The sequence below is a fragment of the Amycolatopsis sp. cmx-11-32 genome, from assembly GCF_047608695.1.
GTDB lineage: Bacteria > Actinomycetota > Actinomycetes > Mycobacteriales > Pseudonocardiaceae > Amycolatopsis.
Genome location: NZ_JADNQN010000016.1, coordinates 113,865 through 170,270 on the forward strand (window position 1 = coordinate 113,865; position 56,406 = coordinate 170,270).

Annotated in this window: 53 protein-coding genes (2 of these 53 running past the window's edge); 29 read left to right on the forward strand and 24 right to left on the reverse strand. The window is 68.8% G+C overall.

Annotated features, from left to right (window positions below; translation table 11 throughout):
- The 5 genes from ACM6LR_RS34600 to ACM6LR_RS34620 all read left to right on the forward strand — a co-directional run.
- On the forward strand, positions 1–133 hold the 3' portion of the coding sequence (locus tag ACM6LR_RS34600) for a LysR family transcriptional regulator (protein ID WP_414940215.1). Its footprint begins 65 nt before the window's first position; the window shows 133 of its 198 coding nt (coding positions 66–198); the start codon falls outside the window, past its left edge; the stop codon is at positions 131–133.
- A 23-nt stretch (positions 134–156) separates the two neighbouring features.
- The gene (locus ACM6LR_RS34605) at positions 157–519 is read left to right on the forward strand and encodes a LysR substrate-binding domain-containing protein (protein WP_414945282.1); all 363 of its coding nucleotides are present in this window, start codon (positions 157–159) and stop codon (positions 517–519) included.
- Positions 516–1,298 carry an alpha/beta fold hydrolase gene (locus ACM6LR_RS34610; protein WP_414940213.1) on the forward strand — a complete coding sequence of 261 codons (783 nt, stop codon included), beginning with the start codon at positions 516–518 and terminating at the stop codon, positions 1,296–1,298. The genes ACM6LR_RS34605 and ACM6LR_RS34610 overlap by 4 nt, the downstream gene beginning before the upstream one ends.
- A gap of 589 nt (positions 1,299–1,887) precedes the next feature.
- On the forward strand, positions 1,888–2,067 hold the full coding sequence (locus tag ACM6LR_RS34615; RefSeq protein ID WP_414940462.1) for a hypothetical protein: 180 nt from the start codon (positions 1,888–1,890) through the stop codon (positions 2,065–2,067).
- Complete coding sequence (locus ACM6LR_RS34620; RefSeq protein WP_414945305.1) at positions 2,064–3,116, forward strand: DUF222 domain-containing protein; 1,053 nt, start codon at positions 2,064–2,066, stop codon at positions 3,114–3,116. Before ACM6LR_RS34615 ends, ACM6LR_RS34620 begins: the two co-directional genes overlap by 4 nt.
- Before the next feature lie 208 nt (positions 3,117–3,324).
- Here the strand turns inward: ACM6LR_RS34620 and ACM6LR_RS34625 are convergent, their stop codons facing one another.
- Together ACM6LR_RS34625 and ACM6LR_RS34630 are read right to left on the reverse strand one after the other, a co-directional pair.
- Positions 3,325–3,573 carry a hypothetical protein gene (locus ACM6LR_RS34625; protein ID WP_414940212.1) on the reverse strand — a complete coding sequence of 83 codons (249 nt, stop codon included), beginning with the start codon at positions 3,571–3,573 and terminating at the stop codon, positions 3,325–3,327.
- Positions 3,574–3,673: 100 nt separating this feature from the next.
- Complete coding sequence (locus tag ACM6LR_RS34630; RefSeq protein ID WP_414945283.1) at positions 3,674–4,792, reverse strand: FAD-dependent oxidoreductase; 1,119 nt, start codon at positions 4,790–4,792, stop codon at positions 3,674–3,676.
- An 81-nt stretch (positions 4,793–4,873) separates the two neighbouring features.
- Here ACM6LR_RS34630 and ACM6LR_RS34635 point away from each other — a divergent pair, with 81 nt between their 5' ends.
- Positions 4,874–5,437, forward strand: a complete 564-nt coding sequence (locus ACM6LR_RS34635) for a TetR/AcrR family transcriptional regulator (RefSeq protein ID WP_414945284.1) — start codon at positions 4,874–4,876, stop codon at positions 5,435–5,437.
- Here the strand turns inward: ACM6LR_RS34635 and ACM6LR_RS34640 are convergent.
- From ACM6LR_RS34640 to ACM6LR_RS34660, 5 genes are read right to left on the reverse strand one after another with little or no spacing between them, the layout of a single operon-like run.
- The gene (locus ACM6LR_RS34640) at positions 5,434–6,429 is read right to left on the reverse strand and encodes a TerC/Alx family metal homeostasis membrane protein (protein WP_414945285.1); all 996 of its coding nucleotides are present in this window, start codon (positions 6,427–6,429) and stop codon (positions 5,434–5,436) included. The two genes, ACM6LR_RS34635 and ACM6LR_RS34640, sit on opposite strands and share 4 nt — an antisense overlap.
- A gap of 39 nt (positions 6,430–6,468) precedes the next feature.
- Positions 6,469–7,383, reverse strand: coding sequence for a LysR family transcriptional regulator (locus tag ACM6LR_RS34645; protein WP_414945286.1), 915 nt, complete (start codon positions 7,381–7,383; stop codon positions 6,469–6,471).
- Entirely contained in the window at positions 7,380–8,561 is a 1,182-nt protein-coding gene (locus ACM6LR_RS34650; RefSeq protein WP_414945306.1) for a glycine C-acetyltransferase, read from the reverse strand. The genes ACM6LR_RS34645 and ACM6LR_RS34650 overlap by 4 nt, the downstream gene beginning before the upstream one ends.
- Complete coding sequence (gene tdh / locus ACM6LR_RS34655) at positions 8,561–9,592, reverse strand: L-threonine 3-dehydrogenase (protein WP_414945287.1); 1,032 nt, start codon at positions 9,590–9,592, stop codon at positions 8,561–8,563. Before tdh ends, ACM6LR_RS34650 begins: the two co-directional genes overlap by 1 nt.
- Before the next feature lie 59 nt (positions 9,593–9,651).
- Positions 9,652–10,413 (reverse strand): TetR/AcrR family transcriptional regulator, encoded by a 762-nt coding sequence (locus ACM6LR_RS34660; RefSeq protein ID WP_414945288.1) that lies wholly within the window; start codon positions 10,411–10,413, stop codon positions 9,652–9,654.
- 60 nt (positions 10,414–10,473) lie between these two features.
- Here ACM6LR_RS34660 and ACM6LR_RS34665 point away from each other — a divergent pair, with 60 nt between their 5' ends.
- Genes ACM6LR_RS34665 through ACM6LR_RS34675 form a run of 3 tightly spaced genes read left to right on the forward strand, consistent with a single transcriptional unit; the run spans position 10,474 to position 12,845 of the window.
- A complete protein-coding gene (locus tag ACM6LR_RS34665) occupies positions 10,474–11,256 on the forward strand; it encodes an ABC transporter ATP-binding protein (protein WP_414945289.1) in 783 nt (260 codons plus the stop codon).
- Complete coding sequence (locus tag ACM6LR_RS34670) at positions 11,253–12,029, forward strand: ABC transporter permease (protein WP_414942158.1); 777 nt, start codon at positions 11,253–11,255, stop codon at positions 12,027–12,029. The genes ACM6LR_RS34665 and ACM6LR_RS34670 overlap by 4 nt, the downstream gene beginning before the upstream one ends.
- 57 nt (positions 12,030–12,086) lie before the next feature.
- On the forward strand, positions 12,087–12,845 hold the full coding sequence (locus tag ACM6LR_RS34675) for a zf-HC2 domain-containing protein (protein ID WP_414942159.1): 759 nt from the start codon (positions 12,087–12,089) through the stop codon (positions 12,843–12,845).
- Positions 12,846–12,850: 5 nt separating this feature from the next.
- Here ACM6LR_RS34675 and ACM6LR_RS34680 read toward each other — a convergent pair whose 3' ends face one another.
- Positions 12,851–14,590 carry an ABC transporter ATP-binding protein gene (locus ACM6LR_RS34680; RefSeq protein WP_414942160.1) on the reverse strand — a complete coding sequence of 580 codons (1,740 nt, stop codon included), beginning with the start codon at positions 14,588–14,590 and terminating at the stop codon, positions 12,851–12,853.
- Between the two features lie 75 nt (positions 14,591–14,665).
- On the opposite strand from ACM6LR_RS34680, the gene ACM6LR_RS34685 reads away from it, so the two are divergent.
- A complete protein-coding gene (locus ACM6LR_RS34685; RefSeq protein WP_414942161.1) occupies positions 14,666–15,235 on the forward strand; it encodes a TetR/AcrR family transcriptional regulator in 570 nt (189 codons plus the stop codon).
- A 250-nt stretch (positions 15,236–15,485) separates the two neighbouring features.
- Positions 15,486–16,373: a lysostaphin resistance A-like protein gene (locus tag ACM6LR_RS34690; RefSeq protein ID WP_414942162.1), complete on the forward strand. Its 888-nt coding sequence runs from the start codon at positions 15,486–15,488 to the stop codon at positions 16,371–16,373.
- A 516-nt stretch (positions 16,374–16,889) separates the two neighbouring features.
- Here the strand turns inward: ACM6LR_RS34690 and ACM6LR_RS34695 are convergent.
- Positions 16,890–17,939 carry an NAD(P)-dependent alcohol dehydrogenase gene (locus ACM6LR_RS34695; RefSeq protein WP_414942163.1) on the reverse strand — a complete coding sequence of 350 codons (1,050 nt, stop codon included), beginning with the start codon at positions 17,937–17,939 and terminating at the stop codon, positions 16,890–16,892.
- An 86-nt stretch (positions 17,940–18,025) separates the two neighbouring features.
- Between ACM6LR_RS34695 and ACM6LR_RS34700 the strand changes: the two genes are divergently transcribed.
- Entirely contained in the window at positions 18,026–18,628 is a 603-nt protein-coding gene (locus ACM6LR_RS34700) for a TetR/AcrR family transcriptional regulator (RefSeq protein ID WP_414942164.1), read from the forward strand.
- Between the two features lie 115 nt (positions 18,629–18,743).
- The gene (locus ACM6LR_RS34705; RefSeq protein ID WP_414942165.1) at positions 18,744–19,118 is read left to right on the forward strand and encodes a hypothetical protein; all 375 of its coding nucleotides are present in this window, start codon (positions 18,744–18,746) and stop codon (positions 19,116–19,118) included.
- On the opposite strand, the gene ACM6LR_RS34710 is transcribed toward ACM6LR_RS34705, so the two are convergent.
- Both ACM6LR_RS34710 and ACM6LR_RS34715 read right to left on the reverse strand, forming a co-directional pair.
- Entirely contained in the window at positions 19,099–19,710 is a 612-nt protein-coding gene (locus tag ACM6LR_RS34710) for a hypothetical protein (RefSeq protein WP_414942166.1), read from the reverse strand. The two genes, ACM6LR_RS34705 and ACM6LR_RS34710, sit on opposite strands and share 20 nt — an antisense overlap.
- Positions 19,711–19,796: 86 nt before the next feature.
- Positions 19,797–20,264 (reverse strand): ATP-binding protein, encoded by a 468-nt coding sequence (locus ACM6LR_RS34715; RefSeq protein WP_414942167.1) that lies wholly within the window; start codon positions 20,262–20,264, stop codon positions 19,797–19,799.
- Positions 20,265–20,568: 304 nt separating this feature from the next.
- On the opposite strand from ACM6LR_RS34715, the gene ACM6LR_RS34720 reads away from it, so the two are divergent.
- Positions 20,569–21,009, forward strand: coding sequence for a hypothetical protein (locus ACM6LR_RS34720; protein ID WP_414942168.1), 441 nt, complete (start codon positions 20,569–20,571; stop codon positions 21,007–21,009).
- On the opposite strand, the gene ACM6LR_RS34725 is transcribed toward ACM6LR_RS34720, so the two are convergent.
- From ACM6LR_RS34725 to ACM6LR_RS34740, 4 genes are all read right to left on the reverse strand, one after another.
- Positions 20,981–23,869, reverse strand: coding sequence for an AfsR/SARP family transcriptional regulator (locus tag ACM6LR_RS34725; protein ID WP_414945290.1), 2,889 nt, complete (start codon positions 23,867–23,869; stop codon positions 20,981–20,983). The genes ACM6LR_RS34720 and ACM6LR_RS34725 overlap by 29 nt on opposite strands.
- Before the next feature lie 38 nt (positions 23,870–23,907).
- On the reverse strand, positions 23,908–24,573 hold the full coding sequence (locus ACM6LR_RS34730; protein ID WP_414942170.1) for a response regulator: 666 nt from the start codon (positions 24,571–24,573) through the stop codon (positions 23,908–23,910).
- Positions 24,570–25,736, reverse strand: coding sequence for a sensor histidine kinase (locus ACM6LR_RS34735; RefSeq protein WP_414942171.1), 1,167 nt, complete (start codon positions 25,734–25,736; stop codon positions 24,570–24,572). The genes ACM6LR_RS34730 and ACM6LR_RS34735 overlap by 4 nt, the downstream gene beginning before the upstream one ends.
- Before the next feature lie 121 nt (positions 25,737–25,857).
- Entirely contained in the window at positions 25,858–26,229 is a 372-nt protein-coding gene (locus tag ACM6LR_RS34740; RefSeq protein WP_414942172.1) for an MmcQ/YjbR family DNA-binding protein, read from the reverse strand.
- A 112-nt stretch (positions 26,230–26,341) separates the two neighbouring features.
- Between ACM6LR_RS34740 and ACM6LR_RS34745 the strand changes: the two genes are divergently transcribed.
- From ACM6LR_RS34745 to ACM6LR_RS34755, 3 genes are read left to right on the forward strand one after another with little or no spacing between them, the layout of a single operon-like run.
- The gene (locus tag ACM6LR_RS34745; protein ID WP_414942173.1) at positions 26,342–27,565 is read left to right on the forward strand and encodes an SGNH/GDSL hydrolase family protein; all 1,224 of its coding nucleotides are present in this window, start codon (positions 26,342–26,344) and stop codon (positions 27,563–27,565) included.
- A 58-nt stretch (positions 27,566–27,623) separates the two neighbouring features.
- Positions 27,624–29,009: an FAD-binding oxidoreductase gene (locus ACM6LR_RS34750; RefSeq protein ID WP_414942174.1), complete on the forward strand. Its 1,386-nt coding sequence runs from the start codon at positions 27,624–27,626 to the stop codon at positions 29,007–29,009.
- A gap of 27 nt (positions 29,010–29,036) precedes the next feature.
- Entirely contained in the window at positions 29,037–30,299 is a 1,263-nt protein-coding gene (locus tag ACM6LR_RS34755; protein WP_414945291.1) for a class I SAM-dependent methyltransferase, read from the forward strand.
- A gap of 18 nt (positions 30,300–30,317) precedes the next feature.
- On the opposite strand, the gene ACM6LR_RS34760 is transcribed toward ACM6LR_RS34755, so the two are convergent.
- Both ACM6LR_RS34760 and ACM6LR_RS34765 read right to left on the reverse strand, forming a co-directional pair.
- A complete protein-coding gene (locus ACM6LR_RS34760; RefSeq protein WP_414945292.1) occupies positions 30,318–31,934 on the reverse strand; it encodes a thiamine pyrophosphate-binding protein in 1,617 nt (538 codons plus the stop codon).
- The gene (locus ACM6LR_RS34765; RefSeq protein WP_414942177.1) at positions 31,931–32,707 is read right to left on the reverse strand and encodes a cyclase family protein; all 777 of its coding nucleotides are present in this window, start codon (positions 32,705–32,707) and stop codon (positions 31,931–31,933) included. Before ACM6LR_RS34765 ends, ACM6LR_RS34760 begins: the two co-directional genes overlap by 4 nt.
- Before the next feature lie 280 nt (positions 32,708–32,987).
- On the opposite strand from ACM6LR_RS34765, the gene ACM6LR_RS34770 reads away from it, so the two are divergent.
- The gene (locus tag ACM6LR_RS34770; RefSeq protein WP_414942178.1) at positions 32,988–34,241 is read left to right on the forward strand and encodes a DUF222 domain-containing protein; all 1,254 of its coding nucleotides are present in this window, start codon (positions 32,988–32,990) and stop codon (positions 34,239–34,241) included.
- 982 nt (positions 34,242–35,223) lie between these two features.
- Here ACM6LR_RS34770 and ACM6LR_RS34775 read toward each other — a convergent pair.
- Both ACM6LR_RS34775 and ACM6LR_RS34780 read right to left on the reverse strand, forming a co-directional pair.
- Entirely contained in the window at positions 35,224–36,099 is an 876-nt protein-coding gene (locus ACM6LR_RS34775) for a sigma-70 family RNA polymerase sigma factor (protein ID WP_414942180.1), read from the reverse strand.
- 35 nt (positions 36,100–36,134) lie between these two features.
- On the reverse strand, positions 36,135–37,049 hold the full coding sequence (locus ACM6LR_RS34780; RefSeq protein ID WP_414945293.1) for a glycoside hydrolase family 16 protein: 915 nt from the start codon (positions 37,047–37,049) through the stop codon (positions 36,135–36,137).
- A gap of 121 nt (positions 37,050–37,170) precedes the next feature.
- Between ACM6LR_RS34780 and ACM6LR_RS34785 the strand changes: the two genes are divergently transcribed.
- From ACM6LR_RS34785 to ACM6LR_RS34795, 3 genes are read left to right on the forward strand one after another with little or no spacing between them, the layout of a single operon-like run.
- The gene (locus ACM6LR_RS34785; RefSeq protein ID WP_414945294.1) at positions 37,171–37,881 is read left to right on the forward strand and encodes a GntR family transcriptional regulator; all 711 of its coding nucleotides are present in this window, start codon (positions 37,171–37,173) and stop codon (positions 37,879–37,881) included.
- A gap of 52 nt (positions 37,882–37,933) precedes the next feature.
- Positions 37,934–41,332 (forward strand): TM0106 family RecB-like putative nuclease, encoded by a 3,399-nt coding sequence (locus tag ACM6LR_RS34790; protein ID WP_414945307.1) that lies wholly within the window; start codon positions 37,934–37,936, stop codon positions 41,330–41,332.
- Positions 41,325–41,618 carry a hypothetical protein gene (locus ACM6LR_RS34795; RefSeq protein WP_414942183.1) on the forward strand — a complete coding sequence of 98 codons (294 nt, stop codon included), beginning with the start codon at positions 41,325–41,327 and terminating at the stop codon, positions 41,616–41,618. The genes ACM6LR_RS34790 and ACM6LR_RS34795 overlap by 8 nt, the downstream gene beginning before the upstream one ends.
- 65 nt (positions 41,619–41,683) lie before the next feature.
- On the opposite strand, the gene ACM6LR_RS34800 is transcribed toward ACM6LR_RS34795, so the two are convergent.
- A complete protein-coding gene (locus tag ACM6LR_RS34800) occupies positions 41,684–44,773 on the reverse strand; it encodes a BTAD domain-containing putative transcriptional regulator (protein ID WP_414942241.1) in 3,090 nt (1,029 codons plus the stop codon).
- Between the two features lie 119 nt (positions 44,774–44,892).
- Between ACM6LR_RS34800 and ACM6LR_RS34805 the strand changes: the two genes are divergently transcribed.
- From ACM6LR_RS34805 to ACM6LR_RS34825, 5 genes are all read left to right on the forward strand, one after another.
- Complete coding sequence (locus ACM6LR_RS34805) at positions 44,893–45,762, forward strand: alpha/beta fold hydrolase (protein WP_414942184.1); 870 nt, start codon at positions 44,893–44,895, stop codon at positions 45,760–45,762.
- A gap of 194 nt (positions 45,763–45,956) precedes the next feature.
- Complete coding sequence (locus ACM6LR_RS34810) at positions 45,957–46,454, forward strand: hypothetical protein (RefSeq protein WP_414942185.1); 498 nt, start codon at positions 45,957–45,959, stop codon at positions 46,452–46,454.
- A 143-nt stretch (positions 46,455–46,597) separates the two neighbouring features.
- Positions 46,598–47,287 carry a sigma-70 family RNA polymerase sigma factor gene (locus ACM6LR_RS34815; RefSeq protein WP_414942186.1) on the forward strand — a complete coding sequence of 230 codons (690 nt, stop codon included), beginning with the start codon at positions 46,598–46,600 and terminating at the stop codon, positions 47,285–47,287.
- Positions 47,288–47,381: 94 nt separating this feature from the next.
- Positions 47,382–48,152 (forward strand): hypothetical protein, encoded by a 771-nt coding sequence (locus ACM6LR_RS34820; protein ID WP_414942187.1) that lies wholly within the window; start codon positions 47,382–47,384, stop codon positions 48,150–48,152.
- Between the two features lie 145 nt (positions 48,153–48,297).
- On the forward strand, positions 48,298–49,476 hold the full coding sequence (locus ACM6LR_RS34825) for a PucR family transcriptional regulator (protein WP_414942188.1): 1,179 nt from the start codon (positions 48,298–48,300) through the stop codon (positions 49,474–49,476).
- A 31-nt stretch (positions 49,477–49,507) separates the two neighbouring features.
- Here the strand turns inward: ACM6LR_RS34825 and ACM6LR_RS34830 are convergent, their stop codons facing one another.
- A complete protein-coding gene (locus ACM6LR_RS34830) occupies positions 49,508–49,879 on the reverse strand; it encodes a hypothetical protein (protein ID WP_414945295.1) in 372 nt (123 codons plus the stop codon).
- Between the two features lie 229 nt (positions 49,880–50,108).
- On the opposite strand from ACM6LR_RS34830, the gene ACM6LR_RS34835 reads away from it, so the two are divergent.
- The gene (locus ACM6LR_RS34835) at positions 50,109–51,143 is read left to right on the forward strand and encodes a DUF3068 domain-containing protein (RefSeq protein WP_414945296.1); all 1,035 of its coding nucleotides are present in this window, start codon (positions 50,109–50,111) and stop codon (positions 51,141–51,143) included.
- A gap of 9 nt (positions 51,144–51,152) precedes the next feature.
- Here ACM6LR_RS34835 and ACM6LR_RS34840 read toward each other — a convergent pair whose 3' ends face one another.
- The gene (locus ACM6LR_RS34840) at positions 51,153–51,848 is read right to left on the reverse strand and encodes a methyltransferase domain-containing protein (protein ID WP_414942242.1); all 696 of its coding nucleotides are present in this window, start codon (positions 51,846–51,848) and stop codon (positions 51,153–51,155) included.
- A 148-nt stretch (positions 51,849–51,996) separates the two neighbouring features.
- Between ACM6LR_RS34840 and ACM6LR_RS34845 the strand changes: the two genes are divergently transcribed.
- Positions 51,997–53,244: a glycosyltransferase family 4 protein gene (locus ACM6LR_RS34845; RefSeq protein WP_414942191.1), complete on the forward strand. Its 1,248-nt coding sequence runs from the start codon at positions 51,997–51,999 to the stop codon at positions 53,242–53,244.
- Positions 53,245–54,169: 925 nt separating this feature from the next.
- On the opposite strand, the gene ACM6LR_RS34850 is transcribed toward ACM6LR_RS34845, so the two are convergent.
- A complete protein-coding gene (locus tag ACM6LR_RS34850) occupies positions 54,170–54,349 on the reverse strand; it encodes a hypothetical protein (RefSeq protein WP_414942192.1) in 180 nt (59 codons plus the stop codon).
- Between the two features lie 3 nt (positions 54,350–54,352).
- Entirely contained in the window at positions 54,353–56,044 is a 1,692-nt protein-coding gene (locus ACM6LR_RS34855) for a hypothetical protein (RefSeq protein WP_414945297.1), read from the reverse strand.
- A 67-nt stretch (positions 56,045–56,111) separates the two neighbouring features.
- Here ACM6LR_RS34855 and ACM6LR_RS34860 point away from each other — a divergent pair, with 67 nt between their 5' ends.
- Positions 56,112–56,406 carry the start of a lipopolysaccharide biosynthesis protein gene (locus ACM6LR_RS34860; RefSeq protein WP_414942194.1) on the forward strand. It continues 905 nt past the right edge of the window, so 295 of the gene's 1,200 nt are visible here — the first part of the coding sequence; it begins with the start codon at positions 56,112–56,114; its stop codon lies beyond the right edge, outside the window.

Genomic DNA, 56,406 nt, shown 5'->3' on the forward strand with positions numbered 1-56,406 from the left:
CGAGCTGGTGCACCTGGTCCAGCCCGCGGCCGGGATCGTCACGGTCGGCCTGCTGGAGAGCATCACCGAACGGCTCGCCGCGTCACTCGGGTCAACTTCAGCGGTGGAATCGACGAAGGCGACGTCGACTTGAACCTGCTGTACAACCTGACCAGTATGCCCTCACTCAACGTCCGCCCGCTGGTCCGCGAACGACTCCGGGCCGTCGCTCCCCCATCAGACGGTGCCGCCCGAGAGACACGCGCTGCCCGCGAAGCCGGAGCCCATGTGGAGGGCACCGTGCAGACCAACTCCATGGCGCTGCGGAAACGGCTCGTACTGGGCGGGCACGGCTGGACGATCCTGCCGGGCATCGGCATCGCGGCGGACGCCGACGGCGTCTTGAGCGCGACTCCGTTGGGTGAACCGGAGATCTGGCGCACCGTCGACGCCGTCGGGCGGGCACTGGGCCAGCAGACGGTGAACGAGGGCGAGTGGCCCTCGGCTCGGCTCCGGGAAGACCGAACAGGAGAAGGATGACCACGCTCCCCCGAACCGGCCACGCCGTCGCCGCCGACGGCACCCGGCTGGCCTACCAGTGGCACGGCACGGGCAGGCCGCTCGTGTTGCTGGCCGGGCAGGCGAACGACCACACGTGGTGGAACCGCACGCGCGGGGACTTCCCGAGCACGATCACCATGGACTACCGCGGCACCGGCGCCAGCGACGCACCCGATACCGCTTATTCCACACCAGGTTTCGCGGACGACGTGATCGCGGTCCTCGACGGACTCGACGTCGCCGAGGCCGACGTCTACGGCACGTCCATGGGCGGCCGCGTCGCGCAATGGGTCGCCGCGCGCTATCCGGGCCGGGTGCGGCGGCTCGTCCTCGGCTGCACCTCACCCGGTGGCACGCACGGCGTCGAGCGGTCGAACGACGTGCGGCTCGCCCTCGCCCGGCGGTCCTCGGTCGAGGCACGGGAAACGTTGGAGAACCTGATGTACACGCCCGAGTGGCGGGCCGCGAACCCCGGCCCGTACCGGGTGCTGGGTGCCCACGGGATGCTTCCGCACGCGGTCCGCGGGCATCTCGTCGCGAGCAACAATCATGACGCCTGGGACGTGCTTCCGGAGATCACCGCCCCCACCTTGGTGCTCCACGGCGATGACGACTTGCTCGCACCGCCGTCGAACGCGCCCCTATTGACCGAACGGATTCCCGACGCGCGAATGCACCTCTTCGCGCGGGCACGGCACGCCTACTTCGACGAGTGCCGCCCGGAATCGAGCGAGCTGGTGAGCGACTTCCTGGGGTAGCTCATGCCGGCCAGGTAGGTGCCCATCGCGGATTCCTATCTCTCAACTGGTTCGTCTACGCCTGGTTTAGCAACTATTTCGCGGCCAGCTTCTTCCCTGAGGGGAAGCTGACGGCCCAGCTTGTTTCCCCGGCCGTTGCTCGCGGTCGGCTTCATGCGCCCGCTCGGTGGCTGGCTACTGGGCACGCGAGTGTTCTTCTGGTGGGCGACCGAGTGTACGCGTGGACGTTCTTGGCCACGGTGGTGGTTCAGGAGCCTTCGCGGGGTTCCTCGCTTCAGGGTTCGGGCTTGACTGCTCGGGATTTCGTTGCCAGGTATGGTTTTACCGTTATTCGGCAACGTGGGCAGCTGCGGAACCACTGTTACTCGAGGGCCACGGTGGCGATTCACGAACCTTCGCACGGCTCCTCACCTGAGGCTTCGGGCTTGACCGTCCGGAACTCCATCACCAGATAAGGCCTTGCCGATATCCGGCAACACCGGTCGGCCGCGGAACCACCGAACGGCAAGCTCGGCCGCGACCGAGCAAGATTTCCTTTGCCAGCAAACAGGTTTCAGTTTCTGTCGGTGGTCGACGGTACCTTCAGCGCATGAAAACTTCCCAAGCGGTCATCGCCGCTTTGAAGGACCTGTCCGATCCAACTCACCTGGAGGAGATCAATGCCCTGCTGAATTCCCTGGACGACAAGGAGGCCGTCTTCGTCGCGGAAAAGCCACTGCCGCGCTCGCCCGCTGGGAAGCCGTTCGGTACCGCGCCCTGTCGCGGCTGAGCGATCTTCGGGGTGGCGTGCGGAGCGTCGTGCAAAGGGTGGCAATGACACTGTCTCTTGTGGAAGATTTCGCCGGTTCACTTGTCTCGACAGGAGTCGCGTTGACTTCCCGGCTACCGCGAACCTTGTCCTTGCTGGACCGGGGCTTGGTGGACGGCTACTCCGCTCAGAAGGTCGCCGAGGCGACGGCGTGGCTGTCGAACGAAGACTCACTGGTGGCCGATGCGGTGTTGGAGTCGCGGTTGCCGAAGAAGAACAGTACTCAGGTCCGCAAGGCGGCGAGTTACGCCGGCAAGGCCGATCCGGCCGGTGCCGGGAAACGGTCGGACGAAAGCCGCAACAGGCGCCGTTTGTCGGTAACACAAGGCGATGCCGGGGTCGCCTCGATCGAGGTGGTGGACGGACCGGCGGAGAAGGTCAACGCGGCATACCAGCGAATCCACCGGGAGGCCAAGGCGTTGAAGAAGCACGGCGATACGCGGACGATGGACCAACTCCGGGCCGACATCGCCCTCGACCTGCTGCTCAGCGGCAAAGGTGGCGCCGTCGAGCGAGCAGAAGTCTTCCTCTACATGGACATGTTCACGTATCTGGGGCTGAACGACGACCCGGTGACGATGGCCGGACACGGCCACATCCCCGCTTCACTGGGCTGCCACATCGCCACGGGCCCGAACACGGTGTTGCGGCGGATCATCACCGATCCACTGAGCGGGCAAGTCCAGGATCTCGGCAGGACCCGGTATCGGCCGGACGCGGCGATGGCCGAGTTCGTCCGTGTGCGGGATCGTGAGTGCCGAAGACCCGGCTGCGACCGTGCCGCACAGGCGTGCGAACTCGATCATTCGATCCCCTGGCAGTTCCAGGGCGAAACCAGCGTGGCCGACCTGGTCACCTACTGCACCCGGGACCACCGGCTCAAGGACGAGCCCGGCTGGGTCTATCACCTCACCCCCGACGGGACCTTGATAATTACGACACCGACCGGACAGACCCACATCAGCGAGCCACCGCCGTTGCACGAGCCGCGGCCGGAACGGTCGGCCTGAGGTTCTTGCCGAGAAGCGGCAACGACCTCATTCGTGCGGCGCGTGCCCTGGAGTTCCGCAGATCACCCCGGGCCGGTCATTGTCGAGAAACGGCGATGACCGCCTTCCCAACACACGCGCGCGGCCCGCCCGAACTGTTGCCAGAAAACGGCACCCCCCACGGCCGAGAGGCACCAGCAACCTGACCTCACTTCCACCATGAAACTCCCTAACGTCGCGTCAGTACCGAACGCGACGAAACGGACCGCCACGAAGGCCAGCGCGTCAGTGGTCGATCCATCGTGGGCGGGGCCGGGTCGATCGGGCTGGGCACGCCGCTCGCAACCTGCAGTACCGGCGGCAGCTCCGCAGTGACGAAATCCACCGGCGTGAGCACCACGATCGCGCCGCAGACCACCAAGGACTCGACCGCTTTCTGCGCCGAGGCGAACACCTGCACGCTGACCGCCAGCACCACCCAGAGCCCGTACTACGTCAACGCCGACAAGGTCCAAGGGTCGGGACGACAACATCTTTCAGGAGGCCACAATCCTCAAGATCTCCGAAGACGGCGACGGCTACCTGGGCGTAGCCGTCTTCTCCTCCGACTCCGGCAAGAACGGCAAGTAGCCTTCATCAGCAGGAGCGTCGAGCAGGCCCTCAGCGCCGTTCTCCAGCAACCGGGCCATCTCCGCCGATCGGGGAAGCATCGTCTTCTCGTAGGCGGCGACGGCCTCGCCGACCGTGGCGGAGCCGGCCAACGCGAGGGCGAGCTCGGCCGCGTCGAGCATGGCCAGATTGACGCCGACGCCGAGCGGCGGCATCAGGTGGGCGGCATCGCCGAGCAGGGTCACCGTCGGCGTGTGCTTCCACGTGTGCGGGACGGGCAGCGCGAACAGCGGGCGATCGACGTACGGGCCATCGTTGTCGGTGATCATCCGCACCAACCGCGGCGACCAGGCCGAGAACGCGTCGAGCAGCCGGGCTCGGATCTCCGCGGTGTCACTGGAACCGATCCAGTCCGCGGGCAGCCGCTGGACGAGGTAGACCCGGATGTGGTCGCCGCCGTTGCGCTGGGCGAACAGGCAGCGCTCGCCGTCCGCCGCCATGGCACCGCCCTGTCCCACGAGGTCGGCGAGGTCGGGATGCGCGTTGTCGACGTCCTCGAACCACGCCTCCAGGAAGGTGATCCCTGAGTACTGTGGCACGGCCGCGGACACCGCCGGGCGCACCCGTGACCACGCGCCGTCGGCGCCGATGACCAGGTCCGTCTCGACGGTCGTCCCGTCGGCGAAGTGCAGCTCCCCGGAACCACTTGCCCGGGCGAGGGTTCGGCCCCACTGCACGGTGCCGGGCTCAAGTGAGTCGAGCAGCAGGCGACGCAGCAGGCCGCGGTCGATCTCCGGCTTGAACAGCTCGCCTTCGGCCGGGATGTGGTGTTCCAGGATCCGCCCGGCCGTGTCCAGCTTGCGCATCTCCTGTCCCTCCGGCCGCGCCAGCGCGAAGAACTCGTCGAGAAGACCGGCTTCACGCAGGGCGAGCTGCCCGTCGCCGGTGTGCAGGTCGAGGGTTCCGCCCTGGTCGCGCGCCCGGGGATGCGGGTCGCGTTCGTAGACCGTCACGGGGATGCCGTGCTTCTGAAGGATGCGGGCGCAGGTGAGGCCACCAGGGCCCGCTCCGATGATGCCGATTCTCATGGACCCAGAAAAGCAGAACGAGTTAAAAAGTGCAACGAGTCAACTTAGTGACTGTGACAACTCATGGGGTAGAGTGCGCCCATGGAGACACCGGGACGGCGTGAACGCAAGAAGGCGGCGACCCGCCAAGCGCTCGCGGACGCCGCGCTGAAACTGTTCCTGGATCGGGGCTACGACCAGGTGAGCATCCGGGACATCGCCGAGGCGGCGGACGTCTCGACCACGACGCTGTTCAAGCACTTCACCGGTAAGGAAGCACTGGTCTTCGACGAGTCTCAGAACCGGGAGGAGCGCTTGGTCGCCGCGGTGCGGCAACGCCCGGAAGGACAGAGCGTCGTCGAGGCACTTCGTGAGTACGTGCTCGCCACCTGGCTCCCGCTCACAGAGCATCCCCAGTACCCCGAATTCACCGCGCTGGTGAACAGCACCCCCGCACTGCAGGAGTACGGCGAACGCATGTGGACCCGGCACGCCGCGACCCTCGGCGTCGCCATCGCCGACGAAACCGATGTCGGCCACGACGATGCCGCCTGCCGCGCGCTCGCGCGCTTCGTGCTGGACATCCCGGCGCTCACGCGTGGAACGCCGGATCCCCGGAAAGGTGTCGAGGAGATCTTCGACCTCCTCACCCACGGCTGGCGCTAGTCCTCTTCGGGGCGTGAGCCGCGCAATGAGCCAGGATGCGCCTTGGCGGAGGGATCGTTGCGGGTCTTGAGCAGGCTCGCCACCGTCACCACGACGAGAATGCCGATGATCACCGCGAGGCTGATCGGCGTCGAGATCTCCGGCACGCTCTCGTCGATGTCGACGTGGGCCCAGTGCAGGATCAGCTTGATCCCGATGAATCCGAGGATCACCGCGAGCCCCGCCGACAGGTACACCAGGCGATCGAGCAGGCCCTTCACGAGGAAGTACAGCGCGCGCAGGCCCAGCAGAGCGAAGGCGTTGGCGGCGAAGACCAGGTAGGGCTCGTCGGTGACACCGAAGACCGCCGGGATCGAGTCCAGCGCGAACAGCAGGTCGATCCCGCCGATCGCGAGCAGCACGACCACCAGCGGCGTGCCCACCCGCTTCCCTTCCAGACGGGTGAACAGCTTGCCGCCGTCGTACTCCTTCGACAGCGGCAGCAGGCGGCGCGCGGTCCGCACCACCACGTTGTTCTCGACATCCGGATCCTCGTCGCGATGCCGGAACAGCTGGATCCCGGTATAGATCAGCAGCAAGCCGAAAAGCAGGAACATGAAGGAGAACAATGAAAGAAGCGTGGCACCGAGCGCGATGAAGATCGCACGCATGATCAACGCGACGACGATGCCGAACGTGAGCACCTTGTGCTGGTGTTCCTCGGGTACCGCGAAGGTGCTCATGATGATCACGAAGACGAACAGGTTGTCGACCGACAGGCTCTTCTCCACGATGTAACCCGCGAAGTACTGCTGCCCGAAGTCTCCGCCGTGCGCCAGCGTCAGCCAGACACCGAACGCCACCGCGACCAGGATGTAGCCGATCGACCAGGCCACCGCTTCCCCGAAGCCGACCTTGTGCGGCCGCGCGGCCGCGATGATGAGGTCGAGTGCCAGTAGCGCGAGCACCAGTCCGATCGTGACGGTCCAGGTGAGGCCATCGATCTGGAGCATCCTTGCCCTGTCTTTCTTTCGACGGCAGGTGCCCAGATCCTAAGGGCGGTTCTCCTCGCCCGCATGCGCGTGATCCGGCGACGCTTCGACCAGTTCCGCGAGAACGGCCTTGAGCAACGGGTGATCCGCGCTCCCCCGCCGGACCGCGGCGAACACGCGGCGCAGCGGCGGCTCGCCGCGCAGCGGGACGGCGACCGCGCCGGGCACGGCGGTGAAAGCGTTGCGCGGCACCAAGGCCACGCCCTCACCCGCGGCGACCAGCGTGGTGATCGCGTGGAAATCGTCGGAGACGTGCCGGATCCCCGGATTGGCGCAGACGATCATCAGCACGTCGCGACACGGGTTTCCCGGTTTCGGCGCGATCCAGTCGTCGTCGGCGAGTTCGTCGATATCCACTTCGGACGATTTGGCCAGCCGGTGCGCGGTGGGCAGCACGACGTCGAACGGCTCCACGTACAACGGGAACCGGGTGAGCCTGCTTTCATCCGTTCGTGGCGAGAGCCGATACTCCTCGGTGATCGCCAGGTCGACCTCGCCGTCGAGCAGCAGCGTGATGCTCGCGTGCCCCTCGACGTCCTGCACCAGCACCGAAACGCCGGGCGAACCGGCACGCAGTGCGGCGATCGCCGGCGCGACCACCATGGTGATCGCCGAAGCGAAGCTCGCCAGCCGCACCTGCCCCTGGACGCCGGAATCGAGGGCGGCCAGCGTTGCCTGCGCCCGTTCCAGTTCGGCGGCGACGGCGTTCGCGTGCACCACCATCAATTCACCCGCGGGGGTCAGCGAAACCCGCCTGCCCCACCGCCTCAACAGCTGCTGGCCGCACTCGGCTTCGAGGGCGGCCAGCTGCTGGGAGACGGCGGACGGCGTCAGGTGCAGCGCCAGGCCCGCCGCCGTCACGGTGCCGTGGTCGGCGAGAGCGCGCAGTACCCGCAGCCGTCGCGGATCGATCATTCGTCCATCATGGACCTCGCTGTCACGAACGCGTCCACCGCACGGTTGACGTCGTCGGCCGAATGCGCCGCCGACATCTGCGTCCGGATCCGGGCCTTACCGTGCGGAACCACCGGGTACGAGAAACCGACCACGTAGATACCCTGGTCGAGCAGTAGATCGGCCAGCTTGCCCGCCTTGACGGCGTCGCCGATCATCACCGGGATGATCGGGTGCTCACCAGGGAGCAGGTCGAACCCCGCCTCGGTCATCCGCCGCCGGAACAGCTCGGTGTTGGCGCGCAGCTTGCCCAGCAGCTCGCTCGACTGGTCCAGCAGCTCCAGCGTGGCGAGCGCGGCGGCGGTGATCGATGGCGCGAGCGAGTTCGAGAACAGGTACGGCCGGGAACGCTGCCGCAGCATCTCGACGATCTCCGCGCGACCCGAGGTGTAGCCGCCGCTCGCCCCGCCGAGTGCCTTGCCGAGGGTGCCGGTCAGCACGTCGACCTTGTCCTGCACGCCGAACAGTTCCGGCGTGCCGCGACCGGTCGGGCCGGTGAAGCCGACGGCGTGCGAGTCGTCGACCATCACCAGCGCGTCGTACCGTTCGGCCAGCGCGCAAATCTCGTCGAGCGGCGCGAGGTAGCCGTCCATCGAGAACACGCCGTCGGTGGCGATCATCCGGTAACGCGCGCCGGACGCCTCCTTGAGCCGCGCCTCCAGGTCCGCGACGTCGCGGTTGCGGTAGCGCATCCGCTTCGCCTTGCACAGCCGGACGCCGTCGATGATCGACGCGTGGTTGAGCTCGTCGGAGATGATGACGTCCTGGTCGGTCAACAGCGTCTCGAACAGCCCGGCGTTGGCGTCGAAGCAGGAGCTGTAGAGGATCGTGTCCTCGGTGCCGAGGAACTCCGAGAGCTTCGCCTCGAGTTCCTTGTGCGGCTGCTGGGTCCCGCAGATGAACCGCACCGACGCCATGCCGAAGCCCCAGCGGTCCAGCGCCTCTTGCGCGGCCTTGACCAGCGTGGGGTGATCGGCGAGGCCGAGGTAGTTGTTGGCGCAGAAGTTCAGGACTTCGCCGTCGGCGACGCTGACCGAAGCCCGCTGCGGCCCCTGGATCACCCGCTCACCCTTGTACAGCCCGGCTTCCCGGATCTCGGCGAGCCCGGCCTTGAGGTCGTCGCGCATCGCGCCGTACATCAGTTCTCCGTCCAATCCAGAATGACCTTGCCGCAACGACCTTCCCTGGCCGTCGCGAACGCCTTCGCGTGCTCCTGGTACCCGAACCGGTGCGTGATCACCGGCGAGATGTCCAGCCCGGCCTGCAGCAGCACCGACATCGAATACCAGGTCTCGAACATCTCGCGGCCGTAGATTCCCTTGAGCTGGATCATCTTCAGCACGACGGCGGCGATGTCCACCGAGACCTCGGAGGCGGGCAGGCCGAGCAGCGCGACGCGGCCGCCGTGGGACATGTTCGCGATCATGTCGCGCAGCGCCTCGGGCCGTCCGCTCATCTCCATGCCGACATCGAAGCCCTCGGCCATGCCGAGCAGTTCCTGCGCGTCGGCGATGGTCGCCGACGCGACGTCCAGCGCGAGGTCGACGCCGACCTTGCGGGCCAGTTCCAGTCGGTGCTCGCTGACGTCGGTGACGACGACGTTGCGCGCGCCGGCGTGGCGCGCGATCGCGGCGGCCATGATGCCGATCGGCCCGGCGCCGGTGACCAGCACGTCCTCGCCGATGACGGGGAACGACAGCGCGGTGTGCACGGCGTTGCCGAGCGGGTCGAAGATCGCCGCGATGTCGAGGTCGACCTTGGTGCGGTGCACCCAGGCGTTCATCTCCGGCAGCACGGCGTACTGCGCGAACGCGCCGTCGGTGTGCACCCCGAGGCCCTTGGTCCTGGCGCACAGGTGCCGTCGCCCGGCCTTGCAGTTGCGGCAGCTTCCGCAGACCAGGTGCCCCTCGCCGCTGACCAGGTCACCCACCTTGACGGTGGTCACCGACTTGCCGACCTCGACCACTTCACCGACGAACTCGTGCCCGATGACCAGCGGCGCGGCGATGGTGCGCGCCGCCCAGTCGTCCCACGTGTCGATGTGCAGATCGGTGCCGCAGATACCCGCGCGCAGCACGCGGACGGCGACGTCACCGGGTCCGACGGCCGGGTCCGGCACGTCGGTGAGTTCAAGCCCTGGTGCTCGGTCGGCTTTGACCAATGCCTTCATGGCGCGAAGTCTGGTCCCCGGGGCCTGTGCGGTCCATCGCGAGTTTCTGAAATCCCTCGTTAGCGTGTCTTCACAAGCGCGGCCACGCCTTCGAGTAAGCGCGCCAGGCCGAAGTCGTAGGCGTGCTCGGGATTGTGGGCCCCGCGGTTCTCCTCACCCGCCGACTGGCCGACGCGCGCCGCGAGCGGGAAGCGGGCCGAATCGAAGACCTCCTCCAGCAACGGCCCGACCTTCGCCCACCACTGTTCGTCGTCCATTCCGGTGCGGCGGACCGCGCGGTCGGCTTCGATCCGACGGCGGGCCACCCCCTCGACGTGGTCGTGCACCAGCGTGATCACCGAGTCCATCTCGACGTCGGTGAGCCCGAGGCCGTCGATGACGGCGAGTTCGCGTTCGTATCTGGCGATCGTCTGCGGCCCGAGCGACGGTCGCCCGGTGAACACTTGAAGGACCCACGGATGCCTCAAACAGAGGTTCCAATCGACCCGCGCGACCTCACGCAGGCCGTCCGCCCAGCCCTGGTCGCCGCGCTCGCCGAGTTCTCGCACCGCTTCGCCGTAGACGCGGTCGAGCATCGCTTCGACGAGTTCCTCACGCGAGGCGATGTAGGTGTAGAGCGACATCGTGCCGACGCCCAGCGATTCGGCGACCCGGCGCATCGACAACGTGGCGAGATCCTGGTCGCCGTCGGCGAGTCCGACCGCCGCGACGACGACCTGCTCGGTGGTCAAGGTGTGTTTCGGCCCGCGCCGCGGGAGCTTCCGGGTGCCCCACAACGTGGCGATCGTGCGCGCCGGATCGCCGCCGTTGATCTCCGTCATGGCGCCATCATAGGAGATCTACTCCGTAACCCGTACGAAGTTCGTGCTACTCTATTCCGTATGCCATACGAAGAAGCGGCGCTTGAAGCCGTCGACCTGCGGAAACGGTACCGGGATAAGGTGGCGCTGGACGGGTTCAGCCTTCGCGTCGAAGCGGGCACGGTCTGCGGTCTGCTCGGCCCCAACGGGGCGGGGAAGACCACCGCCGTCCGAATACTGAGCACCCTGCTCCTCCCCGACGGTGGCCGGGCGTGGGTGGCGGGCCACGACGTGCTCGCGGACTCCAAGGCGGTGCGCTACCGGATCGGCCTCGTCGGGCAGAACGCCTCGGTGGACGAGATACTGACCGGCCGGCAGAACCTCGTGCTGTTCGGCAGACTCCACCACCTGAAGGGCGCCGCGGCGAAACGCCGGGCGGACGAACTCCTCGAACGGTTCGACCTCACCGAAGCGGCGGGCAAACCCGTCGCCGCTTACTCGGGCGGGATGCGACGACGGCTGGACCTGGCCGCCGGCCTGATCCTCTCGCCACCGGTGCTGTTCCTCGACGAGCCGACCACCGGGCTGGATCCGCGCGCCCGCATCGAGGTCTGGGCCTCGATCAAGGATCTGGTCGGCTCCGGCACGACGGTGCTGCTGACCACCCAGTACCTCGAGGAAGCCGATCAACTGGCCGACCGGATCGCCGTCATCGACGCGGGCCGCGTCGTCGCCGCCGGGACACCCGACGAACTCAAGGCGAAGGTGGGCCCGGATCGGATCGAGACCGTCACCCGCAAACCCACACTCGACGAGGTCTTCCTGCACCTCACCGGGCACGCCACCACCGAGGAGCCGTCTTGACCGCGATTTCCGACGCCACCGCGCTCACCGGCCGGATCCTGCTGCACTGGCGGCAGCGGCCCGGCTCGATACTGGTCGGGTTGCTCTTCCCCGTCCTGATGGTGCTGATGTTCGGCTATCTCTTCGGCGGCGCGATGGCCGTCCCCGACGGGGATTACCTGGACTTCCTCATCCCCGGCATGCTCGCGATGACCATGCTGTTCGGACTGGAGGCCATGGTCGTGGCCGTCACGACGGACGCCGCGAAGGGCGTCACCGAACGGATCCGCGCCATGCCGGTCGCCACGACGGGGATCCTCGCCGGACGCAGCGCGGCCGATCTGCTCAACGCCGTCGCCGGTCTCGCCGTCATGGTCTTGACCGGGCTGCTGGTGGGCTGGGCGCCGGAACGCGGCCCGCTCCCGTCGCTCGCCGCGTTCGGCCTGCTGCTCTGGCTGCGGTTCGCCTTCACCTGGGTGGGCATCTACCTCGGCCTGCTACTGAAGACGCCGGAGTCGGCGGTCGCCGTGCAGATCCTGGTCTGGCCGGTGGGTTTCCTCTCGAGCGCGTTCGTCTCGCCGGTGACGATGCCGGGCTGGCTCGGCGCGATCGGCACGTGGAACCCCCTGTCCGCCACCGCGACCGCGATCCGGGATCTGTTCGGCAACCCCACTTGGGGCGCGACCGACTGGGCGAGCACACATTCGGTCACGTTGGCGTTGCTATGGCCAGCCGTACTCACCGCGATCTTCCTGCCGCTGGCGGCCAGGCGGTACCGCGCGTTGGGCCGGTGAGCGTGAGCACGGCGGACCACCAGCGCTCCGCCACCCGCTGGGTTACGGTGACCGGTGATGAGGGAAGACGTCGAGCAGGGCGCAGCGGACGCGACGCTGCTCGACGCCTTCCGTGCCGGTGACATCGCCGCCGGCGAAGCGCTGTTCCGGCGGCACGCCGAACCGCTACGCCGTCTCGCGGCGGGCTGGGTCACCGAGCCCGCCGAACGGGACGACCTCGTGGCCGAGGCCTTCGTGCGCGTCCTGGGCGTCATCCGCGCCGGGGGCGGCCCCCGGGAGAACCTCCGCCCTTATCTCGCGGTCACCATGCGGAACCTGGTGGCCAGATGGAGTCACCACCGCAAGCGGGTCGAGCTGTACGGCACGGCTCCGGCGACCGAAGTGGCCGCCGGAGCCGCGGGCGCGGAGGAACTCCTCATCCTCCGCTCGAACGCCCGCCTGGCCTGGACCGCCTACTGCGCGCTGCCCGGCCGATGGCGGACCGTGTTGTGGCGGACCGAGGCCGAAGGTGACTCGCCGAAGGTGGTGGCCCCGCTGCTGGGGGTGTCCCCCAACGGCGCCTCCGTCCTCGCCCTGCGGGCCCGCGAAGGGCTGCGTCAAGCCTTCCTGCAGGCGCAGGTCCCCGAAACGGGAACGCCGTGCTGCCAGGAAGCGCGGCGCCGGATGGGCGCGTGGCTCCGCGGCGGGGTGCCCGGCCGCCAGGCGAACCTGATCACCGCGCATCTGGCGGGCTGCGAACCCTGCCGGACCGTCGCCTCCCGGCTCGACGAGGTCAACCGCGAGATGCCGCCGGGAGTACGCGCCATCCCCGCTTGACCGGATCAGCCGGGGACCGGGGCACCCTCCCCCGCGATCCGCAGCGCCTCCACCAGTTCCCGGTACAGCGTGTCGGTGGCGAGCAGCTGCTCGTGGCTGCCACTGGCCCGGACCCGGCCGTCCTCCATCACCACGATGGTGTCCGCGTCGATGACGGTCGACAGCCGGTGCGCCACGGTGACCACGGCGCCCTCACGGGCCCGCCGCCGGATGCAGTCGTGGATCGCGCTCTCGGTCCGGCCGTCCACCTGCGCGGTCGCCTCGTCCAGCAGCACCACGTCCGGCGTACGCAGGATCGCCCTCGCCAGCGCGATCCGCTGGCGTTCCCCGCCGGACACCGACGTCGACGACAGCGGCGTGTCCAGGCCGTCTTCGAGCGCGGCGATCTTGTCGCTCAGCCGGACTTCGCCGAGTGCTCGCAGCACCTCCTCCTCGGTCGCCTCCGGATGGGTGAACAGCAGGTTCTCCCGGATCGTGCCGGGCACGATCGGCGTCTCCTGCTCGACGTAGGCCAGCCGCGTCCGCACCGAGGCATACGGCAGGTCCGCGTACTCCCGCCCGTCCAGCAGCAGTGAACCCGACTGCGGCTGAACGAACCGCATGATCAGCGACAGCATCGTGGTCTTGCCCGCGCCGGACGGCCCGACGATCGCGGTGTGCCCGCGTCTCGGGATCTTCAGCGAAACGTCACGCAGTGCCGGATCGCCGCCGTAGCCCGCGGTCACCCCGCGCAGTTCGAGCACCGGCCCGTCCTGATCACCCGCCGGTTCCGGTGTCGCGGACGCCTTGTCCTCTTCGACCTCCAGCGCGTCCATCTCCCGGATCCGCCCGGCGGCGGCGATCCCCGCCTGCAACGCGGTCATGTTCTGGCTCAGTTCGGTGATCGGCTCCATCAACGCGAACGCGTACAGGAGGAACGCGATCATGCTCGACACCTCGAGCAGGCCGGCGTCGACCCGCCAGGCGCCGAGACCGAGGATGACCAGGATCGCGCCCTGGATGCCCGACCACGCCACCACCCACGCGATGGCCTGCCGCCGTACCGCGCGGACGCCGTGGACGGCGGCCGCCTCCGCGTCGACCAGGATCCGGTCGGATTGACGGCCTTCCGCACGGCTGGCCTTCACCGTGCGGATCGCCCGCAGCGCGCCTTCCAGCACGCCGCCGAGCTTGCCGACCCGGTCCTGCGCCTTCTCCTGCTCCTTCGCGATGGCTGGCATGAGCCACGCGAACAGCGCGACCACCACGACCACGGCCGCGACCGTGGTCGCCAGCAGCACCGGATCGAGCACGCTCATCAGCACCAAGGTGCCGATGAGCATCACCACACCGTTGATCAGGCCGATCACGCTGGACGACGCCGCCTCACGCAGCAGCACCGTGTCCGAGGTGACGCGAGTGACCAGTTCCCCCGTCGGTCGTTTCGTGATGGCCGGGATCGTCGCGCGGAAGAACCGCCGCACCATCGATTCCCGCGCCTTCAGCACCACCCGCTCGCCGACCGTGCCGAGCAGAATCCACTGCGTCAGCCAGATCACCGAGCCCACCAGCATCAGGCCGAGCAGCGCCAGCACGGGTCCGGCCAGCGACGCCGACGACCCGAGCGAGTCGAGCACCCATTTCGTGACCATGGGCGTGGCGAGACCGGTCGCGGAGCCGAGCAGGGCGAGTACCAGGCCGATCGCGAGTGCCCCCTTGTGTGGACGCGCGAACGACCACAGCACCTTCAATCGTGGAGTATCCATGGTTCCCAATGGAACACGCGTGTTCTAAAATCGTCAAGCGAGTTCCATATCGGAGGGCGAGGTACGGTACCGACCATGAGTGAGGGTGTGGCCACCGAGACGGGTGTCCGGGCGAGGACCCGGCGCGCGATCCTGGACGCGGCCATCGAGAAGCTGACTAAGCAACCGAGCGCGACACTGGCCGACATCGCGGCGGCCGCGAACGTCGGGCGCACCACGGTCCACCGCTACTTCCCGGAGCGCTCGGACCTCATCGACGCCATCAGCCTCGACGCCCTCGACAAGATCTCCCAGAGCACCGACCGGGCCCGGATCGCCGACGGACCGGTCCCGGCGGCACTGGCGAGGCTGTGTCAGGAGTACTTCGAGCACGCCGACGTCTTCCAGCTGCTGTTCACGATGCCGGACCTGATGACCCGCCCCGAGTGGAAAGAAGAGAGCGAAGACGACCGCGTCCTGCTCGGGCTCATCGAACGCGGGCATCGCGAAGGGTCGGTCGACCCGGCGATGACGAAGGAATGGGTGCAGCAACTGCTGTGGAGCCTGCTCTACACCGCCTGGGAGATGGTCCAGGAGAAGACCCCGAAGCACGAAGCCCTCACGTTGTGCATGCGCAGCCTGGAAAAGGTCATCGCGGTCGGCTGAAATCCGGCAGGCCCAAGAGCTCCGGCCGTAGGCGCACCGATCACCGTTCGAACAAGCGACGAAGACGTGGAAGTCCTCTCCTGAGCGGGAAATCGCGTAACCCGATTCGGAAAGACGCGCTCGCCCCGACCACCGCAACCTGTTCAGGACAAGAGCCGGAAGGGCTGTGCGGAAGGGAAGACCCAGGCCGGCTGATCTCGTCCGAAAGGATGACGCGGGCACGCGCCGCTTCGATGATCCTTTCCCTGTGATGGAAAAAACCGGCTCCCGCTCCGGTGCCGCCCGGGGAATTTTTGTCGTCGGGGTCGCGGTGTTCGCCGCCGCCCCCGCACTGCTGCTGGCGACCGGGCACGACACGATCAAGCCGTCCGCGGATTCGGACAAGGGGCTTTCCCTCGCGGGTGCCCTGATTCCCGCACTGGCCGGGATCCTGCTGATCCGCGGGATCCCGCTCCACGCACCCCGGCTGCTCCCCCACGTGACCGACCGGCGCGGACTGAGCAGACAGGCGATGGCCTTGGCGCTCATCGCCTTCTTGTGGCCCCTTGCGCTGTTCCTGGTGTCCACGGCGGGACAGCACTCGCTGGTACGCGACATCTGGGCGCTCGCCAAACCGCTCGTGTTCCTGGTGCTGCCACTGGTTCTCTTGCGAATCCTGCGGCCCTCCGGGGAACCGGATCCGTTCCGGCTCACGTGGCGACCTCGCCGAACTTGGCAATGGCTCGCACCGATTCCGGCGGTGCTCGTTTTCGGCTGGCTGTCCGTGCTGGGACCGCTCGCGCCGCCGCTGCCCACCGCCGAGGACTATCCCGACCCGGTGATTCTCGCGGTGGGCGCGACACTGACCTTCTTCACCGCGAATGTGCTCGAAGAGGTCTTCTTCCGCGGCATGCTGCAGACCCGTCTGGAGGCGCTTTTCGGTCGCTGGCCCGGAATTCTGCTGGCTTCGCTGCTGTTCGCGTGGCTGCACCTGCCGACACACGGCCAGGGAGCGCTCCCCCTGACCTTGGGCGCGATCGTCGCCTTCCAAGGGTTCTTCGGCCTGTTCACCGGCTACCTGTGGTCCCGCTACCGCAACCTGTGGGCCCCGATCGCCGCGCACACCGCGATGAACACGGTGCCGCTACTACTGATGTGACGCGGCAAGAGTCGGGCTCGTGAGTTGGAGGACTGTTTAATCGAGGGGAAGGGCAAAGTGTCGTATCCAGGGGTCGCCGCTCCCAATGCCACATTGGAGACGCTCAGTGTCCCCAATGCCGCAGTGGGGACATCAGTCCCGCGGTGTCGTGCCGCGTGGAGCAACACCCTTTTGCCCTGCCCCTCCGAGAGGACAACGGTGGCGTGGTCACCTCGCACGCGTTCCCCTGGTCGTGAAGGCCTCCTTGCCTAAAGTCAGGTCCCGACAAAGTCGAGGTCTTGCAGGTCAGGCGGCTATCCGTCGCTGCGCGAGGCTGACGATGCAGGGATGGGGACGTTGAGTGTCCCCACTCCTGCATCGTCGCGGGTTCACACCGGTTGGGAAAGTAGATCGACAAAGGTTCAGCGACATGCCCCCTCCGGCACACCCGAGTGTGGAGGTTCAAGACGTTCAACGCCCAGCAGCGCTGCGACTTTGCCGGGACCCTGACCCTGAAAGTAGCGAAGAAGGCTTCTATTACGCGCCGATGGTCGCCGCGTCGATGACGAACCGGTAGCGCACGTCGCTGTTTTCGACCCGGTCGTAGGCCACGTTCACCTGGTCGGCCGAGATCGTCTCGATCTCCGCGCCGATCCCGTGCTCGGCGCAGAAGTCGAGCATCTCCTGGGTCTCGGCGATACCGCCGATCATCGAACCGGCGAGTACCTTGTTCCCGCCGAGCAGCGAGAAAGCGTTGTAGGACAGCGGGTCGCCGGGCGCGCCGACGTTCACCATCGCCCCGCCGACGCGCAGCATGCCGAGGTAGGAGTCGATGGGCAGCGTCGCCGAAACGGTGTTGAGGATCAGGTCGAAGCGGCCGCGAAGCGTCTGGAACGTCGACTCGTCACCGGTCGCGTAGTAGTCCTTCGCGCCCAGCTTCAGGCCGTCCTCTCGCTTCTTCAAGCTCTGACTGAGCACGGTGACGTCGGCGCCCATGGCGACCGCGATCTTGACCGCCATGTGCCCGAGTCCGCCGAGGCCGACGACGGCGACCTTCTTGCCAGGTCCGGCACCCCAGCGGTTCAGCGGGGAGTAGGTGGTGATGCCCGCGCACAGCAGCGGGGCGGCGACGTCGAGGCCGATCCCTTCCGGGATCCCGCAGACGAAGGCGTCCTTCACGACGACCTGACGACTGTAGCCGCCATAGGTGTTCTCGCCGTCGAAACCGACGCCGTTGTAAGTTTGGACGTTGCCCTTGACGCAGAACTGCTCGGTGCCCGCGAGGCAGTACTCGCACTCACCACAGGAGTCGACCATGCAGCCGACCCCGACGCGGTCGCCGACCTGGTACTTCGTGACACCGGACCCGACCGCAGCGACGACGCCGGCGATCTCGTGTCCTGGCACCATCGGGAAGATCGCGCTGCCCCAGTCCTCCTTGACCTGATGGATGTCGCTGTGGCAGATCCCCGCGTACGCGATGTCGATCAGCACGTCGTCCGGACGCAGGTCGCGGCGCTCGATCGTCGTCGGCGACAGAGCGGCGCCCGGGGACGGCGCGGCGATGGCGTGCGTGGTCGTCGTCATTAAACCCTCCGAGATACTGTGAACCATGTAAGAGGTCACTTACGACTAGCGTAAGAGGCCTCTTACCTATTCCGCGACCGGGAGGTGTGATCCACGACATGGGCGGCAAGTACCACCACGGCGACCTCCGCGCCGAACTCGTGCGGGTCTCGCTCGACCTGATCGCCGAACGGGGACTCGCCGGGTTCTCCGTCGCCGAGGTCGCCCGCCGGGCGAAGGTCAGCCCCGGCGCGCCCTACCGGCACTTCGCTGACAAAGAGAGCCTGATGGCGGCCATCGCCGCCACCGTGGCCTGCCAGTTGGCGGACCGGGTGCGCGACGCCATCGAAGCGGAGAGCGACCCGGTCGCCGCGCTCGCCGCGGCCTCCGGCGCGTACACGGAATACCTGATCGAACGCCGCGCCGGGATGAACATCATCTACGCCGACGGCCTGCAAGGCCCGGAGTACGCGGCCCTGCACGAACAGACCCGCCGCCTGACCGACCAGTTCGTCATGCTCTGCCTGACCGTGGCCGACCGGCCACAGGACGGGCTCGAACTGATGGAACAGTTGTTCACCCAGGCACACGGTTACGGCACGTTCTATCTCGACGGCGTCTTCACCAAACAAGGCTATTCCAAGGAAGTCGTCGTCCGGAAGTCGACGGAGGCCGCCCACACCGCCATTGAGGGCCGCACCAGAATGTGACGTGATCCACGTCTGATTTATCCGATTACCGGGCCTCCCCGCGCCGACAGGATGCGAAGCGCAATCCCATCGACAGCGAGGAGAAGCGCGTGAGCGTCGAGCAAGACATCGGAACGTGGCGGGAACTGGGCCGCCGCACGAGTACCGCCTCGCCGCGGGGTTCGCCCTGCTCGGTGTGCCGCAGAGCGAACATCCGCCGCCGCTGGTCGTTCTCCTTTGGCTGCCCGTGCTTTTCTTCGGTGGCACGGGAATCGGCATCGCGATGCCGCATCTGGCCGTGGCGGCGATGACCTCCGCCCCGGACGGTGATGGCGGGAAGGCCGCCGTCGCGATCGCCACGATCCTGACGATGTCGACCGCTTTCGGTGCGGCGGTCGCCGGGCTCCTGGTCAACCTGGGCGCATGGTCGGTGGTCTCTTCGGCGAGGTGGTTGTTGCTCGGCTTCGCGGCCATCGCCGCCCTCGGTGTCTTTACGGCGCGACGACGGTGAACTCGATCTCGCCGGGGATCGGCGTACCCTTGCACTTCAGGGTGGCCGTATAGGTTCCGGGCGTGGTGACGACGGTGGTCGTACCGCTGAACCGGCCGAAGTTGCCACCCACGGTCCATGCCAAGGGCGCGGCGAACCCCGGCGAGGTCGCGGGCCCTTCAGGTCCGCCAGGGCAGCCGTAAAGCACATCCGAACCACCGGAGATTTCGCCGCCGGGCGCCACTTCGCTCGGGCCGAGCCCCCAAGACGGCGCCACGTAGTCGAGCACGGTGAACTGTGTGGTCAGGGTCTCCCCGTCACACGTGGCGGTCGCGGTGTAAGTCCCCGGCACGCCGGAGGCATACCCATTGCCCCACAGGTTTTCCCGGTCGCCGCCGACCGCGACCAGCTCGACAGGCCCGGTGAAGCCGGGCGAAGTCACCGCGGAATAGCTGTCACAGCCTCCACCGATGCCCGTGCCGAAGAGTTCGTTGGGCCGGACCTCGAGGGGGTAAACCCGCAGCGACGGTTCGGTTTGCGCTGAAGCCGCCGGTGCGACGGCCGCCCCCAGCGCCGCCACCGCCAACGCCACCAAAGTCTTCGTTCCCCGCATTTTCGGGCCCTCCCCTGGATTTCCCTGCCTGGTCGAGGACCACCTTGGCAGCATCGGGTGAGGGCTGTCTGCGTCATCTGACACAGTTACCCGGTTCGGTGCCGCCGACGAGCACGCGGGGCCCGGACGGCGATCGGGCAACCGCCGTCGCAACGGATGTGCGCCCAGACAGTCTTCCCGCCGCGCACCGGCTCACGACGGACACCCCACTGCACCGCCACCCCGTCGACGACGAGCAGTCCGCGTCCCCGCGGATCCTCGATCTGGGAAAGACGTGCCCGGGGTTGTTCGACGCTGACGTCCGCGACCTCGATACGGACCGCGCACGGCGAGACGCCGCGCCACAGCTGGATGTGGCGTGCGCCCCCACCGTGCACGTAGGCGTTGGCGACGAGTTCCGTCGCCGCCAGCAGGACGTCGTCACGATGGCCTCCCCCGAGGTCGGGTAGGCATCTGACTACCCAGGCGCGCATGTCAGGCAACGCTCGTGGCGTCGTGGCTCGCAGGTCGAACACCCAGGTTCCCGGCACCGGATGCTCCGCGATACTGATCATGGAGCCACCCTTCCCGTCACGCGGCCTCGCTGCTGAAGTCGCACGATCGGGTTACCCAGAACGTCCGCCGATCAACCCGCGGCGTACGGGACACCCGGGTCAGCGGGCCGCACCTGTAAGTCCGTGAAGGACTCCTTGAGGGACTCTGGGTCCCTCAAGGAGTCCTTCACGGACTTGTGGCGCCGCGCGCGGGACGATGCAGTTTCGAGGCACCGTAAGCGTTTCATCTGGATTTCATGGCGTCGCCCTACGGTTCCGGGCACGGATCCGCATCGGCGGACCGGTGGTCCACGAGGAGACGTTCATGAGCCCGGCGAGCCGGACCCCGTACAACATGGTGCTGCCCCGGGACGACCGGCCGAGTCCCGGGGAACGGGACGGGGTCGTCGGACCGGGCTGGAGCTGGGCGGCGTTCTTCATGCCGTGGGCCGACGGCCGCCCGTCGCCCCGGTACCGGTGGACGCTGTTCGAGACCGCGGGCCAGGCCGTCGACGACCTCCGTCGCTGCCTCGACGACGGCAACGTCAGCAAACGCGGTGCCCTGTGCTCGTCCGTACTCCGGAAGCGCGGGGCCCCGCGGGAGCTGGTGCTGTGCGACGCCGCGGACTGGGCGTGCGTCGTCCACGAGGTCCGTGCCGGGGTGCACCTGACCGACGCCGGTGACGCCTACTTCGCGCGCTGGCGGGCGAGTATGGACGGGCACCGCTTCACGATTGTCAACGCCGGTGTACCGACTGTCTGGTGAGGTCCAGGCCTTCCAGGGCGAGGGCGCGCTGCTGGGAATCGCCGTCGGGTCCGATGGTGGTGAGCACCCATTCGAAGTGCTCCCTGGCGGCCGCCGGGTCGCCCGCGGCGAGATGGGTGCGGCCGAGCCGGTTGCGGATCTCGGACTCCATCCCGATGATGGTCTCCTCGGTGACCGCCGTCAGCGCCCGGCGCTGCAGTTCGAACGCCTCGCCGAGATTCCCGAGTTCCAGTTCCGCCGCGCCGAGCCGGGCGAGGCTGGTCGCGATCAGCAGGCCGTCCGTGGTCTCCTCCGCGAGCTGGACGGAACGCCGGAGGTCCAGAGCGGCCTCGGCGAAGCTGCCGATTTCGAGCCGGACGGTGCCGCTGTGGCACAGCACCCTCGCCAGCATCCCGGGACTGCCGATCTCCTCGCTCAGGTCTCGGGCGCGGCCGAGGTGGACGAGCGCCTCCTCGTGCTCGCCGTTCAGGTAGGCGAGATAGCCGAGCGCGGACAGCGCCCGTTCGGCGAGCCACCGGTCCCCCACCTCGTCGGCCATGATCATCACCCGCCGCATCCCGGGGATCGCGAGGTCGTGCCGCCCCGCGATCAGGTCCGCCATGGTGAGCCCGCCCAGCGCCCGCGCCTCCACCCCGCGGTCGCCGCAGGCCTGGCCAGCCCGCAGCGCGTCGTCGAACCAGCCGCGCGCCCGGTCCAGCTGACCCTGCATGGCGTAGGCGTAGCCGAGGCAGAACCGGAGCGACGAGACCAAACGCTCGTCTTCGGCCCGTTCGGCCAGTGGCAGCGCGACCTGCAACGCCGTCCGGGATTCGTGGTATCGCTGCTGGCGCGCGAGGTAGTCGACCAGCCCCTCGGCGATCGAGCACGCGATGTCGTCCAGCCCTGCTTCGGCCGCTTGGGTGACCACTTCCGGCAGGTCGCCGACGGCGTCCAGCCAGGCGGAAGCGTCCCGTTGCCCGGTGAACGGTCCGCCGCCGGACTCCAGCGGGAAGCGCGCGACGCCCCATTCGCTCGCCCGGCGGGCGGCGCCGAGGTACAGCCCGTACACCCGTTTCCGCGCCGCCTCGACGACGTCGCCGGGCATATGCCCGGCCAGCCGTCGCGCGTAGACCGCCACCAGGTCGTGCAGCCGATAGCGGCCGCTCGCCGGTTCCTGCACGAGGCTCGCGTCGACCAGGCTTTCCAGCTGACGCTCGGCCTCGGCTGGCGAGCAGTCCAGCAGCGCGGCGAGCGAGAGCCGGTCGAATTCGGGGGTCGGTGACAGGCCGAGCGCACCGAACGCGCGTTGCCCGGCGGGCCGCAGCTGCTTGTACGAAAGGCGCAACGCCACCTCGACACTGCGGTCCTCGGCGGTCAGTTCGCCGAGCCGCCGCTCGTCGTCCGACATCCGGTCCACCAGGTCCTTGAACGTCCACATAGGACGATTCTGCAACCGGGCACCCGCGATCCGCAGCGCGAGCGGCAGGCGTCCGCACAAGCCGGCCAACGCGCGTACGGCGAACCGCTCGCCTTCGGCCCTCGGCACCCCCACGATGTGGCTGAGCAGCCGTTCCGCGGCTTCAAGACCTAGCGCGCCAAGGGAAACACGGCGGTCGGCGTCCAAACCGGACAGACGGCGACGGCTGGTCACCAGCACCCGGCTGCCCGGCCCGGACGGCAGCAGGGGACGCACCTGCCCGGCGGACTCGGCGTTGTCGAGCACCAGCAGCAACTTCAGGTGCGCGGTCGCCGCCCGCCACGACGCGGCCAGTTCGTCGAGATCGTCCGGCATCGTCCCGTCTTCGACGCCGACCGCGCGCAGCAACCGCCGCAGTGCGCGTTCCGGTGTCACCGGCTCGCGGCCTTCGGTGTACCCGTGCAGGTCCACGAAAAACGCACCGTCCGGATAGGACTCACGGAGCCGGTGGGCCGCGCGCACCGCGAGGGTGGTCTTCCCCGCACCGGGAACGCCGTCGACGGCGTCGACCGTGACCGCCTCCGGATCGCCGTCCTCGACGAGCAACGCGAGTTCCCGGTCCCGGCCGACGAGTTCGCCGTTCGTGGCGGGCAGTTCGTTGCGGACCCGGCGCGGCGCCTCCCGGCGCTGAGCGACGCCGAGCAGCGCGTCGTCCCCGCGCAGCACCGCTTCCTGCACCTGCCGCAGTTCCTCACCCGGCTCGACACCGAGTTGCTCCACCAGCCTCTCGCGGACGTCGGTGAACACCTCCAGCGCCTCCGCCTGCCGCCCGCCGCCGTAGAGCGCCCGCATCAGCAGCGCGGCCAGCGGCTCGCTCGGCGGGTCGGCGGACACCAGCGCCGACAGCTCGCCGATCACCTCGTCGAACCGGCCGAGTTTCAGCTGTGCTCGCAGTTTCCGGCCCAGCAGCAGGAGTTTGCGTTCCTCCAGCCGTCGCCGCTCGCCATGGACGAACGCGCCGGGCAGCCCCGTCAACGGCTCACCGTGGAACAGCCGGAGCGCGTCGGCGAAGGTGTCCACCGCGGTGATGAGATCCCCGGCCTCCTCGGCGGCGGCCGCGGCGACCGCGACCTCCTCCAGCCGCGCCACGTCCAGCCGCACGCCGCCGCTGGCGAACCGGTAGCCGCCCCGGTCGGACACGATCACCGAGTCCTTCGGCTTCCGCCCCGACGTGTCCAGGCATTGCCGCAGCCGCCGGACGTATACCGGCAGCACGTTCGATTCCGGTGGCCGTTCCCAGAGCCCGTCGGTGAGTTCGTAGTGGCTGACGGTCACGTCCGGGCGGAGCAGCAGCGCGGCCAGCACGGCCTGTTGCCGGACCGGACCGAGGTCCAGTCGTGTCTCCCCCCGCCAGGCCCGCAACGGGCCGAGCACCTCGAAGCGAAGCCGCGAGTCCGCGGACACCCCATCCCCCTTCATCATCCCCCCTTCGTTTCGCATGACTAACCCGGCACCACGATCCCGTGGTCGAACGCGTAGACGATCGCCGCCGCACGATCCCGCAGCTGGAGTTTCGTGAAGATCCGGCCGATGTGGCTTTTCACGGTCACCTCCGAAATCACGAGGGCGGTGGCGATCTCCGCGTTGGTCAGCCCGCGGCCGATCGCCCGGAGGACGTCTTGTTCCCTAGGTGTCAGCAGGTCGGGCGAACGCCCGCCACTGCCGTTCCCGGCTGCCTGCCGGTACGCGGCGAGCACGCGGCCGGTGACCCCTGGGTCGAGCCAGGCGTCGCCGTCGGCGACCGCGCGCACGGCGCGGATCAGGTCTTCGGCGGGGGAATCCTTGAGGACGTAGCCCGCGGCACCCGCCCGCAGCGCGTCGGCCAGCAGGCTGTCGTCGTCGAAGGTGGTCAGCGCGAGCACCGCCGGATGACCGCCGGTCCGCCGCAGCCGCCTGGTCGCCTCGACCCCGCCGACGTTCTTCATCCGCAGGTCCATCACGATGACGTCGACCTCATGCGCGGCCAGTGCGGCGGGCACTTCCGAACCGTCGCCGCATTCTCCCGCGATGACGAACCCGTCGCGGCGCCGCAGGATGCGCCGCAGCCCGGACCTGGCCAGCTCCTGGTCGTCGACCAGGAGCACCCGGATCTCCACGGCGGCGGTCACGGCTTGACTCCCGGCACGGTGACTTCCACGACCCACTGCTTTCCGCTGGGCCCGGCGCTGAGGTCGGCGCCGAGCTGAGCCGCGCGAACGGCCATCCCCGCCAGTCCCGATCCGTCCTCGGACGAACGCCGGACGGTCGCGGGGAGGGTGTTGCTGACGATGAGCTTCGCGCCCGACCGGCCGGCGTTCAGCCGGACCTCCGCGGTCGCGCCGGGGGCATGCTTGACGACGTTGACAAGTGATTCCTGCACGATCCGGTAGAGACCCAATCCGTCCGAGGCGCCTACCCGGCCGAGGTCGCCTTCCTGTGTATAGCGCACCGCCAGTCCGGCGACCCTGGTGCGTTCCACCAGCGTCGCGATGTCCTCCACGCCCGGCAGCGGGGTGCTGCCCGACGGGGTGTCGGCGAGCAAGCCGACCGTGCGGCGGATGTCGGCCATCGCGGCACGCCCCACCTGCTCGGCTTCGGTGAGCGCTTCGATCGCCTCATCGACGTCGCGGTCCTGCTGCAGGGCACGCCTGGCACCGGTCAAGTGCAGCAGCGTGATGCTGAGCGAATGGCCGACGACGTCGTGCACCTCACGCGCGATCCGCTGGCGCTCGGCCAGCAGCGCCTTGTCACGGGACGCGTCACGGTTGACTCGTTCGGCGTCCAGCACCCGGGTGTACCAGCGGACCATGAGACCGCCGCTGAGGCCGAGCAGGATCGCGACCATGTACACCGGGCCGCCGACCAGTCCGCCCCAGATCCCCGCCACGACCAGTACCAGCTCACCCGCGACGGTGACGATGGTGATCCCCGTCTTCGTCCGCAGGACACTGGCCGCTTCGGTGGCCGCGACCAGCAGCAGCAACGGCGCGAAATCCGGGAGCACCGGCTCGAGGAGCAGGACCGAGGCCGCGACGATCAGTGCGGTCATCCGCACCCACGGCATGATCCAGTGGGTGATCGTCCAGATCACCGAAGGCGCGATCACCAGCAGCCCGGCCAGCGCGATCGGCTCCGGCGGCAGCAGGGCGTCCCGTTGCACCAGCGCGACCGCGGTGAACACGAAGCTCACCGCGCTCGCGCACAACGCCCCCCACCACGGCAGGGTCAGTCCGGCCCGGGTGAGACTGACCTGTACCCGTGCCCGGAATCGGTCCCGCAAGATCACCAGCACGGGCATCAGCCTAGGAAGTGCCGGGAGGCGCGTCATCGTGCGGCGGGCGGCACCCGTCTCCGCCCACGGTAGGAGGCGGGGCAAGCACGAGCCGATGAAGTCCGGATGAAACGCGGGGCGCTCACTCCTGGCCGAAGCCGACCCACCGCAGCTTCTCCCGCTCCCGTTTCGGCAAGCCCGCGACAACGAGGTCGTAGGAGTCCTCGAGCATCTCCCGGACGAAGTCGTCGGTCAGCGAACCGTCCAGTTCGACGGTGTTCCAGTGCTGCTTGTTCAGGTGGTAGCCGGGAATGATCGCCGGATGCTCGGCTCGCAACCGGACCGCCAGATCAGGCTCGCATTTGAGGCTGATCCGCAGGGGCTTCGCCTTGAGCGCGCTGAGCGCGAACATCTTTCCCGCGACCTTGAACACACTGGAATGCTCGTCGAACGGGAACTCGGCGCGGGCACCGGGGAAGCCGAGGCAGAGCTTCTCGAGAGCGGCAGGCGTCATACGGTCACCTTAGGTCGTGCCTCCGACAGAAACCTGTCCTGTCCTGCGCATTGACCGGCCGTCGGTGATTCCCCGACGATGAAGGGAGCCAACTGGGTGGAGCGTGACCGACATGCGACCGAACCGCGGAAAACGCTTGCTGGTGGCGGCGATCCTGCTGCTGGGTGTCGTACCGGGAGCCGCCGCGGCGGCTCCCGCGAGTCCAGCGGAGAGCGCCACCACGAGCGAGTGGGTGGGCACCTGGGCGGCCGCGCCCGCGGCCGGGGTCGCCGGGACCGACAACGGCTACCCGAACTTCTCGATCCGCAACATCGTGCACACCAGCGCCGGCGGGCGCGAGGCACGCGTGCGGCTGTCCAACGCCTTCGGCCGGACGCCGGTGCTGTTCGGCAAGGTGACCGTCGCGGTCGCCGCGGGCCCGGACACCGCGCAGGCGGTCCCCGGCACGATGCGCACGCTGACCTTCGGCGGCGATCGCGAGATCACCGTGCCGCCGGGCGCCGACGTCCTCAGCGACGGCGCGGCACTGACCGTGCCGAGGGACGGCGACCTCCTGGTGACCACGTACACCCCGACGCCGTCCGGGCCGGTCACCTACCACCCGCTCACGATGCAGAACTCGTACTTCACCCGTGACGGCGACAAAGCCGCCGACGAGTCCGCGGCGGCGTTCCCGGAGAAGACCACGGTGTGGCACTACGTGTCCGGAGTGGACGTCCGGGGGCCGGGGCTGCGGGGCAGCGTCGTCGCGATCGGCGACTCGATCACCGACGGCGCCGTCTCGACCTGGGGCGCCAACCTGCGCTGGCCCGACCAGCTCGCCGACAAGATCAACGCGCGCATGGGGGTGCTCAACGCCGGGATCAGCGGGAACCGGCTCCTGCTCGACGGCGGCAACTACGGCGTCAACGCGCTGGCACGGCTCGACCGGGACGTGCTGAGCCAGTCCGGCGCGCGGACGGCGATCGTGTTCGAGGGCATCAACGACATCCAGCAGACGCCGCACCAGGCCGACCCTGGCAAGATCATCTCGGCACTGAAACAGATCGCGACGAGGGCGCACGACCGCGGCCTGCGGGTGCTCGGTGCGACGATCACACCGTGGAAAGGCTGGGGTTCGTACACGCCTCAGCTCGAGGAGACCCGGCAGGCGGTCAACCGGTTCATCCGGACCAGCAGGCTGTTCGACTCCTACATCGACTTCGACGCGGTGATCCGTGATCCCGCCGATCCGCGGCGGATCGAACCCGAGTACGACTCCGGCGATCACCTCCACCCCGGAGACAAGGGCTTCACCGCCATGGCGGACGCTGTCCCACTGCAGCGGCTGAGGTAGGGAATAAAGGCTGCGCGCGGCGGTTTCGTCGGGCACGATGTGCTGATGGCGATCAGAAATGACTAGCGGCGAGGGCGGTATCCGAGCGACGGCGCGGCTGGTGCGGTTCGCCGAACACGAAGCACGCGCGGAAGCGCTCCGGGCGCAGCTGGCCGGGCTGCACGGCACGATCCGGCTCGCGAAACGGACGTCGAACCTCTTCCGGGCGCGGACGGCGACCAGCACGCCGGGGTTGGACGTCTCGGGGTTCACGCACGTGCTCGACGTCGATCCGCTGGCGCGCACGGCCGACGTCGAAGGCATGGTCACCTACGAGCAACTCGTGGACGCGACCCTTCCCCACGGACTGATGCCGCTGGTCGTACCGCAGCTCAAGACGATCACGCTCGGCGGCGCGGTCACCGGCCTCGGCATCGAGTCGTCGTCGTTCCGCAACGGCCTCGTGCACGAGTCGGTGCTGGAGATGGAGTTGCTCACCGGCGACGGCCGGATCGTGGTCGCCCGGCCGGACAACGAGCACAGCGACCTGTTCCACGGCTTCCCGAACTCGTACGGGACGCTCGGCTACGCGCTGCGGCTGAAGATCGAACTGGAGCCGGTGAAGCCGTACGTGCGGCTCGACCACGTCCGTTACGACGACACCGAGGAGTACTTCGCGGCGCTCGGCGAGGCCTGTCGCGACGGGTCGGCCGACTTCGTCGACGGAACGGTCTTCGGTCCGGGTGAGCAGTACCTGACACTGGGCACGTTCACCACCTCCGCGCCCGCGACCAGTGACTACACCTGGCTCGACATCTACTACAAGTCGATCCGCGAACGCGAGACCGACCACCTGAGCGTCCGGGACTACCTGTGGCGCTGGGACACGGACTGGTTCTGGTGCTCGCGCGCGTTCGGCGTCCAGAGCAGGCTCCCCCGGCTGCTGCTGGGCAGGAAACTGCTGCGGTCCTCGGTCTACTGGAAGCTGGTGGCGCTCGACCGCCGCTTCGGGGTCGCCGCGAAACTCCTCAAGCTGCGCCGGCTCCCACCGGAAGAGACCATCGTCCAGGACATCGAGGTGCCGCTGTCGCGCGCCGCGGAGTTCCTGGACTTCTTCCGCCGCGAGATCCCGATCAGCCCGGTGTGGATCTGCCCGCTGAAGCAGCGGCCGGGTGGCGTGAACTCGCCGCTGTACGAAATGGACCCCGAAACGCTGTACGTCAACTTCGGGTTCTGGTCCGCGGTCCCGCTGGACCCCGGCGAGGGACCGGACACCCACAATCGGCTGATCGAGGCCGAAGTCACCCGACTCGGCGGGCGGAAATCGCTGTACTCCGACAGTTTCTATGCCGAAGATGAGTTCTGGCGGCTGTACAACGGTGATGCCTACCGGAAACTGAAGACGACCTACGACCCGGACGGCCGCTTGCTCGACCTGTACGCGAAATGCGTGCGGCGGCGGTGACCCGGGCTGGGAAGAAGAGAGACGAACATGGCTGAGACGACGACCGTCGGGAAGATCTTCGAGCGTTTGCTCGGCCCGAGCGCCGACGTGTCCATCACCGCCTACGACGGCAGTACGAGCGGCCCGGCCGACGCACCGGTGTCGATCCAGGTGCGGTCGCCGCTGGCGCTGACGTACCTGATGTCGTCCCCGGGCGACCTCGGGCTCGCGCGTGCCTACGTCGCCGGCGCGCTCGACGTGGACGGCGACCTCTACTCGGCGCTGCGCGCGCTGGTGGCCCAGGTCGACCAGCTCAGCTCCGCGGACCGCTTGTGGCTGCTGCGCAAACTCGGCCGCACCCACCTGCGTCGCGTCCCGCCGCCCACCGAAGAACTGCCGAGCCGTCTCAAGCGCGGCCTCGACGGATTGCGGCACTCCAAGGCGCGGGACAGCAACGCGATCGCGAACCACTACGACGTCTCGAACCGGTTCTACGAACTGGTGCTGGGTCCTTCGATGGCCTACACCTGCGCCGCCTATCCGTCCGCCGAATCGTCACTGGAAGAGGCACAGGCGCACAAGTTCGACCTGGTGTGCCGGAAACTGGACCTCAAACCGGGGATGCGGCTGCTGGACGTCGGCTGTGGCTGGGGCGGGATGGTCGAGCACGCCGTCGCGCACTACGGCGTCGAGGCGCTGGGCGTCACCCTCTCCCGCGAGCAGGCGCAATGGGCGCAGAAGGACATCGTCACCAAGGGGCTCGCGGACCGCGCCGAGGTGCGGCACCTCGACTACCGCGACGTCACCGAAACGGACTTCGACGCGGTGTCGTCGATCGGGCTCACCGAACACATCGGCGCACGGAACCTGCCGTCGTACTTCCGTTTCCTCGCCGGGAAGCTGAAGCCGCACGGACGCCTGCTGAACCACTGCATCACCAACCCGGACACCTCCGTGCCGCACCGTTCGCGCGGGTTCATCGACCGGTACGTGTTCCCCGACGGCGAACTGGAGTCCGTCGGGGAGATCGCCACCGCGATGCACGACAGCGGGCTCGAGGTGCGGCACTCGGAGAACCTCCGCGAGCACTACGCCACCACCCTCGGCGCGTGGTGCGCCAACCTCGACGCGAACTGGGACGAGGCCGTCGCCGAAGCGGGCGCCGGGCGGAGCCGGGTCTGGGCACTGTACATGGCCGCGTGCCGCCTCGCGTTCGAGCGGCGGGAGATCGAACTGCACCAGGTGCTCGGGGTGAAGGTCGGTCCGGACGGGGACTCGGGGATGCCGTTGCGGCCGGACTGGGGCGTCTAGCTCCGGGGTGCAGGACACTCAGTGGCGGAAGGCTTCGGCGAGCCACCACGAGCCGCCGTCGTCGGCGATCTTGGCGTCGATGACGAGCGGCGCGTCCCGTGGCCCGCCGAGCCATTCCGTGACTCCGGCGAGGTCCTCGACCGACCGCACGGTGACGCCGTCGCAGCCGAAACCGCGTCCGATCGCCGCGATGTCGGTATCGGGGAACCTGACCGTGGTCATGTCCGCGTTGCCGAAGTGGTGGATTTCCGCGCCGTACGCGGCGTCGTTGTAAACAATGACCACGAGCGGGATCCCCAGCCGTAAGGCGGTTTCCAGTTCGGAGATGGCCATGAGGAACCCGCCGTCGCCGACGCCGAGCACCGGTAACCTGTCCGGCCTGGCGAGCGCCGCGCCGATCGCCGTCCCGAGGCCGAGCCCGACGCATTGGAACGCTTGGGTGAAACAGAAGCCGTTCTCATCGGGGACGGACAGGTACGCGCTCGGGTAGCCCATGAAGTTGCCGGAGTCGATCGAGAGCACGCGTTCGGCGGGCAGGATCTCGTCGAGGCGGCGGCTGAGTGTGCGCGGGTCGATCCGTCCGTCGCCGGATAGGTCGTCATACGGCACGTCGTTCCATCGTATTCCCGCGGGGACTCGCTGTCTCCCGGCGCTGTGGCCACGCTTTTCGAGTTCCGCGTGGACGTCGGTGGCGGTGCTGCCGACGTCACCGACGACACCGAGGTCGATCCGCCGGTGGGCGCCGAGCGCGGCCTGCTCGACGTCGACCTGGACCAGGCGGGCCTTCGGGCCGAGGAGCGTGCCGTGCCGGGTGGTCCACATGTTCAGCGCGCAGCCCCAGCCGATCACGAGATCGGCGTCACCGATGAGGTCCGCCGCCTGCGGTGACGAAAAGCCGCCCGCGATCCCGATCGAGAAGGGATCGTCAGGGAAAAGGCCGTGTGCCACCGCCGAAGTCGCCAGCAGCGCACCGGAGACCTCCGCGAGCTGCCGGAGCGGTGCCGCGCCCGCCCGCGCACCACGACCGGCGATGAACACCGGTCGCCGCGCTTCGGCGAGAAGGTCGGCCAGTTTCGCGACCGCCTCGAAGTTCGGCCGGATCGGCGCCGGGCCGGCGATTCCCGGTACCGGGAGGACCGCTTCGGGTGCTTCCTGGGCCTGGACGTCGAGCGGGAGGTTGAGCAGGACGGTCCGGCGTTGCTGCCAGGCCGTCCGGTAAGCGCGGACGGTGTCGGCGACCGCGGTCGCCGCGCTGTGAACGCGTTCCGATACGGCGCCGACGGCGGTTCCGAGCGCGTCCTGGTCGATCCGGAAGTTCGACAGCACCGCCGACGCCGCGGTGTCGGCGGTCAGGACGATCATCGGTGTCCGGCTCTTGGCCGCCTCGGTGATCCCGGTGAGCGCGTTGGTCAGCCCGACACCCTGGTGGAGACTCAGCACCGGCATCCGGCCGCTCATCCGCGCGTAGGCGTCGGCCATACTCGCCGCGCCGCCCTCGTGCCGCGCGGCGACGAACCGCACTCCGCCGGACCGCAACCCGTTGGTGGCCTCGAAGTTACCGCTGCCCACGACCCCGAACGCGGCTCCCACCCCGAGTTCCGCGAGGGTGCGGCCGACCAGTTCCGCGACGTTCACGCCCGTTCCACCAGCGCGTAGACCCTGGCAGGACTCCCAGAACCGCCGACGATCGGCAGCGGACTGACGACCAGCAAGGACCCGGTGGGCGGCAGGCTCGCCAGGTTCCGCAGCTGGGTCAAGCCGTGTTTTCCCGCGCCCAGAAGGAGTTCATGGCAAGGAAAGGCCGGTTCGAGTGCCAGCGACTGCCCCGCGTCGGTGCCCACCGTCTCCACGCCGAACCCGGTGATCGGCGCCTCTTCCGCGAGCCAGCGGGCACACTCCGCCGAGACGCCCGGCGAATGCGGGCCGTTCTCGTCGTTGTTGAGGAAGGCCTCCTGATCGTGCGATCGGGCGTCCCACCCCGTGCGGTAAAGCAGCCAGCCGCCGTCGGGAAGCGGCCCGTTCTCGCGCTCCCACGCGAGGATGTCGTCGACGGACAACAGGTAGTCCGGATCTTCGGCCGCACGCGCCGACGCGTCGAGCACCACCGCCGGGGCGACCAGCGTCCGCAACGGCACCTCGGAGACGTCGTGGCCGTCCTTTCCCGACACCCAGTGCACCGGGACGTCGAGATGGGTTCCGGTGTGCTCGCCGGTGTGGATGTTGTTCCAGTACCAGCGCGGCCCGCGTTCGTCGTACCGGCTGATCTCCTCCAGGCCGAACGGGATCGTGTTCGCGAACGGCTCCGGCAACCGGAGGATCGGCGTGCTCGCGCTCAACGGGGCGGTGAGGTCGACGACCTCGATCGCGCCCGTGGTGATCGAGGTGCTCAGCTGGGCCAACAACGACATGCGTGCCTCCCGGGTGACTGCGGTGTCCGGATCACCTTAGGCCTTTTCGAAGGCTAAGTCGTTAGTGATTCGGGGTCGAGTTCGCGGGACTTCAAGAAGTACTTCCGAACCCCTGAGATCTCGACGTCGTGAAGGCCTCCTTCCCTACCCTGAGAGTAGCGAAGGAGGCCTTCACCAACTCTCGCCCGAGAGCCGCGCAGCAGAATAGAAAAGATCCAGTCCACCATCGACACAGCTTTCGTTGGTCGAATATATGTTCGACAAATGGTATTCTTGAGGGGTGTCCAGCAGACGAACCCTCGAACCGCCACAGGAGTTGTGGCGTGCCGGTGCGCAGGAACTCGCGCACGGTGTGGTCGAGCGGATGTCGTTGGCACGGCAGGCCTTCGCGGAGGTCGGGCAGTTCCTGGTGGAGATCGAAGCCCGGGGCCCGATGGAGTTGTTCGGGTACGGCTCCACCGCGGGCTGGTTCGCCGAAACCGCCCGCATCACGCCCGAGGAAGCGCGGAAGACGGTGGCGCGGGCGATCGCGGTGAACGACGGCCGGAACCTGGATGGCACCCCCGCGCCCGCGTTCGCGCCGATCGCGGGCGCCGCCGCGGCCGAGGGCGACCTCGGCCACCAGCAACTGGACCCACTCCTCGCAGTCCTGAAAAAGATCCCCGCCGAGATCCCGGCGAAGGGTCGCTCCGGCGCGGAACAGATCTTGGTAGACCTTGCCCGGAGAGCCGGACCACAGGAAATCACCAGCGCCGGCGCGGATCTTTTGGCCCACCTCGACCCCGACGGGAACGAACCGAAAGACGAAGACCTCAAACCACCCTCGCGCGAAGTGTTCCTCCGCAAACGTGACGACGGCTGGTGGCGATTGAATGGCCTGCTGGACCCCGAGTTCGGGGCGCGAGCGAACGCCCTGTTCGAAACCTGGGGACAGCGAAGACCCGTCGACGACGACGGCAACCGCGACCCGCGCACCCCCGCCGAACGCCACGGCGACGCCCTTTTCGACGCCATCCACTACGCCATGACCAACGACAAAGCCCCCACCCTCTCCGGGGACCGCACCACCGCCGTCGTCACCATCCCACTGGAGACGCTGTCATCATTGCTCGGAGCAGCCTGCGTGGACGGAGTCACCCGGATCACCGCCCGCCACGCCCGCATGCTCGCCTGCGACGCCAAAATCATCCCCGCCGTCCTCGGCTCCGAAAGCGAACCCCTCGACATCGGCCGCGCCACCCGCACCGTCACTCCCGGACAACGCCGAGCACTCAACCTCCGCGACCACGGCTGCATTTTCCCTGGATGTCGGCGACAACCGAAACACTGCGAAGCCCACCACATCTTGCCGTGGGGCCAACTCGGCGACACCGACCTGAACAACCTGTGCCTGCTCTGCCGCTACCACCACATGGTCATCCACGGACAATCCGGCTGGAAAGTCCGCATGGCAGCCAATGGCCGACCGGAGTTCGTTCCGCCGCAGTACCTGGATCCACTACAGAAGCCCAGGCGCAACACGCATCACAGCTGAACCCGAGGAGCCCGCCACCACACCGGCGACGGGCCCTTCGGCGTGCCCGGAGGGCGGCACCGACAGCGCGATGCCTGAACCAGGTACCGAACATCGAACTCTGCGACCGCCCCGCCAGCCGCTTCCCGAGATCGACGGCCTGCGCCTCGGCGAGCAGGCAGACGTAGTCGGTGACGGCCCGAGCGCATCGGGCCTCTTTGTTCTTCTCGAAGCTGAAGGGAGGTCTCCGGGCTGTTTGGCGACTTCCCCAGGCACGTGATCAACCGATCGAAGTCTGAGCCGATGATCCCGGCGGTGGCCTTTCGATCACGTAGAACCACGTGAGCTCTTTCAGCGCCGCGACCCGGCATTGACTTTCCAGATCAATTTTCACGTAGGGGCTTCGTCGATGACCCGGGCCGCCTGCACGAACCTGGCGAGATGATCACTGGTGATCATGTTCATCCGAACACGATTTCTGCGGTGCCCCAGCACTGCGACTGAAGACGGTCACCGAACTCGTCGAAACCGTTGTGATTCTTCAATCTGCGGATCCCGTGCTTGACTATGCGCTTCCGATCGACAGACAAGCCACGCAACGGGGCCAACCCTGCCCGGAAGCAGTCTTCGGGGTCATCCCGCCCCCACTTGTCGCCGTAACCACGGTCGGTCCACAAGGCCGTGGTCTTGCACGAGTCGCAGGGCTTGAGACGCGGAAGCTCGAGGACCGCGTTCAACGCGATGTGACCAAACGGCGGATGCCCGATATCGCGCAAGTGCTGCACGAGTCCTCGGCCCATCTGTGCGACACCGGCGAGCCGCCGGAACGCGGAAGAACAAAGGACCCGGTCCCGCTGATAAGCCTCCCGATAAGACGGCGGCTCCTTCACAGCATGGCGCCGGACATTTCCGAACGTCCCCTCGGGCAAGTAACCGTCAACACCTCACCGGAGCGACAGATTCGTCGATACCCGTCGCGATCGAACCGCAACCGGGGCCGAGGTCAGCTTTCCAGGATCACCAAATCCAGCCCCTGCAACCGTTCCCGGTCCGCGATGACGTCGATCTCGGTGATCTTCCCGTCCATGAACGAGAACGCGAGCACCACCGAAGGACGTCCCTCGTCGGCCATCACGAGGCCGACGCCACCGTTCACCAGCGCGAGTTGCGTGGTCCGCGCCCGCACCGAGGCGGCCGCGGCGCCGCGGGCCACGACAGAAGCGCCTTGCAGGAAGACCGGTGTGCGCGAGGGGCCTGCCGCTCTGTCGGCGCGGAGGACGACGTCGGGGTGGAGCAGTTCGAGGAGCGCTTCGAAGTCCCCGCCCCGGGCGGCGGCCAGGTAGGCGTCGACGACCTGGCGCCGTCGCGCGAGGTCTGGTTCCGCGGCGGTGGAGCGGCCCTGGACGCGGCGCCGGGCGCGGCTCGCGAGTTGCCGGGCGGCGGCCGGGGTGCGGTCGATCAGCGGGGCGATCTCGTCGAACGGGACCGCGAACATGTCGTGCAGCACGAACGCGAGCCGTTCGGCGGGGGCCAAGGTGTCCAGGACCACGAGCATCGCCAGTCCGATCGAGTCGGCGAGCACGGCGTCGGCGGCGGGATCGACCGAAGGGTCGACGGGCTCGGACGACGCGGCGTCGAGCGGCTCTTCCCGCCGGTGGTCGCGTGAGCGCAACACGTTCAAGCACACCCGCGCCACCACCGTGGTCAGCCAGCCGCCGAGGTTCTCGATCTCCCCGGCGTCAGTGCGGTTGAGCCGCAGCCAGGTGTCCTGGACGGCGTCTTCGGCCTCACTGGCCGAGCCCAGCATCCGGTAGGCCACCGCACGCAGCCTCGTCCGGTGCTCCTCGAACCGTTCCGCCAGCCGATTCTGCTCGTCCACCGCACTCCTCGCTCCCGCAGCACCCCGGCTCACATCTAACAGCCACTGAGATCGTCGGCGAACCGCACACCCGAAGATCGGTACGACGCGGCGCGTTCGGCGGCCGACTGAGGCGTGAGGACCTCGTTTTTCGCGTAGTAGACCCAGTCCACCTGCTCGAGATAGGTGCTCGTGCCGCCGCTGTGCCGGGTGAGGTCGATGAACCACTGGTTGAAGTTCAGGGACATGTCCTGCCGCGGGTACACGTCGAACGGCCCACCGCGATCGTGGTCGGCGACCAGCGTGCCGTCGATGTAGTACCGGACGTGCCCGTCGGACACGGTCGCGGCGACGGAATGCCAGCCGTCGATGCTGCGTCGCTGAGCGCTGCTCTTGTTCTCGGCGTACCAGGGGTCCGGCGTGTAGGTGTGCCAGCTGGTCTGGAAGTTGACCGGCCCCGCCTCGCCCCATCCGCCGTTCGGCAGGTATTCCGAGAAGTCCAGCTCGCTGTAGATCGGGTCGTTGTCGTAGCGCAGCGGGCTGATCGTGAACAAGGTCTGGTTGATCCGGTCGCCGTCGGGGCCGGACGCCGGCGCGTCCGAGAACCGGATCCGTGCCGCGTAGGTTCCTTCGAAGAACCGTCGGCCGGGCTGCAGGATCTCGGTCTGCGTGGTGCCAGCGGGCGTGCCGTCGGTGGCCGAGGCCAGCTGCAGGACCTTGTCCCCGCCGGACGTCGGGAAGGTGATGCCTTCGGGAGCCCACCGCGCACCCGCGACGCCGGGGCCGCCACCACCGGAGCGCACCTGCCAGCCGTGCTGCGAGAGGAGCCCGTCGGTGTGCGACGCGTAGTGGAAGTCGTCGAACAGGGCCCCACACGCGGCCGCCCCGCTCGCGGTACCCGGTGCGAGCCCGAGTGCGGCGACCGACAACGCGGCGACGGCGGCGAAACGGAACTTCCCTGAGTTCGACATCGCGCTCTCCTTTACCAGTGGTCAGCTTCTCTCAAGGTCCCGCCGGTCAGCGGTAAAGTCAATAGGTCTAGACAACTTGTCCACCAGCCAATTCGTGACGACCACTGGGTAGGCTGTGGTCATGCGGCGGACAGAGGTCAAGGAGCGGCTGCGCAAGCTCATCGAGCGGCGGCAACCGGGCGAAGTCCTGCCTTCGGAACGCACGCTGAGCACCCAGATCGGTGTCTCGCGCCCCACCCTGCGAGCCGCGATCGACGAACTCGCGCGAGACGGCCTCGTCGTCCGCGAGCACGGCCGCGGCACGTTCACCGCGCCACGCAAGATCTCCCAGGATCTCTTGCCCACCACCGGCGGCGACCAGTTCGCCCCGCCGGCCGAGGGCCACTGGACGAGCAAGGTCGTCGACTTCCAGATCACGCCCGCGGGGGCGCGGCTCGGCAAACGGCTCGAGGTCTCCCCCAGCCGCCCGCTGGTGGCCGTCACCCGCCTCCGGATCGTCGAAGAGGCGCCGATGGCGATCGAGCGGATCCTCGTGCCGCGCGAGATCGTGCCGGACATCACGCGCGCCGACTTCGAGTCGGGCTCGTTCTACGAACTGCTCCGGACGCGGTACGAGGTCCGGCCGTCGACGGCCGTGCAGATCACCGAACCGACCGTCACCGACGCCGACGAATCCGGCCTGCTCGGCGTTCCGCAGCACTCCCCCGCACTGCTGTTCGAACGCACCACCCGCGACCCCGGTGGCCGCGTGATCGAGTACACCCGCTCGATCTACCGGGGCGACCGCTACCGGATCACCACGCACCTGAAGTTCGACCACACCTCCGGCTGACTCCGGCGTGCCGGGGCCGTCCGCGCGGGAGTCCATGTCAGACTCCCGGGCGATGTACACCCCGTCCGATCTCGCCGACCTGCTCGAATGCGAGCACCGCAGCGTCCTGAACCAGGCGCTGGCCGCCGACCTCCCCGGGGCGCCGCGGCCGGGCTCCGGGCCGGACCAGCTGGCGGTCACCCACGGGCGCGCGCACGAGGCCGCGACGTTGGACAAGCTGCGCGGCGAGAAGAGCGCGGTCGTCGAGATCGACGAACGAGACCCGGTCGTCGCCGCGAAGGCCACTGAAGAGGCGTTACGAGCCGGCGCTCCGGTGATTTACCAAGCCGTTTTCCACGACGGCGAGTTCTCCGGCCGGGCCGACTTCCTGATGCGGGACGACGAAGGCCGCTACGAGGTGTACGACACGAAGCTGGCCAGGCACGCGAAGCCCGCGGCGGTGGTCCAGCTGACCGCGTACGCCGACGCCCTGCGCCGGGCGGGCTGGCCCGCTGGTCCGCAGATGCACCTGCTGCTCGGCGATCACAGCACCCGTTCGTTCCGCGTCGACGACTTCCTCCCGCTGGTGGACCGGCTCCGCGCCCGGCTGCGGAACCGGCCGCCCGCCCTGCCGGCCCCGCTGTGGGCCGACGAACGGCCCGCTTGCGGCGGCTGCTCCTACGCCGCGCATTGCGCGAGCGCCCGCGAGGCCGATCGCGATCTTTCGCTGGTGGCGGGGATGCGCGGTGACCAGCGGCGCAAACTCGTCGCCGCCGGACTGGACACCATCGACACCCTCGCGAAGGCGACACCGGAAGACCGGCCTCGCGACATCTCGGTGACGTCGTTCACCACCTTGCGCGCGCAGGCCGCGATCCAGGTCCGCCAGGACGCCACCGGCGAGATCGCCTACGAGATCATCGATCCCGGCGCGCTGGCGGAGCTACCGCCACCGGCGCCCGGCGACGTCTTCTTCGACATGGAAGGCGATCCGTACGCGCTGGCAGGCGAGGGGCTCGAATACCTCTTCGGCGCGGTGACCGCCGAAGACACCATGAAGTTCACGCCGTTCTGGGCGCACAACCGGTCGCAGGAGAAGCGTGCCTTCGAAGAGTTCGTCGACTTCGCGTCCGCGAGGCTCACGGAACATCCCGGTTCACACGTCTACCACTACGCCCCGTACGAGGTCACCGCGATCAAGCGGCTCGCCGCGGTGCACGGGACCCGCGAGGACGCCGTCGACCACCTGCTGCGCAGCGGCGGACTCGTAGACCTGTATGCCGTGGTGCGTAAGGCACTCCGGGTCTCGCAGCGGTCGTACTCCATCAAGTACCTCGAACCGCTCTACATGCCCGGGGCCCGCGACGGCGACGTGAAGACGGCGGTTTCGAGCATCGAGGCCTACGAGGAATACCTGACGCTCACCGCCTCCGGCGAGACCGAGCACGCGGACGAAGTGCTGCGCGGGATCAGCGACTACAACGAATACGACTGCGTCTCCACCCTGCGGCTGTTCGAGTTCCTCCACCAGATCCGCGCGGAGAAAGGGATCGCGCTCGCCGAGCCGCCGGAGGAGTCCGATGTGGACGCTCTGCTCCGCGAGACAGAAGAGGACGTCGCCGCGCAGAAGCGCGCGGAACGCGCCGCGCAACTGGCCGCCCTGGTCGATCCACTGTTGGACGGTCTTCCCGACGATCCGGCCGAGTTCACCGGCGAGGACCGCGCTCGCGCGCTGCTGGCCGCGTCCGTCGGCTATCACCGCCGCGAGACGAATCCGGCGTGGTGGGAGTACTTCCGCCAGCTCGCCGCCCCGCTCGGTGATCTGGAGACCGACAACGCCTGCACCGTCCCGGTGGCCATGGAAGCCGGGGAATGGGTGCCGCCTTCGGGCCGGGTCCGCAAGGCGAAGCGGTCACTGACGCTTCGCTGCGACCCGGACCGGCCGCATCCCTTCGCTCCCGGCGACGACGTCCGCCTGCGCTACGGCGCCGCCGCACGGGACGCCAAGGTCGTCTCGGCCACCGCCGTCGAACTGACCCTCGAGGAAAGCTGCCCGCCCGACGAGACCACCGCCGACCGGCCGGTGGCGGTGCTGCCCGGCAGCCCGGTCCGGCCCTCCCCCAAGGACGACGCGGTCGCGGACCTCGCCCGCCTCGTCGTCGACGCACTGCCGGTACTGCCCGCTCACCCCGGCGTCGACCTGCTCCGGCGCACGACGCCCCGGCTGCGCGACGACCAGACCCTGCCCGAACCGGGCTCCGACCTGGTGACCACCGTGATCGACGCGGTCGAGAAGCTGGACGGCTCCGCCCTTGCCGTCCAAGGGCCGCCCGGAGCGGGCAAGACCTACCTGGCCGGCAGGCTGATCGCGAAGCTCGTGCGCGCGGGCAAGACGGTCGCTGTCACCTCGACCAGCCACAAGGCCGTGGAGAACGTGCTGTCCGCCGCACTGAAGAACGCGCCGGACCTGCCGTGCGCCAAACGTGCCAAACGGACCCCGGATCCGGCCGCGCCGTGGGAACAGCCGAAGACCAATCCCGCGCTGGTGAAATGGCGCGAGGAGCACGACACCGGCCATCTGGTCGGCGGGACCGCTTGGACGTTCGCGAACGCCGCGATCCGCGAAGAACCGTTCGACCTGCTGATCATCGACGAGGCGGGCCAGTTCGCCCTCGCCGACGCGCTCGCGGTGTCGATGTGCGCCAAGAACCTCCTGCTGCTGGGCGATCCGCAGCAGTTGCCACAGGTCGTGCAAGGCACGCATCCCGCGGGCGCCGAGGCGTCCGCGCTGGGACATCTGATCGGCGAGGCCGACATCATCCCGGCCGAACTCGGCTACTTCCTCGACGAGACCCGCCGGATGCACCCGGCCGTCTGCGCGCCGGTCTCGCGGCTGTCCTACGCGGGCCGCCTGCACTCGCACCCCACGGCGGCCGAACGGGCGATCGAAGGCGTCGAGGCGGGCCTGTACCTGGCCGAAGTCGACCACCACGGGAACACGACGCGTTCGGTCGAGGAGGCCGAGGCGGTCACCACTCTCGTCGCCGATCTCCACGGCCGTTCCTGGACCGATCACGGTGAGCCCCGGCCGCTCGGTGACGAGGACATCCTGGTCGTGGCGCCGTACAACCTGCAGGCCCGCGTCGTGGCCCGCGCACTGGACCAGGCCGGGCATCCCGGCGTGCGGGTGGGCACGGTGGACCGGTTCCAGGGGCAGGAAGCGCCGGTGGTGATCACCACGATGACCTCCTCCTCGGCGATCGACCTGCCGCGCGGACTGGACTTCCTGCTCTCCCGCAACCGGCTCAACGTGGCTCTCTCGCGGGCGCAGGCGCTCGCGATCGTGGTCTGCTCTCCGCGGCTGGTCGAGGCCGACATCCGCACGGTCGAGCAGATGCGCCTGGTTTCGGGCATGCTCGGTTTGATGACCGAAGCCGTGCCCTGGCGGCAAGGACGGAGTGACCATGAGTGAGAACAGTCCGGAGAAGAAGCCGGAAATCCTCGACGCCGAGATCGTCGAAGAGTCCCCGACCCCTCCGGTCGAGGTTCCGGACCCGGACTACAGCGAATCGGGGGTGCCGTCGTTCGACCACGTGCGGGACCGGATCGAGCAGCGGTACACGACCTCGCTGGGTTCGACCGAACTCGCCGGCCTCGGCGGCAAGGAAGACGTGGCCTCGCTGGACAAGAAGATCGCCGACCGCGACAAGGCCGCCAAGGACAAGCTTGCCGAGATCCGCCGCGCGATGCGGGAGTGAGCTAGTGCGGGGGTGTGGGTCCGGGGTGTCGCGAAAGCCACTTTCGCGACACAACCGCCCCTGAGCTAACCCCAGTGCGGTGAACCGGCCTTCATCGCGATGGCGTGCGCCTGCCGGTAGTGCGCGGCGGCCGCTTCGTAACGGCCCAGAGCGGTGGCGAGATCACCGAGGTAGCGGGCGACCGGGCGAAGGGTGACCATCCCGCTCCCGGCCCCGGCGATCTCGCCGTCGGCGGGCAGGAGTTCGGTGTAGAGCCGTTCCATCACCGGCCGGTCGCCGAATTCGATCGCGACGACGGCGTGCAGGCAGGTGCGGGCCTCGTACAGCAGATCCCGGGGCGAGTCCGGAATCGGGAGAACCGGGCGGCACCAGCTTTCGTAAGCGCCGTAACGCGTTTCACCCGCGTCGGGCGGCAAGCCTCGCTGGATCCGGTCACAGTGCGAGGCGAGGGCGAGGATTCCCTTGTCCACTCCGGACATGGCCGTGCCGGCGAGCCCCGACGCCGCGGTGCGATAGGCGGCTTCCCCGCCTGGGCCGGTCATCGCGGTCCGCGTCGCGCGGTACCACTGGGTGAAGACGCCGACCAGCGGAGCGTCGTACTTCTTCCCGAGTTCGTCCGCCGACGCGGCGTGCCGGTCCGCGGCCGCGAAGTCCGCGAGCGCGCTCTTCGCCTGCATGAGCACGAGGTGCCCGAGGATCTCGAACGTCACCAGCCGGTGCCGCGACGCGAGGTCGACCAGTTCCGCGCCGATCTCGGCCCGCCGGGGTGCCAGCCCCGCCCGGTCGAAGGACTGCAGGAACCGGGCGTTGAGCGCGAACGCCAGCAACGCGGGGTCGTCGAGCCGTCGTGCGAGCGCCTCGGCTTCCCGCGCCGCGTCGCGAGCCCGTTGCCCGCCCGCGTTCCGCAGTTCGACGGCGAGCGTGGCCAGCAGGCGGCATCGCTCGGCCGTCCGTTCGGCGGGCAACGCGGCGAGGGTCCGTTCGACGGCGTCCGCGATCCGGGAAGCCAGCTCCGGGTCGTCGCTTTCGGTCCAGACGGCGGGGACGTCGAAGGCGCCGATCACTCGCGCGGTCACGAGCGGATCGTCCAGCCTTTCCGCCAGCTCCAGCGCTTCGGCCCGATGCCGCCGGGCATGGCCGAGGCCGCCGGACACAGCTGACGCGCGGGCCTTGCCCATGATCAGCTCCAGCCTCTTCTCCGCGTCTCCGTCGCCGGATCGGTCGTACGCGGTGAGCGCGGCGTCCCAGAGTCTCGCTGCTTCCGCCTGCGCGAAACGGCTTTCCGCCCTTTCCGCGGCCGCCTGCGCATAGTGCGCGGCTCGGTCGGAGTGCTCCTCGGACAGCACGAAATGGTGCGCCAGCGCGTCGACGTCGTCCGGGCGCAGGCTTTCCAGCGCTTCAGCGATCGCGCCGTGCTCGCGGGCACGGCGCGAACGAGAGAGATCGTGGTAGAGCGTGTCCCGCACGAGAGCGTGCGCGAACCGGAACCGGCGCGGTGCCCGCTCGGTCAGGAATCCGTGCCGGACCGCGCTTTCGGCCGCGTCGAGCGCCGTTTCCCCCGCCAGGGCTTCGAGCAGGCCCAGATCGACGTCCGTGCCGATCACCGCGGCCCGGCGCACGACGCCGCGAACCTCGTCCGGGAGTACCTCCACCCGATGCCGGACGACGTCGCGGACTCCCGGCGGCACCGTGTCCAGCGCGGCCGGGCCCTCGGCGGCCAGCAGCCGGGCGAGTTCGCGGACGAAGAAGGCGTTCCCGCCGCTGCGCCGGTGGATGACCGCGGCGGTTTCCGGGTCGACGTCCTGCCCGGTCGTGACGCGGACCAGGTCGGCGACCGCGGTCTCGGGCAGGCCACCGAGGTGGACGCGCACCGGTTCGGCGCGAGCGGCCCGGCCGAGGAAGTCCGTCAGGCGCGCGGACGGGTCGGTGCCGCGATAGGTCGCGACGATCACCACCGGTTCGGCGAGCACCGAGGTGAGCAATGCCAACGTCTCCTCACCCGCCCAGTGCAGGTCGTCGAGGACGAGCAGGAGAGGCGCGGCACCGGTCAGGTAGGACGCGACAGCCCGATGCCATCGCCAGCGCGCGGCCATCGGGTCTTCGGTGACCGGGTCCGCCGCCGGCGGGGCGCCGTATCCGGCGTCGGCGAGCGAGGCCAGGATCCGGCTCCACGCGTAGGCGGGCGGCAGGCCCTCGTCGTCGGGGTCGCTCCCCCAGGCCGTGGTCCAGCCCTGCGCGGCGAGGCGGGCGGACAACGCCTCGGCGAGCGCGGTCTTCCCCACCCCGGCGTCGCCCGAGACGAGCACCAGCCGCGACCTCCCGCTGGAAGCGGCCTCCGTCAGCCGGGTCAGCTCCGGGTCGCGGCCGACCAGTGGCCGCTCGACGGTCTCGGGCACGGACGGTTCCAGCCGGGGTGCCTGCGCCAGGATGTCGGCTTCCAGGTCACGCAGGGCCACGCCCGGATCGACGCCGAGTTCGTCGGCGAGCAGCTCGCGCGTGGTCCGCAACACCGCCAGCGCGTCACCCTGCCGTCCGGAGCGGTAGAGCGCCAAGGCCAGCAGCCGGGAACCGTTCTCCCGCGACGGATGTTCGCGCACTCGCGATTCCAGCTCAGGGATCGCCTCGGCCGCCCGCCCGAGCGCGAGGAGGGCTTCAGCACGGAGTTCCCACGCCAGCAGCCGGAGTTCGGCCAGCCGGAAGACCTCGCCCCGCGCCCAGCCCTCCTCGGCGAACTCGGCATACGCGGGCCCGCGCCACAGCGCGAGCGCGGTGTCCACTCGCGACAGTGCGGTCCTCGCCTGCCGACTATCGACGAGTTCGCGGGCCGATGTGACGGCGGCCTCGAAATCCCAGGCATCGACGGAGTCCGCGCGCAGGGCATAGCCCCGGGCGACCGTGACGAGCAGCCGCGCGGGCTCACGGGGCGCGCGATCCGGCTCCAAGGCCCGGCGCAGGGCACCGACGAACGTCTGGACGGCGCCGACAGCGCCCTCCGGCGGACGCTCCCACAGGTCGTCGATTAGGCGTTCCACCGGTACGACCCGGCCTCGCGCGATCAGCAGCCTGGCCAGCACCGCGCGGTGGCGTGGTCCCTTGAGCCCGACGTCACCCCGCGTGTCCTCGGCCACGAGCGGACCGAGCACCCCGAACCGCATCGCCACCTCCTGGCTCACCGACGGTGATCATCGTGCCCCGGCCGCCCGGTCGTCGCTGACCGGGTGCTGATTCGGGCCGGGGACGCTGGCCGTGACAGCGAACGACCAGGAAGGTACCCATGCGCATCACCGGATTCGACTACCAGCGCGTGCCCGTGGCGGACGGCGTCTCACTCGACGTCGCCGTCACCGGGACCGGCAGCCCGATCGTGCTGCTGCACGGTTTCCCCGAGACCCACCTCATGTGGCGGCACGTGGCGGCCGAGCTGGCGGCGGACCACACCGTCCTTTGCCCTGACCTGCGAGGATACGGCGAAAGCGACAAGCCCGTGGACACCGGCGAGACCTACTCGAAGCGCACGATGGCGGCCGACGTCGTCGCCGTCGCGAAGGCGTTCGGCCACGACCGGTTCGCCCTCGCCGGGCACGACCGGGGCGCGCTGGTGGCCCTGCGGGCCGGGCTCGACCACCCGGACCACGTGAGCCACCTCGCGATCCTCGACGTGCTGCCGACCCTCGACATGTGGGATGTGCTGCACGGCACCCGCGCCGCGGTCGGCTTCCACCTCTTCCTGATGGCCCAACCGCCCGGACTGCCCGAACAGCTGATCGGCGCCGCGCCCGACGCGTTCTTCGGGCACTTCCTCGACGCCTGGACGCAGCGTGGCGACGCGATCCCCGCCGACGTCCGTGCCGCGTACCTGGAGGCGTCACGGAGGGCGGTGACCTCGATCGTCGCCGACTATCGCGCGTCGGCGGGCATCGACGTCGAACACGACACAGCGGATCGTGAAGCGGGTAACCGGCTCGCGATGCCGCTCACCGTGCTCCAGCAGGACTGGGGTGCCGCGCTCGGCTACGACGCCGTCGCACTCTGGCGGGCGTGGGCGACGGATCTGGACCATCGGACGGTCACGTCGGGCCACTTCATGGCCGAGGAATCGCCGTCGGAGGTGGTGAAGGCGCTGCGAGAACTGCTGGCGCGCTAGGCCGAAGGGGCCCTTCGCCGCATGTGACGCGGTGAAGGGCCCTTTTCCCGCGTGACATGCGGGGAAAGGGCCCTTCAGCTCTGAGCCGAATGACATGACCAGTACCGCCATCCGCCCCAATCCGGCATCCATTTGTGTTTAGCTCTCCCCCTGCGGGGTATTGGTTGTCGGCACGACCAAGCGAGGGGCCCGACATGAAAGCCAGTCCCAGACACGCGCACACCGTGGCCCGCGATCTCCTGTCACTCACGAGATCCGGTGAAGCCGACCGACTCGCCGCCGCACTCGTGTCCATCGCCTCCTCCGGACGGCGGGGACCAGCGCTCGACGACGTCGTCGGACGGCTCGTCGACACCTTCTCCTTGGCCGCCAAGGATCGCCGTCGTTCACTGCGAATCCGTGAACCGTTCACGCTGCGCTTGCGGGACCCCGCGGGCGCGACGGTCCGGCCCGACAAACTCGACCCGGGGGTGGCCGCGATCGTCCGAGCCATCGCCGCCAGCGTCCGCGACGACCGGGCCACCTGCGCCGACCAGATCGGCGCGGCCTGCGAGAACGCCGACCTCGACCAGCGGATCCGGGTACTCGCGCACTGCCTGGTCTGGACCTCGGATTTCCTCAGCACCGACACCACCGCCTATCCTCCGGTGCTCTCCTGCCTCGAAGGCTCGCAGCCTCAACGTCCACAGTAGACATTGAGCGGTTCGGATGACTTCCCGCCGAACGTGTGGACATCCCTTGCGCGGCACGGCAAGCTGGACAACCGCGCACGAAGTCCCAGTCCCCGATGACGGGCGCACCTTGGCGGAAAGTTTCCCGAACCAGGAGTGCTGACTTGGACGAGGTAACGCCATCGACGGTACCCGCGGACTCCCGTGCCGCCGCGACGGCGGGGCGGCTGCCCAACCCGGACAGCAGACTGGTCCGGGCGGCCGTCGCCGGTGATCCGGACGCGGTCCGGGAACTGGCCCGTTTCCTTTCCCCGCACGTGTTCCGCTACTGCGCCGCGAGGCTCGGGAGCACCGGAACGGGTGCCTGCGACGCCGAGGACTGCGCGCAGGAGGTGTTGCAGGCGGTCCTGATCGCCTTGCCACGCTACCGGTACCGCCCGGACCGGTTCCTCGCGTTCGTCCTCGGTATCGCCGGGCACAAGGTGGCCGACCTCTACCGGCGCCGCGCCCGCGAACCGGTCGCCTGCGTCCCGGAGATCGGCGACGGCCTGACCCTCTGGGCCCGCCGCGACCCGGACGACATCGAACGGCTGGAGCACCGGATGCAGGCCGGGATCCTGCTGGCCAGGTTGCCGATGCCGCACCGGCAGGTGCTCGCCCTCCGGTTCGTGTTCGGCCTTTCGGCCGAGGAGACGGCCGAACGACTCGGCCTGCCGAGCGCCGGAGCGGTCCGCGCGGCCCAGTTTCGCGCGCTGGCGCGGTTACGTGTCCTGCTCACCGAACGGAACGCCCGGTACACGACCGATGTCCCGATCATCGGAAGGGTCGCCGAACCGGCGCTCGTCCCGGCATAGAACCGTCCACTTCGGACGATCGCTTCTTGTACGCCGCTTGTACGAGCGTCCTGCATCCTGTCCGTCTATCTGGGGAAACCACTGGAGGACAGAGATGAAGATCCGATCGAGGATCGCCAGAGGCTCCATGGCGACGATCGCGCTGGCCGGGGCGATCATGCTCGGTGGCGCGAACGAGGCGCTGGCGGCGACGGGCACGGTGAACACCGACTCCGGCGTGGCGGTGACCGTCCGGTCGACCCCGAGCACGGGCGGGAGTGCGGTCGGCACGGTCGCGAGCGGCTCCGCCGTCACGATCGACTGCCAGACGAACGGCTCGACGGTGACCGGGAAGTACGGCACCACCGACATCTGGGACTACGTGCCGTCGAAGGGCGGCTACATCAGCGACGCCTACGTCCACACCGGTTCGGACGGCCGGGTCGCCCCGGACTGCGCCGGCAGCACCCTCTCCTGCTCCACCGCCGGTACCGGCAACCCGAGGACCTGCGCCGAAGCCGTCGCGTGGGCGAAGGCGCACGTGCACACCCACAACGACCCCGACTACTACCGCTGGTGCGACCGGATCAACTCGTGGGCCTACGGCTGGACCGCGAGCGGTTCGGAAACGGCCTACGTGCACTGGACGCAGCTCCCGGGTTCGTACAAGCACCCCGGTGACACCCAGGTTCCCGCGGGCGGGCTCGCCTTCTTCAGCAACGGCGGCACCGGGCACACGATGATCTCCATCGGGGGCGGCAAGTTCTTGTCGAACGACATCAACGGCCCCGGCAGCTTCACCGAGACCACGATCGCGCAGATCAAGAGCAAGTGGAACTACACCTATCTCGGCTGGTCGCAGCCGTGGTTCAAGATCAACCACTGATCATTCGAACCGGGGGAAAGCGCCGCCGGACGACGGGGTCTCCGTCCGGCGGCGTTCCTTCTTGTCAGACGCGCTCAGCACCGGAAACCGCCCTTTCGTCGCATCGTGATAAAAAGCGGCCACGCGCACGGGTTAGAGTTGACGGATGGGCACCGACGCTCTCGCTACTCCCGCACCCCGGGAGCAGCGTGTGCTCATGCAGGCGATGCTCACCCGGCTGCCCGAGTTCAGCGACCGCCTTGCCCAGTTGCTCAGCGACGAGGACGAGTTCTATCACCAGGTCGACAGCACCGCGCCGGACGAGTTGCGCCAGGTCTGCCGGGCGAATCTCGAACGAGCGCTGACCGCGCTGGTCGAGGGGCGGGGTCTCCCGCTCGACGCGGCCCGCAAGACCGGGCTGGCGCAGGCCCGGCAGGGTATCCCCCTGCCGTCGGTGCTCCGCGCGTTCCGGATCGGTGGGATCTTCGTCTACGAGCGCCTGCTGGAACTGGCGGGGCCCGGCTTCATCAACCCCGCGCGCACGGTGGAGATCAACGCAGGAGTATGGAAGACCATCGACCTCTACTCCGACGCGCTGACCACCGCGTACAGCGAGGTCGCCGCCGAACTCTCCCACGAGAAGCTCGCGCTGCTCGACGGCCTGCTGCAGGGCCGGTTCGCCACCCAGGCGGAACTCGAGAACGCCGCGAAGGAACTCGATCTCCCGGCGGCGGGCACGTTCGTCGCCGTCGTGACCGAAGCCGTCGCGCCGAAGGAACGTCCCGGCGTCGAAGCGCTGCTGCGGGCGCGGCGCTGGAAGTCGGCCTGGCGGCCGGGCGCCGAGATCGGACTGGTCGTGATCGACCGGGTCGAGGACGTCCGGCGGCTGCGCGACGTACTGGGCACCCTGCCACTCGCGGTGGGGATGAGCAGGCCCTTCAACGGATTCCTCGAGCTACCGGACGCGGTGCACCGGGCCAGGGTCGCCCGCCGTTCGCTGGCCACCGGCACCGCCGGTGTCGCCGTCTTCGGCGACTCCCCCGTCACCACCCTGGTCGCGAGCGCTCCCGCGATGTCACGGGACGTCGTGCGCTCGGTGCTCACCGGCATCCTGGTGCTGCCCAAGGCCGAACGGCAGGTCCTTCTCGACACGCTCGTCGCGTGGTTCGCCGGGCACGGCTCGGCCAAGGAGGCCGCGGACCGGCTGATCGTCCACCCGAACACGGTCCGGTACCGGCTCCGCCGGGTGCAGGAGCTGACCAGGCGCGACCTGTCCGACCCGGTCGACATCGGCGAACTCTACGTCGCACTGGAGGCGGTCCGCCTGGCGGACGGCAAACCCTAGCTTCGCGCGATCTCGCGTGTTCCGCGTCGAATCACGGGGTCATGTCGGCGTCGATGATCCTCGCGAGGTCCAGCAACGTGTGCCCCAGACCGGGCCGCGCGGTGAGCCGCACGGCGAGCGTCCGGCCGCGCGAGGTCGTGGCGACCGGCAGGGTCACCTCGGGATTCGCGGACCTCATCCACTGTGGACGGCGTCCGGCGGCGGACAGGACGATGTCCGGATGCGGAGAGCGCCGTCCGGGACGCCACCGTGATCTCCTGGCGTCAAGATCGCGGATCACGTTGCCGTGCAACGAAAGTAATGCGGCGACGTCGGCGACAGCGTCGCGGAGTTCGACGTCGGTGATGGAGTCCGAGTACGCGCCGATGTCCAGCGCGCGGGGATCGTTCGGGTCCTGCGGCACAAAAGTCCTTTCCACGCACCGGAAGTCGTCCGATGGTGGTCCGGCTCACGTTGTTCCCGGGAACAAACATATTTGGCTGCTTACGCCGAATGGTGGTATCCATACCGCCTTTCGGCCCTACGGCGTACCTATGACCATCGGTCACACCTTTGACGCTGGCCGGTCCGCGAGCCACTATCTGGCGACTGATTACCGATGGGTAATGTAACTGGCTTCACCAGGAGGACCGTTGCGACGTGCGTTGAGCCTGATCTTCTTGGCACTAGGGGTTTTCGCCGTCGCCGGCGCGGTGTTGCTGCCGACCTATGTGAAACCCGAACTCGCGAAAGTGCCACTGAACCAGGAATCGACGTCGGTCCTCGAAGGCACCGCGTCCAAGGTTCTCGCGGTGAAGACCGAGAACGGCAAGACCGTCACCGAGATCCGCGACGACGCCAAGCTGAAGGCGACCGCACACGTGGTGGCGAACTTCGCGCCGCCGGAGATGCAGGAGGGCACGGACGTCGCCGTCTGGCTCCTGGCCGTCTCGGTCGTCGACACCAGTGACGAGACCGTGGTCAACGCGAGCAAACGGCAGGTCTGCTTCGACCGCCGCACCGCGGAGGGTTACGTGCCGCCGGGCGGCGACCAGGAGGCGAAGTGCTCGGACAAGAGCAGCTTCGTCACCAAGCTCGAGGAGAAGCCCGAGAAGGAGGGCGAGAAGCCCAAGGAGATCCAGGAGTACAGGCCGCAGCCCGGCCTGAACTTCAAGTTCCCCTTCGACACCGAGCAGAAGGACTACCAGGTCTACGACGACAACACCGGCCGCGCGGTCCAGGCCCGGTTCAAGGGCGTCGAAGACATCAAGGGCGTCGAGGTCTACAAGTTCGTCCAGGAGATCCCCGACACGAAGATCGCGACGAAGAAGGTGCCGGGCTCGCTCATCGGCGCCGCCGGCGACTCCGTCGAGGCAGGCCAGTTCTACCAGGGCACCATCACCAGCTGGATCGAGCCGCTGACCGGGATCCAGGTCAAACAGGAGCAGCGATCACACCAGGAACTGCGCTCCGCCGCGAACCCCACGCCCACGGTCGTCTTCGACGGCAAGCTGACCTTCACCGACGCGACCGTCGACACGATGGTCAAGCAGGTCGGCGAGAACAAGGGCAAACTGGACTTCATCGGGAGCACCGGGCCGATCGTGTTCGGGATCGGCGGCGCGGCCTTCCTCGCGCTCGGCGTCTTCCTGCTGGCGAAGCGGCGCCCCACGCCCTCACGGCACTAGCACTGGCAATCAGCGCTTGCGCAGCACCATAACCAGGTTCCAGGACGCGACCTCCCGGACGCCGGGAACACGCGCGATCCAGGTGGCCCAGGAGGGATGGTAGCGCGGATAGACCTCCTGGAGATCGGCGAGCGGCGTGGCCTTCCCCCACCGGATGGCCGCGCCGACCGAGAAGGCGAAAAGACTCTCACCGAATTTGTTCTTCGGCTCCTTCCCGTTCTTTTCGAGATAGCGCCGCCGAGCGTAGGAACCACCGAGGTAATGCCACGGCGCCGTCTCGTGACCTCCCCACGGCGAATACCACGGCGTGAACGAGGCGAAAACCGTTCCGCCGGGTTTGGTCACCCGGCACATCTCGGCCAGCATGACCTCGGGTTCGGAAACGTGTTCGAGGACGTTCGACGAATAGCAGACATCCACGGATCCGGTGCGTACCGGTAGTTTCGTCCCGCTGCCGCGGACCATGTTCTCACCGGCCTCGCCCCGCGCCGTCAGCTCGCCGACATCGGGATCTATGCCGAGGTAGGTGGCACCGGCGGCACGGAACGCGTCGGAGAAATAGCCGGGTCCACCGCCGACGTCGACGACGATCCGGCCGTTCAACGGAGTGTGCCGCGCCAATTGACGGACGGAGTCCTCGGCGAGCACCGAGTAGAACCCGTCCGGATCCGTCTGTTCGGTGAGAAAAGTACGGAACAACGTCACCGATCTGCGCAAAGTGGCGCGATGCGGCATCGTCGCAGGAGTCACCGACCGATTACCGACCATCGAACCATCGCTTTCCGGGAATGATTCATCTACCGTGTACGCACCGGTAACCTAGCATTGTCGCTAACAGGTTGGGAGAACCACGATGGATCGGCCACGTGTGCTGCTCGTCAACTGGCGCGACACCGGGCATCCGGAAGGCGGTGGCTCGGAGCGCTACGTCGAGCGGATGGCCGAGGGGCTCGCCAAGGCGGGGTACCGGGTCGAAATCCAGTGCGCCGCCTATCCGGGCGCGAACGCCGGGGAATGGCGCGACGGTGTCCGCTACCGCCGCCGGGGCAACAAGTTCGGCGTCTACGTCCACGCGCTCCGGGCGATCCGGAAGGCACACGCCGACCTCGTCGTCGACGTGCAGAACGGGATGCCGTTCTTCGCCAGGCTGGTGGCGGGCTGCCCGGTTCTCGTGCTGGTGCACCACGTCCACCGTGAACAGTGGATCAGCGCGCTCGGCGAGACCTTGGGCCGGATCGGCTGGTGGATCGAGTCCAGGCTGGCGCCGTGGCTGTTCCGGCACTGCCGCTACGTCACGGTTTCCGAGATCACCAAGGGCGAACTCGCCGGCCTCGGCATCGAAGGGTCACGGATCACCGTGGTACCCAACGGTTTGGACACTCCCCCGCGCGGCAAGGCCGTCCGGGCGGCCGAGCCGACGCTGGTCGCGGTCAGCAGGCTGGTGCCGCACAAGCGGATCGAGCACGCCATCGACGTCGTCGCCGAACTGGCGCGGCGCTGGCCGACCCTGCGGCTCGAAGTGGTCGGACAGGGGCCGTGGGAGGAAGTCCTGCGCGAACACGCCCGTGACCGTGGCGTCGAAGACCGTGTCCACTTGCACGGCTGGGTGAACGAGGGCGAGAAACACGAGATCCTGGAACGGTCCTGGCTGCACCTGTGCCCGTCGGTCAAGGAGGGCTGGGGAATCGTCATCATGGAAGCCGCCGCGCACGGCGTGCCGTCGGTGGCCTACCGGGCGGCGGGTGGGGTGGCCGAATCCATTGTGGAGGGCAAGACCGGGCTGCTCGCCGAGGACTTCCACGATTTCACCACGCAGGTGGAAGGCCTGCTCGCCGACCTGTCGCGCCGGAGCGAGATGGGCGAGGCGGGCGTCACCTGGGCGGGACTGTTCGACTGGGACCACAGCGTGGGCCGCTTCGAATCACTCGTGCGCGACGTGGCCGGGGTGGCCATCCCCCATCCCAGGGTCCTGACGCCGCAAGGCTTCCACGATCCCGTCGGCCAGCCCGGCCGCGGCGGCGTCGTCGAAGTCCTTGCGGCGTGCGCGCACGGTGACGGTGCTCGTACCCCCGACGGTCACCGCGCCGAACGCCACGCCTGAGCGGCCGCTGGCGGCGGGATAGAACGCGATCGAGGCGACCGCGTCCGCCGTCGACACGATGCCGAGGTTGGAAACCAGGTAGGTGGACCCGAGCCTGCTCGCGAGCAGGCGGGTTCCCAGCCGGGCGATCCTGCTGCTGCGCGCGGGAAAGTCGGGTTCCGGCGGTTGCGTGGCCAGTAGCGCGCCGACGTCGGCCGCGACCGGATTCCGGCCGAGCCGCAAGCGGAAGAACGCGCTGTCGTGCTCGGGTTCCGGCACGGCGCCGCCTCGCCAGGATGCGCCAACCGCCGCCACCACTCGCGCGGTTTTCTTGCCGCGCCGGGCGTTCCATGTCTCGGTCAGGTTGGCGGCGGCCGCCGCGAGAGCCGAGGACCCGAGCCGTGCGCGAGGGAGATTCCTGGCGCTGAACACGTCCCCTACCCCACTTCCAGCCCGTTCCGGCGTGATCCTTGCCGGAGGAGTGAAAAGCGCTTCGGCGAGCCGCTGGAAGGCCGAGGTGAGAAAGGAACGATCCGCCGTCCGCGTGCCGATCCCTTTGGCGGCGGACGAGATCGGGACGTCGAGGAGGAGGCCGAGGACGGCGAGCAGGCCGAGACCATCGAGCGCGCCGTGGTGCGCGGCGATCAGCACGACGGGTTCGTCAGTGCCGGCCGCGACGCGGAGCAACGGCGCGCCGCGTTCGTACGGCGCCTCGGCGAAGCGATCGCGAGTCGCCGGAAGTTCGTTCCCGGGAACGGCTTCGACCTCGGGGGCGGCTCCGAGCCACGGCCGCTCCTCGGCCGCGACCGCCAGCCGCATCCGGGCTTTTTCCGGTGTCAGTACCGAAGACAGCTTCGCTTCCAGGAGAATGCTCCAGGAAACGGTGGGGTCGCCGTAAAGCCCGACGACGCGCTGCGCGTGGTCGGAGGCGAGCTGGGACACCGGCTCAGCGTTTGCCGTAAATAACGTTCTCGGGGCCCGTGTTCGGGTTGAACTGCTCCTTGATCTTCGCCTGCACCTGGGGTGCGGCGTCCGGATCGGCGGAGTTCGTCAGCGCGTAACTCCCCCCTGCGGCCGTTGCGAGCCCGATGATGACGGCGGCGGCCGCGCCGATGAGGGTGCCCAAGACCTACTCCTTCCGCAGCAGGGAATTCCTGCGTCGGCTCAATGTACGCACCGGTAACTTAAGGCACAACAGTGCGGCGACGATCGATAGCAGCGCTACTCCGTTTGCCAGCACCACGGGGAACGGTGATCCCGTCTCGGTCACGACGGGTTCACCGGGAGTGCGGTAAAGCGTGAGCCAGTCACCGGACCACACCGGTTCCGCGCCGATCAGCAACCGCGGGTCGAGCTGCCCCGGCGTCCCGTGTTCGACCAGGATCCAGCCGATTCCCGCCGATGACAGATCCTCGGGCGACTTCGCGGCGCGGACACGGTCCATTCTGGAGTCTTCGCCGGAGATCTCCTCGGCGCCGACTCGTAATGTGTCGTCGACGAGGACGGTTTCCGGCAGCGCCCGAGGCGCCGGGTCCAGCTGTGTCCGATGGCCGTTCCAGGCGAAGCTGCGGAACGTGGACAGCGGCAGCGCGACGACGTCGCCGGGCCGGTCATCGTCCGCGAGCACGCGGTGGACGGCGTTCCAGTCCTCCGGGTAGCGCACGGCTTCGATCTTTCCCCAGCCGCCCCAGGCGAGGTCGGGCATGGTGAGCAAAGGAAAGAGCGCGGCGGCCGCGACGAGCGCCACCCTGGCAGGCTCGGTCCGCAGACGCGCGGTGGCCGCTTCGACCGCGAGCGCGAACCCGAGCGCGACGGGCAGTGCCCACCACACGACCCATTTCTGCGCGTCCCGCAGCAATCCCGCACCGGGAACGTGTCCCATCGCCCAGGACAGCACGGGTTCGCCGAACGGCAGCGTCGCCAGCGCGGCGAGCACGACACCGAGAACTCCCAGCGACAGCAACGCTCTCGCCGGCGGTGTCCCCCACCTCCGTGCCAAGGGGCGGAGCCCGGCCAAGGCCACGGCGACCGTGACGAGGATCAGCACCGGGGCCATCGGCGCACCCCGGCTGCCGGGGACGACGTCGCCGTTCCAGATACCGCCGAGGCCGAGCACACTCAGGATCGCCGGGCCCCAGCTTTCCGCACGGGCGCTGAACGCGGCCACCCCGGCGGGGTCGGACAGCGAGCCGCCATCGCGGGTGAGCGTCGGCACGAGCCACGGCAGGTCGAGCACGACGGCGAGACCGAGGGTGCGGCCGAGTTTTCGAGGTCCGGCCAGTACGATCGCGGTGACTGCGGCCAGTACTCCACCAGGCGGCGTGAGCACCGCGGGGACGCAGGCGAGCACCAGGCGCGCGAGCGCTTTCGGTTCGCTTTCGCGCAGGGAAAGCGCGGCGCGCGCGATCCACGGGAGGCAGGCGTAGGTGAGCAGGAGCGGCCAATGCCCGATGAACAGCCGCTCCGCGAAGTAGGCTGTCCACGCATAACCGGTGGCGGCGACGATCCGCGTACCGAGTTGCTCCGTCGGCACCAACCGCGCCGCACCGTACGCCGCGAGGAAGAGCGACAGCAGGAGCATGGCCTGCTGAACGAGGTCACCGGGAACGACCGCGGTCGCGAGCGCGATCACCGTGTCGGCAGGGACCGAGCGCGGGAGCGAGGACCCGAGGCCCAGCGCGTCCGGGACCAGGGACTGACGCGGCGCGAACACCATGTCGTAGCTCAGGACGAAGCCGCGTCCGAGTACCGGCAGGAACACCAGCAACGCCAGCCCCGCCGACACCGCGGCCAGGACCAGACGTTCGCCACGTGCGCCCAACGGCCTTTCCTTTCCGCCTCGATCGCGGTTATGGTCGCTCGATTACTCGCCGGTAATAGGAGCGCTCTTGAGCGTAGACGTCGAGGGCGACCATGCCCCCACCGACAAGCGTGTCGCGGCGATCCTCGTCTCGCTCGCGCTGGCCGGTAACAACGCCGGTGCCTACGCCTTGAGCATCGTCGCCGCCCGTCTGCTGGCGCCGAGCGCGTTCGGTGAGCTGAGTTCGCTGCTGGCGGTACTGGTGATCGGCGTCGTACCCGCGATGGGCCTGCAGACCGTCGTAGCACTGCGCGTCGCCCGCAAACCGCAAGACAGCGGGACGCTCCTGGCGCTCGGCCTCACCACGAGCGCCATCGTCGCGG

Coding starts and splice junctions, on each gene's coding strand:
- ACM6LR_RS34605 (WP_414945282.1), top strand. CDS start 157: ATGCCCTCACTCAACGTCCGCCCGCTGGTCCGCGAACGACTCCGGGCC.
- ACM6LR_RS34610 (WP_414940213.1), top strand. CDS start 516: ATGACCACGCTCCCCCGAACCGGCCACGCCGTCGCCGCCGACGGCACC.
- ACM6LR_RS34615 (WP_414940462.1), top strand. CDS start 1,888: ATGAAAACTTCCCAAGCGGTCATCGCCGCTTTGAAGGACCTGTCCGAT.
- ACM6LR_RS34630 (WP_414945283.1), bottom strand. CDS start 4,792: ATGAGAATCGGCATCATCGGAGCGGGCCCTGGTGGCCTCACCTGCGCC.
- ACM6LR_RS34635 (WP_414945284.1), top strand. CDS start 4,874: ATGGAGACACCGGGACGGCGTGAACGCAAGAAGGCGGCGACCCGCCAA.
- ACM6LR_RS34640 (WP_414945285.1), bottom strand. CDS start 6,429: ATGCTCCAGATCGATGGCCTCACCTGGACCGTCACGATCGGACTGGTG.
- ACM6LR_RS34645 (WP_414945286.1), bottom strand. CDS start 7,383: ATGATCGATCCGCGACGGCTGCGGGTACTGCGCGCTCTCGCCGACCAC.
- ACM6LR_RS34650 (WP_414945306.1), bottom strand. CDS start 8,561: ATGTACGGCGCGATGCGCGACGACCTCAAGGCCGGGCTCGCCGAGATC.
- tdh (WP_414945287.1), bottom strand. CDS start 9,592: ATGAAGGCATTGGTCAAAGCCGACCGAGCACCAGGGCTTGAACTCACC.
- ACM6LR_RS34660 (WP_414945288.1), bottom strand. CDS start 10,413: ATGACGGAGATCAACGGCGGCGATCCGGCGCGCACGATCGCCACGTTG.
- ACM6LR_RS34665 (WP_414945289.1), top strand. CDS start 10,474: ATGCCATACGAAGAAGCGGCGCTTGAAGCCGTCGACCTGCGGAAACGG.
- ACM6LR_RS34675 (WP_414942159.1), top strand. CDS start 12,087: ATGAGGGAAGACGTCGAGCAGGGCGCAGCGGACGCGACGCTGCTCGAC.
- ACM6LR_RS34680 (WP_414942160.1), bottom strand. CDS start 14,590: ATGGATACTCCACGATTGAAGGTGCTGTGGTCGTTCGCGCGTCCACAC.
- ACM6LR_RS34685 (WP_414942161.1), top strand. CDS start 14,666: ATGAGTGAGGGTGTGGCCACCGAGACGGGTGTCCGGGCGAGGACCCGG.
- ACM6LR_RS34690 (WP_414942162.1), top strand. CDS start 15,486: ATGGAAAAAACCGGCTCCCGCTCCGGTGCCGCCCGGGGAATTTTTGTC.
- ACM6LR_RS34695 (WP_414942163.1), bottom strand. CDS start 17,939: ATGACGACGACCACGCACGCCATCGCCGCGCCGTCCCCGGGCGCCGCT.
- ACM6LR_RS34710 (WP_414942166.1), bottom strand. CDS start 19,710: ATGCGGGGAACGAAGACTTTGGTGGCGTTGGCGGTGGCGGCGCTGGGG.
- ACM6LR_RS34715 (WP_414942167.1), bottom strand. CDS start 20,264: ATGATCAGTATCGCGGAGCATCCGGTGCCGGGAACCTGGGTGTTCGAC.
- ACM6LR_RS34720 (WP_414942168.1), top strand. CDS start 20,569: ATGAGCCCGGCGAGCCGGACCCCGTACAACATGGTGCTGCCCCGGGAC.
- ACM6LR_RS34740 (WP_414942172.1), bottom strand. CDS start 26,229: ATGACGCCTGCCGCTCTCGAGAAGCTCTGCCTCGGCTTCCCCGGTGCC.
- ACM6LR_RS34745 (WP_414942173.1), top strand. CDS start 26,342: ATGCGACCGAACCGCGGAAAACGCTTGCTGGTGGCGGCGATCCTGCTG.
- ACM6LR_RS34750 (WP_414942174.1), top strand. CDS start 27,624: ATGACTAGCGGCGAGGGCGGTATCCGAGCGACGGCGCGGCTGGTGCGG.
- ACM6LR_RS34755 (WP_414945291.1), top strand. CDS start 29,037: ATGGCTGAGACGACGACCGTCGGGAAGATCTTCGAGCGTTTGCTCGGC.
- ACM6LR_RS34765 (WP_414942177.1), bottom strand. CDS start 32,707: ATGTCGTTGTTGGCCCAGCTGAGCACCTCGATCACCACGGGCGCGATC.
- ACM6LR_RS34780 (WP_414945293.1), bottom strand. CDS start 37,049: ATGTCGAACTCAGGGAAGTTCCGTTTCGCCGCCGTCGCCGCGTTGTCG.
- ACM6LR_RS34785 (WP_414945294.1), top strand. CDS start 37,171: ATGCGGCGGACAGAGGTCAAGGAGCGGCTGCGCAAGCTCATCGAGCGG.
- ACM6LR_RS34790 (WP_414945307.1), top strand. CDS start 37,934: ATGTACACCCCGTCCGATCTCGCCGACCTGCTCGAATGCGAGCACCGC.
- ACM6LR_RS34795 (WP_414942183.1), top strand. CDS start 41,325: ATGAGTGAGAACAGTCCGGAGAAGAAGCCGGAAATCCTCGACGCCGAG.
- ACM6LR_RS34800 (WP_414942241.1), bottom strand. CDS start 44,773: ATGCGGTTCGGGGTGCTCGGTCCGCTCGTGGCCGAGGACACGCGGGGT.
- ACM6LR_RS34805 (WP_414942184.1), top strand. CDS start 44,893: ATGCGCATCACCGGATTCGACTACCAGCGCGTGCCCGTGGCGGACGGC.
- ACM6LR_RS34810 (WP_414942185.1), top strand. CDS start 45,957: ATGAAAGCCAGTCCCAGACACGCGCACACCGTGGCCCGCGATCTCCTG.
- ACM6LR_RS34820 (WP_414942187.1), top strand. CDS start 47,382: ATGAAGATCCGATCGAGGATCGCCAGAGGCTCCATGGCGACGATCGCG.
- ACM6LR_RS34825 (WP_414942188.1), top strand. CDS start 48,298: ATGGGCACCGACGCTCTCGCTACTCCCGCACCCCGGGAGCAGCGTGTG.
- ACM6LR_RS34845 (WP_414942191.1), top strand. CDS start 51,997: ATGGATCGGCCACGTGTGCTGCTCGTCAACTGGCGCGACACCGGGCAT.